At 46.6% G+C, this 55,922-nt stretch carries 68 protein-coding genes, 1 pseudogene and 1 other annotated feature; of the genes and pseudogenes, 68 read left to right on the plus strand and 1 reads right to left on the minus strand.

Translation table 11 applies throughout. The features are described 5' to 3' along the window. Positions 1–676 precede the first annotated feature (676 nt). The 67 genes and pseudogenes from RB160_RS21580 (at position 677) to rpsI (ending at position 53,752) form a co-directional block, all read left to right on the plus strand. Positions 677–1,138, plus strand: coding sequence for a CtsR family transcriptional regulator (locus RB160_RS21580; RefSeq protein WP_316572510.1), 462 nt, complete (start codon positions 677–679; stop codon positions 1,136–1,138). 47 nt (positions 1,139–1,185) lie between these two features. Continuing rightward, the gene (mcsA, locus tag RB160_RS21585; protein WP_316572511.1) at positions 1,186–1,734 is read left to right on the plus strand and encodes a protein-arginine kinase activator protein McsA; all 549 of its coding nucleotides are present in this window, start codon (positions 1,186–1,188) and stop codon (positions 1,732–1,734) included. Positions 1,735–1,736: 2 nt separating this feature from the next. Beyond that, positions 1,737–2,810: a protein-arginine kinase McsB gene (gene mcsB, locus RB160_RS21590; RefSeq protein ID WP_316572512.1), complete on the plus strand. Its 1,074-nt coding sequence runs from the start codon at positions 1,737–1,739 to the stop codon at positions 2,808–2,810. Between the two features lie 13 nt (positions 2,811–2,823). After that, on the plus strand, positions 2,824–5,262 hold the full coding sequence (clpC, locus tag RB160_RS21595; RefSeq protein ID WP_316572513.1) for an ATP-dependent protease ATP-binding subunit ClpC: 2,439 nt from the start codon (positions 2,824–2,826) through the stop codon (positions 5,260–5,262). A gap of 129 nt (positions 5,263–5,391) precedes the next feature. Beyond that, a complete protein-coding gene (radA, locus tag RB160_RS21600) occupies positions 5,392–6,771 on the plus strand; it encodes a DNA repair protein RadA (protein WP_316572514.1) in 1,380 nt (459 codons plus the stop codon). Between the two features lie 120 nt (positions 6,772–6,891). Continuing rightward, a complete protein-coding gene (locus tag RB160_RS21605; RefSeq protein ID WP_316572515.1) occupies positions 6,892–7,974 on the plus strand; it encodes a PIN/TRAM domain-containing protein in 1,083 nt (360 codons plus the stop codon). 58 nt (positions 7,975–8,032) lie between these two features. After that, positions 8,033–8,725 carry a 2-C-methyl-D-erythritol 4-phosphate cytidylyltransferase gene (gene ispD / locus RB160_RS21610; RefSeq protein ID WP_316572516.1) on the plus strand — a complete coding sequence of 231 codons (693 nt, stop codon included), beginning with the start codon at positions 8,033–8,035 and terminating at the stop codon, positions 8,723–8,725. Positions 8,726–8,770: 45 nt separating this feature from the next. After that, positions 8,771–9,253: a 2-C-methyl-D-erythritol 2,4-cyclodiphosphate synthase gene (gene ispF / locus RB160_RS21615; protein WP_316572517.1), complete on the plus strand. Its 483-nt coding sequence runs from the start codon at positions 8,771–8,773 to the stop codon at positions 9,251–9,253. A gap of 84 nt (positions 9,254–9,337) precedes the next feature. Beyond that, entirely contained in the window at positions 9,338–10,795 is a 1,458-nt protein-coding gene (gene gltX, locus RB160_RS21620; RefSeq protein WP_316572518.1) for a glutamate--tRNA ligase, read from the plus strand. Positions 10,796–11,322: 527 nt separating this feature from the next. Then, complete coding sequence (cysE, locus tag RB160_RS21625) at positions 11,323–11,970, plus strand: serine O-acetyltransferase (protein WP_316572519.1); 648 nt, start codon at positions 11,323–11,325, stop codon at positions 11,968–11,970. A 1-nt stretch (position 11,971) separates the two neighbouring features. After that, positions 11,972–13,369 (plus strand): cysteine--tRNA ligase, encoded by a 1,398-nt coding sequence (gene cysS, locus RB160_RS21630; protein ID WP_316572520.1) that lies wholly within the window; start codon positions 11,972–11,974, stop codon positions 13,367–13,369. Positions 13,370–13,372: 3 nt separating this feature from the next. Then, positions 13,373–13,801 carry a Mini-ribonuclease 3 gene (locus RB160_RS21635; RefSeq protein ID WP_316572521.1) on the plus strand — a complete coding sequence of 143 codons (429 nt, stop codon included), beginning with the start codon at positions 13,373–13,375 and terminating at the stop codon, positions 13,799–13,801. Then, on the plus strand, positions 13,794–14,537 hold the full coding sequence (gene rlmB / locus RB160_RS21640) for a 23S rRNA (guanosine(2251)-2'-O)-methyltransferase RlmB (protein WP_316572522.1): 744 nt from the start codon (positions 13,794–13,796) through the stop codon (positions 14,535–14,537). Before RB160_RS21635 ends, rlmB begins: the two co-directional genes overlap by 8 nt. A 2-nt stretch (positions 14,538–14,539) precedes the next feature. Continuing rightward, positions 14,540–15,049, plus strand: coding sequence for an NYN domain-containing protein (locus RB160_RS21645; RefSeq protein WP_316572523.1), 510 nt, complete (start codon positions 14,540–14,542; stop codon positions 15,047–15,049). A gap of 115 nt (positions 15,050–15,164) precedes the next feature. Continuing rightward, a pseudogene (gene sigH, locus RB160_RS21650) lies at positions 15,165–15,770 on the plus strand (RNA polymerase sporulation sigma factor SigH). 106 nt (positions 15,771–15,876) lie between these two features. Next, entirely contained in the window at positions 15,877–16,023 is a 147-nt protein-coding gene (gene rpmG, locus RB160_RS21655; protein WP_316572524.1) for a 50S ribosomal protein L33, read from the plus strand. A 42-nt stretch (positions 16,024–16,065) separates the two neighbouring features. After that, complete coding sequence (secE, locus tag RB160_RS21660; RefSeq protein WP_316572525.1) at positions 16,066–16,248, plus strand: preprotein translocase subunit SecE; 183 nt, start codon at positions 16,066–16,068, stop codon at positions 16,246–16,248. A 203-nt stretch (positions 16,249–16,451) separates the two neighbouring features. Then, positions 16,452–16,985 carry a transcription termination/antitermination protein NusG gene (gene nusG / locus RB160_RS21665; protein WP_316572526.1) on the plus strand — a complete coding sequence of 178 codons (534 nt, stop codon included), beginning with the start codon at positions 16,452–16,454 and terminating at the stop codon, positions 16,983–16,985. Positions 16,986–17,319: 334 nt separating this feature from the next. Next, positions 17,320–17,745, plus strand: coding sequence for a 50S ribosomal protein L11 (rplK, locus tag RB160_RS21670; RefSeq protein ID WP_048822996.1), 426 nt, complete (start codon positions 17,320–17,322; stop codon positions 17,743–17,745). A 182-nt stretch (positions 17,746–17,927) separates the two neighbouring features. After that, the gene (rplA, locus tag RB160_RS21675; protein WP_316572527.1) at positions 17,928–18,626 is read left to right on the plus strand and encodes a 50S ribosomal protein L1; all 699 of its coding nucleotides are present in this window, start codon (positions 17,928–17,930) and stop codon (positions 18,624–18,626) included. Between the two features lie 46 nt (positions 18,627–18,672). Continuing rightward, positions 18,673–18,816 (plus strand) — a sequence feature (ribosomal protein L10 leader region). A gap of 32 nt (positions 18,817–18,848) precedes the next feature. Further along, positions 18,849–19,349 carry a 50S ribosomal protein L10 gene (gene rplJ / locus RB160_RS21680; RefSeq protein ID WP_316572528.1) on the plus strand — a complete coding sequence of 167 codons (501 nt, stop codon included), beginning with the start codon at positions 18,849–18,851 and terminating at the stop codon, positions 19,347–19,349. A gap of 54 nt (positions 19,350–19,403) precedes the next feature. Continuing rightward, entirely contained in the window at positions 19,404–19,766 is a 363-nt protein-coding gene (rplL, locus tag RB160_RS21685) for a 50S ribosomal protein L7/L12 (protein WP_316572529.1), read from the plus strand. A gap of 64 nt (positions 19,767–19,830) precedes the next feature. After that, entirely contained in the window at positions 19,831–20,433 is a 603-nt protein-coding gene (locus tag RB160_RS21690; RefSeq protein WP_316572567.1) for a class I SAM-dependent methyltransferase, read from the plus strand. Between the two features lie 298 nt (positions 20,434–20,731). Next, positions 20,732–24,292, plus strand: a complete 3,561-nt coding sequence (gene rpoB / locus RB160_RS21695; protein ID WP_316572530.1) for a DNA-directed RNA polymerase subunit beta — start codon at positions 20,732–20,734, stop codon at positions 24,290–24,292. A 161-nt stretch (positions 24,293–24,453) separates the two neighbouring features. Further along, the gene (rpoC, locus tag RB160_RS21700; RefSeq protein WP_316572531.1) at positions 24,454–28,047 is read left to right on the plus strand and encodes a DNA-directed RNA polymerase subunit beta'; all 3,594 of its coding nucleotides are present in this window, start codon (positions 24,454–24,456) and stop codon (positions 28,045–28,047) included. A 436-nt stretch (positions 28,048–28,483) separates the two neighbouring features. Next, positions 28,484–28,732 carry a 50S ribosomal protein L7ae-like protein gene (locus RB160_RS21705; RefSeq protein ID WP_316572532.1) on the plus strand — a complete coding sequence of 83 codons (249 nt, stop codon included), beginning with the start codon at positions 28,484–28,486 and terminating at the stop codon, positions 28,730–28,732. Between the two features lie 100 nt (positions 28,733–28,832). Next, complete coding sequence (gene rpsL, locus RB160_RS21710) at positions 28,833–29,255, plus strand: 30S ribosomal protein S12 (protein WP_316572533.1); 423 nt, start codon at positions 28,833–28,835, stop codon at positions 29,253–29,255. Positions 29,256–29,299: 44 nt separating this feature from the next. Further along, positions 29,300–29,770, plus strand: coding sequence for a 30S ribosomal protein S7 (rpsG, locus tag RB160_RS21715; protein WP_053364766.1), 471 nt, complete (start codon positions 29,300–29,302; stop codon positions 29,768–29,770). A gap of 153 nt (positions 29,771–29,923) precedes the next feature. Beyond that, on the plus strand, positions 29,924–32,005 hold the full coding sequence (fusA, locus tag RB160_RS21720) for an elongation factor G (protein ID WP_316572534.1): 2,082 nt from the start codon (positions 29,924–29,926) through the stop codon (positions 32,003–32,005). Between the two features lie 115 nt (positions 32,006–32,120). Then, positions 32,121–33,308 carry an elongation factor Tu gene (tuf, locus tag RB160_RS21725; RefSeq protein ID WP_316572535.1) on the plus strand — a complete coding sequence of 396 codons (1,188 nt, stop codon included), beginning with the start codon at positions 32,121–32,123 and terminating at the stop codon, positions 33,306–33,308. A gap of 471 nt (positions 33,309–33,779) precedes the next feature. Further along, positions 33,780–34,088 carry a 30S ribosomal protein S10 gene (rpsJ, locus tag RB160_RS21730; RefSeq protein WP_053368705.1) on the plus strand — a complete coding sequence of 103 codons (309 nt, stop codon included), beginning with the start codon at positions 33,780–33,782 and terminating at the stop codon, positions 34,086–34,088. A gap of 36 nt (positions 34,089–34,124) precedes the next feature. Next, positions 34,125–34,751, plus strand: a complete 627-nt coding sequence (rplC, locus tag RB160_RS21735; RefSeq protein ID WP_316572536.1) for a 50S ribosomal protein L3 — start codon at positions 34,125–34,127, stop codon at positions 34,749–34,751. 28 nt (positions 34,752–34,779) lie between these two features. Beyond that, positions 34,780–35,403 carry a 50S ribosomal protein L4 gene (gene rplD / locus RB160_RS21740; protein ID WP_316572537.1) on the plus strand — a complete coding sequence of 208 codons (624 nt, stop codon included), beginning with the start codon at positions 34,780–34,782 and terminating at the stop codon, positions 35,401–35,403. After that, positions 35,403–35,687 carry a 50S ribosomal protein L23 gene (rplW, locus tag RB160_RS21745; RefSeq protein WP_053364771.1) on the plus strand — a complete coding sequence of 95 codons (285 nt, stop codon included), beginning with the start codon at positions 35,403–35,405 and terminating at the stop codon, positions 35,685–35,687. Before rplD ends, rplW begins: the two co-directional genes overlap by 1 nt. A 28-nt stretch (positions 35,688–35,715) precedes the next feature. After that, a complete protein-coding gene (gene rplB, locus RB160_RS21750; RefSeq protein ID WP_316572538.1) occupies positions 35,716–36,546 on the plus strand; it encodes a 50S ribosomal protein L2 in 831 nt (276 codons plus the stop codon). A gap of 60 nt (positions 36,547–36,606) precedes the next feature. Continuing rightward, a complete protein-coding gene (gene rpsS, locus RB160_RS21755) occupies positions 36,607–36,882 on the plus strand; it encodes a 30S ribosomal protein S19 (protein WP_316572539.1) in 276 nt (91 codons plus the stop codon). 20 nt (positions 36,883–36,902) lie between these two features. After that, positions 36,903–37,244: a 50S ribosomal protein L22 gene (rplV, locus tag RB160_RS21760; protein WP_043931564.1), complete on the plus strand. Its 342-nt coding sequence runs from the start codon at positions 36,903–36,905 to the stop codon at positions 37,242–37,244. Between the two features lie 3 nt (positions 37,245–37,247). Then, positions 37,248–37,904 carry a 30S ribosomal protein S3 gene (gene rpsC / locus RB160_RS21765; protein ID WP_316572540.1) on the plus strand — a complete coding sequence of 219 codons (657 nt, stop codon included), beginning with the start codon at positions 37,248–37,250 and terminating at the stop codon, positions 37,902–37,904. A 2-nt stretch (positions 37,905–37,906) separates the two neighbouring features. Then, positions 37,907–38,341 (plus strand): 50S ribosomal protein L16, encoded by a 435-nt coding sequence (gene rplP / locus RB160_RS21770; RefSeq protein WP_048823015.1) that lies wholly within the window; start codon positions 37,907–37,909, stop codon positions 38,339–38,341. Next, positions 38,331–38,534, plus strand: coding sequence for a 50S ribosomal protein L29 (gene rpmC, locus RB160_RS21775; RefSeq protein WP_043931561.1), 204 nt, complete (start codon positions 38,331–38,333; stop codon positions 38,532–38,534). Before rplP ends, rpmC begins: the two co-directional genes overlap by 11 nt. Before the next feature lie 19 nt (positions 38,535–38,553). Then, the gene (gene rpsQ, locus RB160_RS21780) at positions 38,554–38,817 is read left to right on the plus strand and encodes a 30S ribosomal protein S17 (RefSeq protein ID WP_316572541.1); all 264 of its coding nucleotides are present in this window, start codon (positions 38,554–38,556) and stop codon (positions 38,815–38,817) included. 39 nt (positions 38,818–38,856) lie between these two features. Continuing rightward, positions 38,857–39,225, plus strand: coding sequence for a 50S ribosomal protein L14 (gene rplN, locus RB160_RS21785; protein ID WP_316572542.1), 369 nt, complete (start codon positions 38,857–38,859; stop codon positions 39,223–39,225). Positions 39,226–39,279: 54 nt separating this feature from the next. Continuing rightward, the gene (gene rplX, locus RB160_RS21790) at positions 39,280–39,585 is read left to right on the plus strand and encodes a 50S ribosomal protein L24 (protein WP_316572543.1); all 306 of its coding nucleotides are present in this window, start codon (positions 39,280–39,282) and stop codon (positions 39,583–39,585) included. Positions 39,586–39,610: 25 nt separating this feature from the next. Then, positions 39,611–40,150: a 50S ribosomal protein L5 gene (gene rplE / locus RB160_RS21795; RefSeq protein WP_115453970.1), complete on the plus strand. Its 540-nt coding sequence runs from the start codon at positions 39,611–39,613 to the stop codon at positions 40,148–40,150. 24 nt (positions 40,151–40,174) lie between these two features. Beyond that, positions 40,175–40,360: a 30S ribosomal protein S14 gene (rpsN, locus tag RB160_RS21800; protein ID WP_009499044.1), complete on the plus strand. Its 186-nt coding sequence runs from the start codon at positions 40,175–40,177 to the stop codon at positions 40,358–40,360. A 29-nt stretch (positions 40,361–40,389) separates the two neighbouring features. After that, positions 40,390–40,788: a 30S ribosomal protein S8 gene (gene rpsH / locus RB160_RS21805; protein WP_115453971.1), complete on the plus strand. Its 399-nt coding sequence runs from the start codon at positions 40,390–40,392 to the stop codon at positions 40,786–40,788. Between the two features lie 31 nt (positions 40,789–40,819). Beyond that, a complete protein-coding gene (rplF, locus tag RB160_RS21810; RefSeq protein ID WP_316572544.1) occupies positions 40,820–41,356 on the plus strand; it encodes a 50S ribosomal protein L6 in 537 nt (178 codons plus the stop codon). A gap of 32 nt (positions 41,357–41,388) precedes the next feature. Beyond that, positions 41,389–41,751: a 50S ribosomal protein L18 gene (gene rplR / locus RB160_RS21815; protein WP_316572545.1), complete on the plus strand. Its 363-nt coding sequence runs from the start codon at positions 41,389–41,391 to the stop codon at positions 41,749–41,751. A gap of 24 nt (positions 41,752–41,775) precedes the next feature. Next, entirely contained in the window at positions 41,776–42,276 is a 501-nt protein-coding gene (gene rpsE / locus RB160_RS21820) for a 30S ribosomal protein S5 (RefSeq protein WP_115453974.1), read from the plus strand. 14 nt (positions 42,277–42,290) lie between these two features. Continuing rightward, positions 42,291–42,473, plus strand: coding sequence for a 50S ribosomal protein L30 (gene rpmD / locus RB160_RS21825; RefSeq protein ID WP_059174140.1), 183 nt, complete (start codon positions 42,291–42,293; stop codon positions 42,471–42,473). Between the two features lie 31 nt (positions 42,474–42,504). Next, positions 42,505–42,945 carry a 50S ribosomal protein L15 gene (gene rplO / locus RB160_RS21830; protein WP_053364786.1) on the plus strand — a complete coding sequence of 147 codons (441 nt, stop codon included), beginning with the start codon at positions 42,505–42,507 and terminating at the stop codon, positions 42,943–42,945. Continuing rightward, positions 42,945–44,240, plus strand: a complete 1,296-nt coding sequence (secY, locus tag RB160_RS21835; RefSeq protein WP_316572546.1) for a preprotein translocase subunit SecY — start codon at positions 42,945–42,947, stop codon at positions 44,238–44,240. Before rplO ends, secY begins: the two co-directional genes overlap by 1 nt. 60 nt (positions 44,241–44,300) lie before the next feature. Continuing rightward, positions 44,301–44,951 carry an adenylate kinase gene (locus RB160_RS21840; RefSeq protein ID WP_316572547.1) on the plus strand — a complete coding sequence of 217 codons (651 nt, stop codon included), beginning with the start codon at positions 44,301–44,303 and terminating at the stop codon, positions 44,949–44,951. Then, complete coding sequence (map, locus tag RB160_RS21845; RefSeq protein WP_316572548.1) at positions 44,951–45,697, plus strand: type I methionyl aminopeptidase; 747 nt, start codon at positions 44,951–44,953, stop codon at positions 45,695–45,697. Before RB160_RS21840 ends, map begins: the two co-directional genes overlap by 1 nt. Then, the gene (locus RB160_RS21850; RefSeq protein WP_316572549.1) at positions 45,675–46,010 is read left to right on the plus strand and encodes a KOW domain-containing RNA-binding protein; all 336 of its coding nucleotides are present in this window, start codon (positions 45,675–45,677) and stop codon (positions 46,008–46,010) included. Before map ends, RB160_RS21850 begins: the two co-directional genes overlap by 23 nt. Then, entirely contained in the window at positions 46,003–46,221 is a 219-nt protein-coding gene (gene infA / locus RB160_RS21855; RefSeq protein ID WP_048823029.1) for a translation initiation factor IF-1, read from the plus strand. The genes RB160_RS21850 and infA overlap by 8 nt, the downstream gene beginning before the upstream one ends. Positions 46,222–46,258: 37 nt before the next feature. After that, the gene (gene rpmJ, locus RB160_RS21860) at positions 46,259–46,372 is read left to right on the plus strand and encodes a 50S ribosomal protein L36 (protein WP_000868344.1); all 114 of its coding nucleotides are present in this window, start codon (positions 46,259–46,261) and stop codon (positions 46,370–46,372) included. Between the two features lie 24 nt (positions 46,373–46,396). Beyond that, positions 46,397–46,762 (plus strand): 30S ribosomal protein S13, encoded by a 366-nt coding sequence (gene rpsM / locus RB160_RS21865; protein ID WP_316572550.1) that lies wholly within the window; start codon positions 46,397–46,399, stop codon positions 46,760–46,762. Between the two features lie 22 nt (positions 46,763–46,784). Continuing rightward, a complete protein-coding gene (gene rpsK / locus RB160_RS21870) occupies positions 46,785–47,174 on the plus strand; it encodes a 30S ribosomal protein S11 (RefSeq protein WP_053364791.1) in 390 nt (129 codons plus the stop codon). A 170-nt stretch (positions 47,175–47,344) separates the two neighbouring features. Next, positions 47,345–48,289 (plus strand): DNA-directed RNA polymerase subunit alpha, encoded by a 945-nt coding sequence (locus RB160_RS21875; RefSeq protein WP_316572568.1) that lies wholly within the window; start codon positions 47,345–47,347, stop codon positions 48,287–48,289. A gap of 53 nt (positions 48,290–48,342) precedes the next feature. Beyond that, positions 48,343–48,705 (plus strand): 50S ribosomal protein L17, encoded by a 363-nt coding sequence (gene rplQ, locus RB160_RS21880; protein ID WP_316572551.1) that lies wholly within the window; start codon positions 48,343–48,345, stop codon positions 48,703–48,705. Between the two features lie 708 nt (positions 48,706–49,413). Next, complete coding sequence (locus RB160_RS21885) at positions 49,414–50,253, plus strand: energy-coupling factor ABC transporter ATP-binding protein (RefSeq protein ID WP_316572552.1); 840 nt, start codon at positions 49,414–49,416, stop codon at positions 50,251–50,253. Next, positions 50,229–51,095 carry an energy-coupling factor ABC transporter ATP-binding protein gene (locus RB160_RS21890; RefSeq protein WP_316572553.1) on the plus strand — a complete coding sequence of 289 codons (867 nt, stop codon included), beginning with the start codon at positions 50,229–50,231 and terminating at the stop codon, positions 51,093–51,095. Before RB160_RS21885 ends, RB160_RS21890 begins: the two co-directional genes overlap by 25 nt. Next, complete coding sequence (locus tag RB160_RS21895; RefSeq protein WP_316572554.1) at positions 51,092–51,889, plus strand: energy-coupling factor transporter transmembrane component T family protein; 798 nt, start codon at positions 51,092–51,094, stop codon at positions 51,887–51,889. Before RB160_RS21890 ends, RB160_RS21895 begins: the two co-directional genes overlap by 4 nt. Positions 51,890–51,901: 12 nt before the next feature. Continuing rightward, complete coding sequence (gene truA, locus RB160_RS21900) at positions 51,902–52,681, plus strand: tRNA pseudouridine(38-40) synthase TruA (protein ID WP_316572555.1); 780 nt, start codon at positions 51,902–51,904, stop codon at positions 52,679–52,681. A gap of 222 nt (positions 52,682–52,903) precedes the next feature. Next, the gene (rplM, locus tag RB160_RS21905) at positions 52,904–53,341 is read left to right on the plus strand and encodes a 50S ribosomal protein L13 (protein ID WP_316572556.1); all 438 of its coding nucleotides are present in this window, start codon (positions 52,904–52,906) and stop codon (positions 53,339–53,341) included. Positions 53,342–53,359: 18 nt separating this feature from the next. Beyond that, positions 53,360–53,752: a 30S ribosomal protein S9 gene (gene rpsI / locus RB160_RS21910; RefSeq protein WP_115453988.1), complete on the plus strand. Its 393-nt coding sequence runs from the start codon at positions 53,360–53,362 to the stop codon at positions 53,750–53,752. A gap of 195 nt (positions 53,753–53,947) precedes the next feature. Here rpsI and RB160_RS21915 read toward each other — a convergent pair whose 3' ends face one another. Beyond that, a complete protein-coding gene (locus tag RB160_RS21915) occupies positions 53,948–54,871 on the minus strand; it encodes a DsbA family protein (RefSeq protein ID WP_316572557.1) in 924 nt (307 codons plus the stop codon). 194 nt (positions 54,872–55,065) lie between these two features. Between RB160_RS21915 and RB160_RS21920 the strand changes: the two genes are divergently transcribed. After that, a complete protein-coding gene (locus RB160_RS21920) occupies positions 55,066–55,635 on the plus strand; it encodes a TetR/AcrR family transcriptional regulator (RefSeq protein WP_316572558.1) in 570 nt (189 codons plus the stop codon). Positions 55,636–55,922: the final 287 nt, after the last annotated feature.

Below are 55,922 nucleotides of genomic sequence, written 5' to 3' on the forward strand. Positions count from 1 at the left end.
GAAGGCAACCTTAGATGGGTTGCCTTTTTTGGTGTGTTTAAGACAAGTGAATGAACTGCCAGCCATTGAAAACCTTTCTGTCCATATTTAAGAGTCAGCAAAAGGAAGAGACAGTCTGGAGTCGAAAACCCATACGGTTGTCAGATAAACCCCATATAATTGACAAGCAAGCTCCGAAATCCGGTTCGGTTGTCCCATAAACCCCGTTTAAAGGACAGCCAGGATCCGAAACCTAAAAAGTTGTTCCCATACCCTCTCTTATCTAATACCGGAAATCGACCGCAATATTCTCTTCGTCCTATGGAATTTTTGGTTAAACCTATATAAAAGCACAGAAGTAATCCGTGGTTAATAATAATCTATTAATGCCACCCTCTAAACCGACCTCTCTTCGCTAACAACCTCTAGCCGCACCGCCTGAATAACAAAGTAAAACCGACCAACATGAGCCCACACTCTGGACAGCAAAAGCAAAATATATTAAAAGAAAAGCCATCCCTGTTTAGTTTTTAAAATCTGGGGTAGAGGAAAAAACCCCCCTTATTTAAAAACCCCTTTAAGGGTTTCGTACGAACTTAAATTGGAGAAAATATGAAGGATTAAAAAATTGCAAGTACATAACCTTATCATGTATAATCAAAGTCAAATATAGTCAAAGTCAGTAGGGGGTGGCAAGTTGAGAAATATCTCTGATATCATCGAAAACTATTTGAAACAGGTTCTAGAGTTAAGCGAAGAGGATCTTGTGGAAATAAGGAGGAGTGAGATAGCGGATAAATTTCAATGCGTCCCTTCCCAAATTAATTACGTAATCAATACAAGGTTTACAATTGAGCGGGGATATTTAGTCGAAAGTAAGCGGGGTGGGGGCGGCTACATTCGGATTATGAAAGTCCAGTCGAATGACCATGCCCACTTGCTTGACCATGTGCTTTCCCTTATTAAGGACCAAGTCAGCCAAAGCAAAGCAGAAGGGATCATTCTGCGGTTGATAGATGAAAAAGTAATTTCTGAACGTGAGGCAAAAATCATGCTGAGTGTTATTGACAGATCAATATTGTTTATCGATCTCCCCTATAGGGATGAATTACGGGCACGAATGCTAAAAGCGATGCTAATGACATTAAGATATAAATAGGGAAAAGGGCCGTGTTTTCCCTTCATATACATGAAGAAGGTGAGAAAATGATTTGCGAAGAGTGCAATAAGAGGCCGGCAACAATGCACTTCACAAAAATCCTGAATGGCCAGAAAAATGAATACCATCTTTGTGAACATTGCGCACGGGAAAAGGGCGATATGTTTATGATGAATGGAGGACCCGGTTTTTCAATTAACAATTTGCTAGCCGGCCTTCTTAATTTTAATAAAGGCTACCAACAATCCGGTGAGGAGGCATTTAAGCATGAGGAAGTCCTTCAATGCACCAATTGCAAAATGACTTTTCCTCAGTTTGTCAAGGTTGGAAGGTTTGGCTGCGAACATTGTTATAAAACGTTTTCCAGCCAGCTGCAGCCAATATTAAGAAGGCTCCACGGAGGGAACTGGACCCATAACGGTAAAATACCGAAACGGGTTGGCGGAACGCTTCATATCAGAAAAAAGCTTGAAGAGTCGAAGCGGAAGCTAAAGGAGCTCATTTCCAAGGAGGAATTCGAAAAGGCGGCTGAAATCAGGGATGAAATCAGGGCGCTTGAAAACATGATAGGAGGAACAGCCGGAGGGGGGAAGTAGATATGTCTTTGGAAAATTTTCTAAACCATGCGGTCAGTTCCTGGATGAACAATGAAGGCCCGGAAGCCGATATCGTTCTCAGTTCAAGAATCAGGCTGGCGCGAAATCTTGAGGAATATAAATTTCCGGCGCTTTTAACAAGTGAAGAAGGGCAGGCAATTATTTCGAAATTAAAGGAAATGGTGGATGGCCCTGGCCTAGCAGCATTCGGCAAGCTTGAACTTCTTTCAATGCAGGAGTTGCAGCCGCTGCAAAAAAGGGTACTCGTCGAAAAACATCTAATCAGCCCAAACCTTGCCGAGGATTCTCCTTTCGGGGCGTGCCTGCTTTCGGAGAACGAAGATATAAGCGTAATGGTGAATGAAGAGGATCATATCAGGATTCAATGCCTATTCCCCGGCCTTCAGCTAACAAAGGCGCTTGAAGCGGCAAATGTGATTGATGATTGGCTGGAAGGGAATATAAAATATGCTTTTAATGAAGACCTCGGGTATTTGACTAGCTGCCCTACGAATGTCGGGACCGGTCTTAGGGCCTCGGTGATGATGCATCTCCCTGGACTTATTTTGACACAGCAAATAAATGCTATTATTCCGGCAATAAACCAACTTGGCCTTGTCGTGAGGGGCATTTATGGGGAAGGCAGCGAAGCGCTCGGTAATATTTTTCAAATATCCAACCAAATTACCCTCGGAAAATCAGAGGAAGATATTGTAGAAGACCTGAATAGTGTTGTCAGCCAACTGATTGAACAAGAAAGATCCGCAAGGGAAGCTTTGGAAAAGACATCCCGCATACAATTGGAAGACCGGGTATTCAGGTCTTTCGGAATTCTTTCAAATAGCAGGATTATTGAAACGAAAGAGGCGGCCCGTTGTTTATCCGATGTTAGGCTGGGAATTGATATGGGGTATATAAAAAATATTTCCAGGTCAATATTGAATGAACTCATGATTTTGATGCAGCCGGGCTTCCTCCAGCAATATGCGGGCGGGCCATTGAGGCCGGAAGAAAGAGACATTCGGCGCGCGGGGCTTATCAGGGAGCGACTAATACTGGAAATGAATGATAGATGAGGAGGAAACGACAATGATGTTTGGCCGTTTTACAGAGAGGGCGCAAAAAGTGCTTGCACTGGCCCAGGAAGAGGCAATCCGCCTCGGCCACAATAATATTGGAACTGAACATATTTTGCTCGGCCTCGTCCGTGAAGGAGACGGGATCGCCGCTAAGGCTCTTTATGGGCTTGGCCTGGGAGCGGAAAAGATCCAAAATGAAGTTGAAACGCTTATCGGCAGAGGGCAGGAAGTTCCCCAGACTATTCATTACACGCCAAGGGCAAAAAAGGTAATTGAACTCTCTATGGATGAAGCTAGAAAACTTGGCCATTCCTACGTTGGTACAGAGCACATCCTGCTAGGCCTTATCCGTGAAGGCGAAGGTGTTGCGGCAAGGGTGCTAAACAATCTTGGTGTTAGCCTTAATAAAGCGCGGCAGCAAGTTCTCCAGCTTCTGGGGAGCAATGAATCCGGAGGCCATCCCGGCAGTACTTCCGTCAGCGCCAATACCCCAACGCTAGACAGCCTTGCAAGGGATTTGACGGTCGTCGCAAGGGAAGGAAGCCTCGACCCTGTCATAGGCAGGAGCAAGGAAATTCAGCGTGTAATCGAAGTGCTTAGCCGCAGGACGAAAAACAACCCTGTATTAATTGGGGAGCCTGGTGTTGGAAAGACAGCCATCGCCGAAGGGCTTGCCCAGCAAATCGTGAATAATGAAGTACCCGAAATCCTTCGCGATAAGCGTGTTATGACTCTCGACATGGGAACGGTTGTTGCCGGTACAAAATATCGCGGTGAATTTGAAGACCGCCTAAAAAAGGTAATGGACGAAATAAGGCAGGCTGGAAATATTATTTTGTTTATCGATGAATTGCATACTTTGATCGGCGCGGGAGGCGCGGAGGGTGCAATCGATGCATCTAACATCCTGAAGCCATCGCTGGCCAGAGGAGAACTGCAATGCATAGGTGCGACTACACTTGATGAATACCGGAAATACATTGAGAAAGATGCAGCACTTGAAAGGCGATTCCAGCCAATCCGTGTCGATGAGCCGACCGCTGAAGAGTCCATCCAAATTCTCCAGGGGCTGCGCGACCGCTATGAAGCACATCACAGGGTGACAATTACAGATGAGGCGATTGAAGCTGCCGTTAAGCTATCCGATCGATATATTTCTGACAGGTTCCTTCCGGATAAGGCGATAGACTTAATTGATGAAGCCGGTTCAAAGGTAAGGCTCCGATCCTACACGACTCCTCCTAATTTAAAGGAGCTGGAAGTGAAACTTGAAGAAGTAAGGAAGGAAAAGGATGCCGCCGTACAGAGCCAGGAGTTTGAAAAAGCGGCTTCCCTAAGAGATTCGGAACAGCGCCTGCGTGAACAGCTTGAGGAAACGAAAAAAAGCTGGAAAGAGCAGCAAGGCAAGGAAAATAGTGAAGTCACCGTTGAAGATATCGCGGATGTAGTGTCAAGCTGGACCGGGATTCCGGTTTCAAAACTCGCGCAAACAGAAACGCAAAAGCTATTGAATCTCGAGGAAATTCTACATTCACGGGTCATTGGCCAGGAAGAGGCGGTTATAGCTGTTTCAAAAGCCGTCCGACGTGCGCGTGCTGGTTTGAAGGATCCAAAACGCCCAATCGGCTCATTCATTTTCCTTGGCCCAACTGGGGTAGGTAAGACCGAGCTTGCCCGGGCATTGGCGGAAGCGATGTTTGGTGATGAAGATGCAATGATTCGAATCGATATGTCCGAATATATGGAAAAGCACTCAACCTCAAGGCTTGTCGGTTCGCCTCCAGGATATGTAGGGTATGAGGAAGGCGGTCAGCTCACTGAAAAGGTTCGCCGGAAACCGTATTCCGTTGTTCTCCTCGACGAAATTGAAAAGGCGCATCCGGATGTATTCAACATCCTGCTCCAAGTATTGGAGGATGGACGCCTGACCGATTCAAAGGGGCGGACAGTCGACTTCCGGAATACCGTGTTAATTATGACGTCCAACGTCGGTGCGGAAGCGCTGAAGAGAAACAAATATGTAGGATTTAATATCCAAGACGGGAAACAGGATTACAAAGATATGAAGAGCAAGGTAATGGATGAGCTCAAAAAAGCGTTTCGTCCTGAATTCCTTAACAGGATTGATGAAATCATTGTCTTCCACTCACTTGAACGGAAACATCTTCAGGAAATTGTTACTCTCCTGTCCGACCAGCTCGTGAAGCGGCTGAAAGAGCAGGATATCAGCCTGGAGTTAACGGATTCGGCTAAGGAGAAGATTTCCCAGGAAGGCTATGACCCTGAATATGGAGCCCGACCGCTCCGCAGGGCCATCCAGAAGCATATTGAAGACCGTCTATCAGAAGAACTGCTAAAAGGTACATTATTGACCGGGCAGCATGTTATAATTGATGTAGATAATGGCGAGTTCACTGTGAAAACGGCGGCCAAAGATCCTGTAAGGTAATTTCCCGCAGTTGAGGATAGCATCGATCAAGGAGGTACACGCTTATTTATCTGGCGGCACCTCCTTGATTTTTTTCCCCGTTCCGGTGCCTTGCAATAAAAAAGAATTAGAAGCGGAAGTGGGCTAGTGATGGCAAAACGTAAAACGAAATTTATGTGCACGAATTGCGGATACGAATCGCCCAAGTGGATGGGAAAATGTCCTGGTTGTGGGGAATGGAATAAAATGGTCGAAGAAGTAGAACCCGCCTCGACGGGCAGGCGAGGCGCATTTGCCCATTCCGAAGGTTCGGCGGTTTCCTCAAAGGCCATGCCGATCACTGCAGTTGAAACAATTAGTGAACCAAGGATTTATACCGAAATGACGGAATTAAACAGGGTGCTTGGCGGCGGTGTTGTCAAAGGTTCGCTTGTACTTATAGGCGGCGATCCAGGAATCGGGAAATCGACCCTTCTCCTTCAGGTATCATCCCAACTTGCAAATAAAGGACACAAAGTCCTATATATCTCAGGGGAAGAATCACTCCGTCAAACAAAGTTGCGGGCAGAGAGGCTGGGAGTTGCTTCAGAGAATCTTCTGGTGTACTCTGAAACCAATCTGGAGGAAATCAGCAGGACAATCGGACAAACTACTCCTGAATTCGTAATCGTTGATTCGATTCAGACCGTTTTTCACCCAGAGGTTACTTCTGCGCCTGGAAGCGTTTCGCAGGTCAGGGAGTGTACAGCAGAGCTGATGCGAATTGGTAAAACAAAGGGAATAGCCATCTTTATTGTCGGCCATGTCACAAAGGAAGGCAATATCGCCGGACCCAGATTATTGGAGCATATGGTCGATACCGTACTTTACTTTGAAGGGGAACGGCACCATACGTACCGGATTCTACGTGCTGTCAAAAACCGTTTTGGTTCCACGAATGAAATGGGGATTTTTGAAATGAAGGAAGCTGGCCTTGAGGAAGTCGAGAACCCATCTGAAATTTTTCTTGAGGAACGTTCACGCGGTGCGGCAGGCTCTACGGTTGTTGCATCGATGGAAGGGACGAGGCCGGTACTTGTTGAAATACAGGCGCTCATTTCTCCGACAAGCTTTGGTAATCCGAGGAGAATGGCTACGGGAATAGATCATAACAGAGTGCCACTTTTAATGGCAGTCCTCGAAAAACGCGTTGGGATGCTCCTCCAGAATCAGGATGCTTATTTGAAGGTGGCTGGCGGCGTCAAATTGGATGAACCGGCCATAGACTTGGCGGTCGCAGTGAGCATTGCATCCAGTTTCCGCGATAAACCGACAAGGCCGACAGACTGCATTATAGGTGAGGTTGGGCTCACAGGCGAGGTCAGGCGGGTATCTAGAATCGAGCAGCGGGTCCAGGAAGCGGCCAAGCTTGGTTTTGAGCGTGTCATTCTTCCCGCGAATAACCTTGGGGGCTGGACAGGCCCGAAAGGCTTGGAGCTGATAGGGGTTTCCACTGTAAGTGAAGCATTAAGGGCTGCGCTTGGAGAATAATCCTTTCTGCCAAAGGGCGGAAAGGACTGGCAGAAAAAGCTTCCATTTCGGAAAAATGTAGGTGTAATTAAGGTTTCATTTCGGGGTTTTTGTTTATAATGATTAAAAGGAGGTGAAGGGATGTTAAAACGAATCGTTCAGGCGTGTTTTCTTATTACCGGGGGAACGCTTGGGATCTTTTTAATTCCACCATTATTGAATATTATCGGGGCTGACGGAATTCCATTTTTAAATAATTCCTATATGGCAGCCATTATAGGCGCACTTATATTTTATTTTTTAACTTTTTGGGCAATTGAGTATGTAATAGATTTTATTAAATGGGTTGAAGATACCCTTGTGAGAGTTCCGGTTACCGATGTTCTTTTTGGCAGTCTCGGCCTTATCTTCGGCCTAATAGTCGCATTCCTGATAGGTTTTGCCCTAAATGCTATTGAAGTGCCTGTCCTAAATACAGTGGCACCTATTCTTCTTACCCTTCTTTTTGGGTATTTGGGCTTTCAGGTCGGCTTCAAAAAGCGCGATGAAATGATGAATCTATTTTCGAGCAAGAAGAAAAAGGCGGCTGAAGAGGAGCAGGAAAAAGCTGCTTCCCATTCTCTTAAAATATTGGATACAAGCGTCATCATCGATGGAAGAATCGCTGATATTTGCCAGACGGGCTTTCTTGAAGGAACAATTGTCATTCCCCGTTTCGTCCTTGAGGAACTTCAGCATATCGCCGATTCATCGGATGTGTTAAAGCGGAACAGGGGACGGCGCGGCCTGGACATCCTAAACCGCATTCAAAAGGAAATTGCCATTAATGTGGAAATTAGTGAAACCGACTTTGATGATATTCAGGAAGTCGACAGTAAACTCGTGAAACTCGCGAAAAAAACAGGCGGAATTTTGGTTACAAATGATTTTAACCTGAACAAGGTGAGCGAGTTCCAGAATGTTTCGGTCCTCAATATCAACGACCTTGCCAATGCAGTCAAGCCGGTTGTATTGCCGGGTGAAGAACTAAGTGTTCAGGTAATAAAGGACGGCAAGGAGCATCATCAGGGGGTTGCGTATCTCGATGATGGTACGATGATTGTCGTCGAAGAAGGCCGTGAATATATCGGCAAGCGGATTGATGTCATGGTTACAAGCGTTTTGCAAACATCTGCCGGACGGATGATTTTCGCAAAGCCAAAGCTATATGAAAAAGCATTGTGAATCTATGCTGCCTATACGTGGGCATTGGAACCTACTATAAACGTTTGGGGTTTTTCTTATGAAGTATAAAGTGATTCTGCCGGCAGCCGGCCGGGGGAAGCGAATGGGAGCCGGGGTCAATAAGCTTTTGCTTGAACTCGCCGGGATTCCGGTCCTCATTCATACACTTTTGGTATTTGAAGCTGATGAAAATTGCCAAGGCATGATTCTGGCGGTGAATCCGGAAGAGCAAGATGAGATGGCTAGCCTTCTGCATCGGTATAATATTAAAAAACCGGTCAGGTTTGCCCAAGGAGGAGCTGAGCGGCAGCAAAGCGTATACAGCGGCCTCAAGGAAGCAGGCAACGAAGGGCTTGTTCTTGTCCATGATGCTGCCCGCCCGTTCATCACAAAGGGCATAATCAGCCGTCTGGCTGAAGCAGCGGAACGGGATGGAGCAGCTGTATTGGCGGTTCCAGTAAAGGATACCGTAAAAAAGGTAATCGGAAATCATGTTGCGGAAACGATTGAACGTTCCAGCTTGTGGGCGGTCCAAACCCCACAAGCTTTTCGTATTTCGGTGCTGCTTGAAGCCCACGAAAGGGCTGAGCAGGATGAATTCCTCGGGACAGACGATGCGAGCCTTGTGGAGCGGATGCGGCATCCTGTCGCAGTCGTTCACGGTGACTACAACAATATAAAGTTGACAACGAGGGAAGACCTTGTTTTTGCCGAAGCGATATTGGGACAGCGAAATTCCGAAGGGAAGTAAACAGGTACGGCAACAACTAGTATATAACGTAAAGGAGATACGGATATGTTTCGGATTGGACAAGGATTTGATGTGCATCAGCTTGTGGAAGGCCGCCCGCTCATTATAGGAGGGATAACGATTCCCTACGAAAAAGGACTATTGGGCCATTCGGATGCGGATGTTCTTTTGCATACCGTGGCGGATGCCTGCTTAGGAGCGATCGGTGAAGGGGATATTGGGACGCATTTCCCTGATACGGACGATGCTTTCAAGGATGCTGATTCTGCTAAATTGCTCGAACAAGTGTGGAAGATGGTTAAGGAACATGGGTATGAACTGTGCAATGCCGATTGCACCATCATTGCCCAAAAGCCGAAAATGGCTCCCTATGTTCGCGAGATGAAAAACAAGATCGCCGAGCTGCTTGAAGCCGATCCAAGTCAAATCAATGTAAAAGCAACAACAACCGAGAAGCTTGGCTTTACTGGACGGGGTGAAGGCATTGCCTCCCAGGTGGCGGTCCTGCTTCAAAAAAGAAACCGTTAAGGGCTTCCTGGTCTTCCGGCATTTGCGTTACAGTGGTAAAATGAAACTTAAAGAAAATTGAGCAGCACGTTTAGGAGGATTTTTATGTCAAACACAGTTCGAGTTCGGTACGCGCCAAGCCCGACAGGACATTTACATATTGGAAACGCCCGTACAGCTTTATTCAATTACTTGTTTGCGCGCAGCCAGGGCGGCAAATTTATTATTCGCATCGAGGATACGGACAAGAAGCGTAACATTGAAGGGGGCGAAGAAAGCCAGCTGAACTATTTAAACTGGCTCGGTATCGATTGGGATGAGAGCGTCGATAAAGATGGGGGATATGGCCCTTACAGACAGTCTGAACGGATTGATATTTACAAGAAATATTATACAAGGCTTATAGAAGAAGGCCATGCTTATAAATGCTACTGCACTGAAGAAGAGCTGGAAGCCGAGCGTGAGGAGCAGTCAGCTCGTGGTGAGACCCCCCATTATTCAGGAAAATGCCGCGATTTGACGGATGGAGAACGAAGCCGCCTTGAAAGTGAAGGAAGGCAGCCAAGCGTCCGCCTGAAAGTTCCTGCCGGAAAAATCTACACTTTCAATGACATTGTAAAAGGAGACGTATCCTTTGAGTCCGAAGGCATGGGCGACTGGGTCATGATTAAAAAAGATGGTACACCGACATACAATTTCGCCGTGGCAATCGATGACCATTTGATGGAAATCACCCACGTCCTTCGCGGCGATGACCATATTTCAAATACGCCGAAGCAGTTGATGGTTTATGAAGCGCTTGGCTGGGATGCACCGATTTTTGGCCATATGACGCTAATTGTCAATGAAAGCCGCAAGAAACTTAGCAAGCGTGATGAATCAATCATCCAATTTATTGAACAGTACGATGAGCTTGGCTACTTGCCGGAAGCGTTGTTCAACTTTATCGGCCTCTTGGGCTGGTCGCCTGCAGGGGAAGAAGAAATCTTTTCAAAAGAGGAATTCATTGAGAAGTTCGACCCGGCAAGGCTTTCAAAATCTCCGGCTCTTTTCGATCAGCAAAAGCTTGCCTGGATGAACAACCAGTATATGAAAAAGGTAAATCTGGATAGGCTTGTCGCTATTTCGCTTCCTCATCTTATCAAAGCTGGGCTTGTTAAAGAGGATTTGAATGACAAGGAAAAAGAGTGGGTTATCAGCCTAATTGCTCTCTTTCAGGAGAAAATGAGCTTTGGCGCTGAAATTGTCGAAATGTCGGATATTTTCTTCCGTGAGGATATCAATCCGGATGAGGAAGCAAAATCCGTTCTCGCCGAGGAACAGGTCCCTGAGGTGATGAAGGCCTTCCTTGAGGAAATCGGGAAGCTCGAAGAATTCAAGTCGGAAGGAATCCAGGCTGCAATGAAGGCCGTGCAGAAATCGACGGGCCATAAAGGAAAGAAGCTTTTCATGCCAATCCGCGCTGCTGTAACTGGCCAAACACATGGGCCGGATCTGCCGAAAACGATTGAATTATTGGGCAGGGAAAAAATTCAAAAGAGATTAACCGATTTAATTAGTTAACAATTGGTCTAAAATGGTATATAGTAAAAGTAATCTTATAGCAACAAATCAAAGACGGGGAAAAGTAAAAGAACGAAGCTTGAAAGAGAGAACCATCACCGGCTGAAAATGGTTTAAGCCTCTCGCTTTTTTGAAATGCACCCCTGAGTCCCTCCCGAACTGGCGCAGTCCACAGTAGGAGCAGGGCGGTACCTGCCGTTACCAGGCTTAAGTTGGGGCCGGAATCCTTCCAGGAGGTTTGCGTAGCCCAAACAGAGTGGAACCGCGCACAAGCGTCTCTGTCTTTATGGCAGGGGCGTTTTTTGTTCGTTAGGAAATTATAAAATCGAACATTGTGGCTAACTCGAAATAAGTTATATTAATCCAGCTCCAGCGCCTAGCCCCTCGAGGTCATAAGCCGGTTCCCTCCGGAGGGCAGGCCCGTCCTGCGGGCCCCGTCTTATGCTTGTCGGGGCTGACCCAGGCGCTTTCGCACTTTGTTATTACTTGGCAGATTCATACATTTCCTACGCAGGGAGGGGAAAGGAATGTTCAAAACTTTGAAAGAAGACATCGATGTTGTGTTCGAGCAGGATCCGGCCGCAAGAAGTGCTTTTGAAGTTGTGCTAACCTATTCCGGATTGCATGCCATTTGGGCACACAGGGTTGCCCACGGACTATTTAAACGAAAATTTTTCTTCTTGGCACGCTTGATTTCGCAAATCAGCCGCTTTTTTACCGGAATTGAAATACATCCTGGCGCCAGGATTGGACGCCGCTTCTTTATAGACCACGGAATGGGTGTCGTCATTGGTGAAACATGCGAAATCGGGGATAATGTAACTGTATATCAGGGAGTTACTCTCGGCGGGACAGGAAAGGAAAAAGGAAAACGACATCCGACCATCCATGACAATGCACTGATTGCCGCGGGCGCCAAGGTGCTCGGTTCAATAACTATTGGCGAACATGCAAAAGTAGGCGCGGGGTCGGTTGTCCTGAAGGATGTTCCAGCACATTCGACCGTTGTTGGCATCCCAGGGAAAATCGTCATCCAAAACGGGATTAAAGTTGGCACGAGGCTGGACCATACGGATTTGCCGGATCCAACCGGCGACCGTTTCCAAGAGCTTGAGAAGGAAATTGCCATGTTAAAAGAAGAATTGGAAGCAATCAAAATGAAGGGAGCCAGGTGAGATGGCCATCCAGGTTTATAATACATTGACACGGAAAAAAGAGGAGTTTGTTCCGCTCGAAGAAGGAAAAGTAAAGATGTATGTTTGCGGCCCGACCGTATACAACTATATCCACATCGGGAACGCCCGCCCTGCTATTGTGTTCGACACTGTCAGGCGATATTTCGAACTCCGGGGCTATGATGTGAACTACATCTCGAATTTTACCGATGTTGACGACAAGCTTATAAGGGCGGCAAAGGAACTCGGCGAGGATGTTCCTGCAATCGCCGAACGATTCATCGACGCCTATTTCGAAGACGTTATTGCCCTCGGATGCAAAAGGGCTGACGCTCACCCGCGGGTCACGGAAAGCATGGACATCATTATCGATTTCATTTCGGCATTAATCGACAAAGGCTACGCATACGAGGCCAATGGAGATGTTTATTTCCGGACAAGGAAATTCGATGGTTATGGAAAACTTTCACACCAATCAATTGATGAACTGAAGGTCGGTGCCAGGATTGAGCGGGGTGAGAAGAAACAGGACGCTCTTGATTTTGCTCTCTGGAAAGCAGCGAAGGAAGGCGAAATTTACTGGGAAAGCCCATGGGGCAAAGGCCGCCCAGGCTGGCATATCGAATGCTCGGCCATGGCGAAGAAATACCTGGGTGACACAATTGACATTCACGCGGGTGGGCAGGACTTGGCATTCCCGCACCATGAAAATGAAATCGCGCAGTCAGAGGCACTTACCGGAAAGACGTTTGCCCGCTACTGGATGCACAACGGATATATAAACATTGACAATGAAAAAATGTCGAAATCACTCGGTAATTTCGTCCTTGTCCATGACATTATTAAAAAACATGATCCACAGGTCTTACGTTTCTTTATGCTATCGGTCCATTACCGGAATCCGATTAATTACAGCGAAGAGTTGCTTGAAAACACAAAAGCTGCATTGGAAAGGCTGAAGACATCCTACCAAAACCTGAAGCACAGGAAGGAATCGAGTACGGGGCTGACAGAAGACAATGGCCGCTGGATTGCGGATGTCGAGGCGCTAAGGGAGCGGTTCATCAAGGAAATGGACGATGATTTTAATACAGCCAATGCTGTTACGGTCTTGTTCGACCTATCCAAATTGGCCAACCAATACCTTCTGGAAAAAACAACGGCGGTAGAAGTCATCGACCGTTTTACAAAGGAATTTGAGGAACTTTTTGACGTGCTCGGTCTAAAGCTTGGCGGGGAAGAGTTACTTGATGAAGAAATTGAAGCGCTAATAGAGAAAAGAAACCAAGCCAGGAAAGACAGGGACTTCAAGTTGTCTGATGAAATCAGGGACCAGTTGAAGGACATGAATATCATCCTGGAAGATACGCCTCAAGGTACAAGATGGAAAAGAGGCTGACTTATGCTCCATTACGAAACAACCATTGACGAAAAACAGCTGAACAGCCTTGCGCTTGCCTATATGGGGGATGCGGTCCTCGAGGTCTATGTTCGGCGCCACCTGCTGCAAAAAGGTACGGTCAAGCCGCACCGGCTTCATGCGGAAGCGACAAAATACGTTTCCGCCAAAGCCCAGTCCCAAATACTTTTCAGCTTTATGGATGAAGGCCTGCTTGTCGAAGAAGAAATGGCTGTGGTGAAAAGGGGCAGGAATGCGAAATCAGGTTCTGTGCCAAAAAATACAGATGTGGTTACCTACAGGCACAGCACAGCCTTTGAGGCACTCATAGGAACCCTCTATTTATCAGGCAATAAAAAACGGCTTGAAGAGCTTATTGAAAAAGCATTTGCGTATGTAGAGGGCAGGAAAGGAAGGGTTAAGGATGAGTGAGGATACAATCATTGGCAAAAATCCCGTCCTGGAGGCATTAAGGTCCAAACGGGATATCAATAAAATCCTGATCGCTGAAGGCTCTCAGCGCGGTCAAATGCAACAGATTACAGAACTCGCAAAAGAAGCGAATGTCATTGTCCAATATGTACCGAAGAAGAAAATCGACCAGTTGGCCGATGGAAACCATCAAGGGGTGCTTGCCTATGTTGCCGCCTACCAATATGCCGAGTTAGATGACCTGTTTAACGCGGCGGAAAAGAAAGGCGAGGAGCCGTTTTTTCTGATTCTAGATGAAATCGAGGATCCGCATAACCTCGGTTCTATGATGAGGACAGCCGATGCGGTAGGCGCCCACGGAATCATTATCCCAAAGCGGCGGGCAGTAGGGCTTACTTCAACAGTTGCAAAAGCTTCGACCGGAGCAATCGAGTATATCCCCGTTGCGCGGGTTACAAATCTCGCTCGGACGATTGATGAATTGAAAGAGCGCGGCGTCTGGATCGCGGGAACGGATGCGAAAGGAAGCGTGGATTACCGGCAACAGGATTTCACCATGCCGCTTGGGCTCGTCATCGGCAGTGAAGGAAGGGGGATGGGAAGGCTGATCCGGGAAAAATGTGACTTCCTAGTCCATTTGCCTATGGCCGGGAAGGTCACTTCCCTGAATGCATCAGTCGCCGGAGCATTGTTGATGTACGAGGTTTACCGCAGACGCCACCCGCTTGAGGGATAAGGATGGATATCCTTTTAGTTGACGGCTACAACATTATCGGTGCCTGGCCGGAACTTAGGGAATTGAAGGCCAGGGACCTGTCCGCCGCCAGGGACAGACTGATCGAGTTGATGGCGGAATATCAAGGGTATTCTGGCTATCGGGTTATAGTTGTTTTTGATGCCCATTATGTACAAGGGATAGAGAAGAAGTTTAAAAACCATAAAGTCGAGGTCATTTTCACACGCGAGAATGAATCAGCGGATGAAAGGATTGAAAAGCTGGCCGTTAAACTTGGCAATAGAAAAACACAAATCCATGTGGCCACATCCGATTTTACAGAACAATGGGTCATTTTTGGGCAGGGCGCATTACGAAAGTCCGCTCGAGAGCTTCTTATCGAAATGGCAGGCATCGAAAAAAACATCGAAAAAAATGTAAAGAAAATCCAGGAAAAGAAGCCTGTAACCCGGATTCCAATAAGCGGCGATTTGGCAGAAATTTTCGAAAAGTGGCGCAGAGGCGAAAAATGAACATTGACGCTTAAAAATTACCTACTGTATAATATTTCTAACTATGCATGTACATGCGAGGGGGATCTCAGTGAGTGTGGATGTAAGGTCGAGGGCAGGCGATGAGTTTCTGATTATGGAAGATGAGGAGATCGTTTATTTGGTGCACGGCGGCAACAGCGAAGCCCTGGATTACCTAATCCACAAGTATCGCAATTTTGTCAGGGCCAAAGCAAGGTCCTATTTCCTGATTGGTGCTGACAAGGAAGATATTGTCCAGGAAGGGATGATTGGTTTATATAAGGCAATCCGGGATTTTCGTGACGACAAACTCACTTCCTTCAAGGCATTCGCCGAGCTATGCATTACGAGGTAAATCATCACGGCGATCAAAACAGCCACCAGGCAAAAGCATATCCCGCTGAATTCCTATGTTTCATTGGACAAGCCGATATTCGATGATGAATCCGACAGGACCCTAATGGATGTACTAAGCGGAACCAAGGCGACGGACCCGGAACAGCTTATCATAAACCAAGAGGAATTCGATCATATCGAAATAAAAATGAGCGAACTCCTGAGCGACCTGGAGCGGAAAGTTCTTGCTCTTTACCTTGACGGGCAATCGTATCAGGAAATTTCCGAAGAGCTGAACCGCCATGTGAAGTCGATTGATAATGCCCTCCAGCGGGTTAAGCGGAAGCTGGAGCGCTATCTGGAAATCCGCGAATATTCCCTTTAAGAGTCCGTGAAATATGTATTTTCGATGAAACCCTTCAGAGCTTATTGACAGTTACTGGTGGGCGTGATACAGTTTTAAGGACAAAAAACTGGCAGCAGGTGACGAAATGACAAAAAAAGCTGTTCTTGCCTGTTCTATTTGCGGTTCGCGTAATTATTCAACAGCAAGCAACCAGGCCAGGAACGAACGTCTGGAACTAAAAAAGTACTGTAAAACCTGCAATGCCTCCACGGTCCATAAAGAAACCCGGTAGGACAGCAGGATTTGCATACAGGATAGATGGAGGTCACGAACAATGCAGCGCATAACGAATTTTTTTCGCGATATCGCTCGTGAAATGAGAAAAGTCAGCTGGCCGAAGAAGGACGAGCTTACCCGTTATACGATAACGGTTATCACAACTGTGGCAATTTTCGCCGTATTCTTTGCGGTAGTCGACCTTGGCATTTCAAAGCTGATTCGATTAATTCTTGAATAAACACCCCCTGTTCATGGTATAATGGGAAATAATGCAGGAAATTTCTACAAAGCCCGGTTTAACGGGTTTTTTCATTTGGGAAAGAAAAGCTCCAGCGCCCGTTTACGGCGCTGGAGCTGGACAAAGAAAAGCAAAAGCAGCCGTTTAGCGCGGTAATGGCGAAAAAGAAAATGCAGGGAGGGACGGACATTTAGTCCTTTGAAATGGAAAAGAACTGGTATGTGGTCCATACGTACTCCGGATATGAAAACAAGGTTAAGGCGAATCTTGAAAAACGCGTCGAATCAATGGGAATGCAAGATAAAATTTTTCGTGTCGTCGTTCCGGAAGAGGAAGAAACAGATTTTAAAAATGGTAAAAAGAAAACAGTCAAACGTAAAGTATTCCCTGGCTATGTGCTTGTTGAAATCGTCATGACCGACGATTCATGGTATGTTGTCCGGAATACCCCTGGCGTTACAGGTTTCGTAGGCTCGGCCGGATCAGGCTCGAAACCTACTCCCCTCCTCCCTGAGGAAGTTACAGTCATCTTAAAGAGGATGGGTGTGGAAGAAAAACGGGTTGATGTCAATTTCGAAATTGGCGAAACTGTCAGGGTCAAGGAAGGTCCGTTCACGGATAAGACAGGCATCATTGAAGAAATGGATAAAACGAAGTCGAAGCTGCGCGTGCTTGTCGATATGTTTGGCCGCGATACGCCGGTTGAACTCGATTTTTCACAAATTGATAAGTTATAACCCTACTGGCGTACGCAAGGTATATAAAGCGAACCTTCTACCGGTTTGGGGGTTATCCCCCGCTGAGTAGCTGGATCTACTAAAGTTAAATTCTCCGCTTCTTCAGGCCAGGGTAGTATTCCTGTCCGTTAAGAGTGGAAGAAAAAAATTAACTGAAAGTGTAAAATAGCTTGAAATCAAACGTGAAAAGTGGTAACATTTCAAAGGTCAGTATGTCTTGGACAGGAAAAACCGGACATTTGTCAAGTTCTTTATGTGAATAAAGGCTTTTGTTATGAGTGGGAGGGGGATACCCCTATTACCACATCACGGACTTTTTAAGGAGGTGTGTCTCGTGGCTAAAAAAGTAATTAAGGTAGTTAAATTGCAAATCCCTGCTGGTAAAGCTAACCCAGCGCCACCGGTTGGTCCTGCATTGGGTCAGGCGGGTGTAAACATCATGGGATTCTGTAAGGAATTTAACGCACGTACAGCGGACCAAGCAGGTCTGATCATTCCTGTTGAAATTACGGTTTTTGAAGACCGTTCCTTTACATTTATTACGAAAACTCCTCCAGCTGCAGTTCTTTTGAAAGTAGCAGCCGGAATCCAGTCTGGTTCAGGCCAGCCTAACCGTAATAAAGTAGCAACAGTTAAGCGCGACAAGGTGCGCGAGATTGCTGAACAGAAAATGCCTGACCTGAATGCGGCCAGCGTTGAAGCAGCAATGCGCATGGTCGAAGGTACAGCGCGCAGCATGGGTATCACGATCGAAGACTAATCCGTGCTGACTGTTAAGGTATGATGGGGTTGCGTAGCTGATTTATCACACGCAACCTTTGTTCTGTAAGGCGGAAGTCGAGCGGGATGATATCCGGCTCCGACGCCGGGAAAAAGGCGTTTATGCCTTTTTACGTGGGAGGTCCATTCCGTTATAACCACAAATCAAGGAGGATATTTAAAATGGCTAAGAAAAGCAGAAAGTATCAAGAAGCCGCTAAGCTTGTCGACCGTACGAAAGCTTATCCGGTAAACGAAGCGATTGAGCTTGCTAAGAAAACAAACTACGCAAAATTCGATGCGACTGTCGAAGTTGCTTTCCGTCTTGGAGTAGATCCGAAGAAAGCTGACCAGCAAATCCGTGGAGCGGTAGTGCTTCCAAACGGAACTGGCAAAACCCAGCGCGTCCTTGTTTTCGCAAAAGGCGAAAAAGCGAAAGAAGCGGAAGCTGCTGGCGCAGATTATGTTGGCGATTCCGAGTATATCAACAAAATCCAACAAGGCTGGTTCGAATTCGATGTAATCGTTGCGACACCTGACATGATGGGTGAAGTTGGTAAGCTTGGCCGTACACTTGGACCAAAAGGCTTAATGCCAAACCCTAAAACCGGCACTGTTACATTTGATGTAACCAAGGCGGTTAACGAAATCAAAGCCGGTAAAGTAGAGTACCGCGTTGACAGGGCTGGTATCATCCACGTTCCTATCGGCAAAGTTTCTTTCGAAGATGAAAAGCTTGTAGAAAACTTCAAGACCATTTTCGACACAATGGTTAAAGTTAAGCCGGCAGCTGCAAAAGGAACTTACATGAAGAGTGTAACAGTTTCCTCTACAATGGGTCCTGGCGTGAAAATTGATCCAGCTTCTGTAACAGCGAAATAATTATTGACAAAACAATTCAAGTTTGTTAATATTACTTTTGTTGTTTAAAATGAATACATTTGTACCGAAGACAGCAGGTGCTGACAAGCTTAAATATCCTGCCGAGGGAATACGATAGAATTGGCCCTTCAAACGGCTTGTTGTATTATGCCTCCATGTCTTCTTGATATGGAGGCTTTTGTTTGCCCGGTATAAATGCAGAAATCTATAGGAGGTGTAATCATGAGCAGCGCTATCGAACAAAAGAAATTGATCGTCGATGAAATCGCCGATAAATTTAAGAACAGCGTAACATCTGTAGTTGTAGACTACCGTGGATTGAATGTTGCCCAACTAACCGAACTTCGTAAGCAGCTTCGTGAAGCTGGTATTGAATTCAAGGTTTACAAAAACTCGATGAGCCGCCGTGCGGCAGAAGCTTCCGACCTTGCTGGCCTTAATGAGTCTTTGACTGGCCCTAACGCCATCGCATTCAGCGCGGAAGATGTAGTTGCTCCAGCGAAAATCATCAATGATTTCGCGAAAAAGAACGACGCTTTGGAAATCAAAGCTGGTGTCATCGAAGGGAACGTTGCAACCGCCGAGGAAATCAAGGCACTTGCAGAACTTCCATCACGCGAAGGATTGCTGTCCATGCTACTCAGCGTGCTTCAAGCTCCTATCCGCAACCTTGCTCTTGCTACAAAAGCTGTTGCAGAGCAAAAAGAAGAACAAGGCGCGTAAGCTGACCGTTTTCGCTTTACCATAAAACCAACAAATTTGAGGAGGAAATTTACAATGACTAAAGAACAAATCATTGAAGCAGTCAAATCCATGACTGTACTTGAACTTAACGACCTAGTAAAAGCTATCGAAGAAGAATTCGGCGTAACTGCAGCTGCTCCTGTAGCTATGGTTGGCGGCGGCGCTGGCCCAGTTGCTGAAGAAAAAACTGAATTCGATGTTATCCTTGCATCTGCAGGCGATCAAAAAATCAAGGTTATCAAGGTTGTTCGTGAAATCACTGGACTTGGCCTTAAAGAAGCAAAAGACCTTGTTGACAACACTCCGAAGCCAATCAAAGAAGGCGTTTCTAAGGAAGATGCTGAAGCTATCAAAGCTAAGCTTGATGAAGTTGGAGCTAACGTCGAAGTTAAGTAATCAACCAATTAGAAAGCTCGCTGCCTAAGCGGGCTTTTTTCTGCTTTCCCTGGAGGTGGAAATGATGGCGGATCATTATTATTCACGGAAGCCGCATGTTGAGAGTGCACCAAAGCATTGGGAGTATACACTGAGGAACGTTCGTTTCCGGTTCAAGTCCGATAGCGGTGTTTTTTCAAAAAATGAAGTCGATTTTGGTTCAAGGTTGTTAATCGAAACATTTGTATTGCCTGAAATTTCCGGGCCAATCCTTGATGTGGGCTGTGGCTATGGACCAATCGGGCTAGCGATAGCCAGACAGTATCCTGGCCGCGCCGTACATATGGTGGATGTAAATGAACGCGCCCTTGAACTAGCGATGGAAAACGCAAAGGCGAACGGAGTGGAGAATGTCATTGTTTATGAAAGTGACAGGCTGACTGGCGTGCAAGAGACAGGCTTTGCCGCAATCCTTACCAATCCTCCTATTCGCGCCGGCAAAAAAACAGTCCATGATATTTTTACTCAGGCGAAAGAGAAGCTGGTGGAACTGGGCGAGCTTTGGGTTGTGATTCAGAAAAAGCAAGGAGCGCCATCAGCATTGGATAAGCTGAATGAGCTATTCGGGGAAGTGGAAGTAGTCGACAAGGAAAAGGGCTACTTTATTATCAGGGCGAAAAATGTTTGACTCGAAAATGCCACTATGTTAATATTATAAAATGCCATCATCTTATTTTCGGTACTATTCCAGATTGTCAAGCTTTTTTTGCGAAAAGGATAAAACTTTCTGTGAATGAAAAAGGAAATTCTTTTTGTATAAAACTGGTATAGGAAGGAAAAGATGACAAAATAATAGGTGAAAATGTGAAAAATGCGGTTTTTGAGTCGAAAAACCCTTTTTCTTTTTTGTCTGTTGCGGGACAACTGTCCGGCTTCAGGCTCCAAATAGATTTACATTATAACTCTTGATTTGAGGGGTGAATCAGTTGACAGGTCAACTAGTTCAGTATGGACGACACCGCCAACGAAGAAGTTACGCGCGAATCAGTGAAGTTTTAGAATTACCAAATCTTATTGAAATCCAAACCTCTTCTTATCAATGGTTTCTTGATGAGGGACTGCGTGAAATGTTCCAGGATATTTCACCGATTGAAGACTTTACTGGTAACCTATCTCTAGAATTTATTGATTATAGCCTTGGCGATCCGAAATATTCCGTTGAGGAATCGAAGGAACGAGATGTTACATATGCGGCACCGCTGCGTGTAAAAGTGCGTCTCGTCAACAAAGAAACAGGGGAAGTAAAGGACCAGGATGTTTTCATGGGCGATTTCCCGCTAATGACAGAAACAGGCACCTTTGTTATAAATGGTGCGGAACGTGTCATCGTTTCCCAGCTAGTACGCTCTCCTAGCGTCTACTACAGCGGGAAAGTGGATAAAAACGGGAAAAAAGGTTTTACAGCCACCGTTATACCGAACCGCGGCGCTTGGCTTGAATATGAAACAGATGCCAAGGATGTCGTATACGTAAGGATAGATCGTACCCGGAAGCTGCCAGTTACGGTTCTTTTGCGTGCACTCGGGTTCGGCTCTGATCAAGAAATCATCGACCTCATTGGCGACAATGAGTATATCCGCAATACGCTTGAAAAGGACAATACCGACAGCATCGAAAAAGCGCTGCTTGAAATTTATGAGAGGCTGCGTCCAGGTGAACCGCCTACGGTGGAAAATGCCAAGAGCCTGCTCGTTTCGCGTTTCTTCGACCCTAAACGATATGATCTAGCAAGTGTAGGGCGCTATAAAATCAACAAAAAGCTTCATATTAAAAACCGACTGTTTGGCCAGCGGCTTGCTGAAGCATTGGTGGATCCGGAAACCGGCGAAATCATCGCTGAAGTAGGAACGCTACTTGACCGGAGGAATCTTGACAGGATCATCCCCCACCTTGAAAAGAACATCAACATGGACAGCTACGAGCCAGGAGGCGGAGTGGTCGATGGTGAGATCGTCCTTCAGGGAATCAAGATTTTCGCGCCAACCGATGATAACGAAAAAGTTATAAATATTTTAAGCAACGCCTATGTACCGGAACAGGTAAAGAACATTACCCCGGCAGATATCATTGCTTCAATCAGCTATTTCTTCAATCTCCTTCATGGAGTGGGTGATACGGACGATATCGACCACCTTGGAAACCGCCGCCTCCGTTCTGTAGGGGAATTACTGCAGAACCAGTTCCGGATCGGGCTTTCCAGAATGGAGCGTGTTGTCCGTGAGCGGATGTCGATCCAGGATACAGCGACTATCACTCCGCAACAGCTGATCAATATCCGTCCGGTTATTGCTTCAATTAAAGAGTTCTTCGGAAGCTCCCAGCTTTCGCAGTTCATGGACCAGACGAACCCACTTGCCGAATTGACGCATAAACGCCGTCTATCAGCACTCGGGCCAGGTGGTTTGACTCGTGAGCGCGCTGGCTTCGAAGTTCGTGACGTTCACTATTCCCACTATGGGCGTATGTGTCCGATTGAAACGCCGGAAGGACCGAACATCGGGTTGATTAACTCGCTTTCATCTTATGCGAAGGTAAACCGTTTCGGTTTTATTGAAACTCCGTACCGGAGGGTAGATCCTGAAACAGGAAAAGTGACGGATCGCATCGACTATCTGACCGCCGATGAAGAGGACCTTTACGTAGTCGCCCAGGCAAACGCAAGGCTTGATGAGGATGGCTCGTTTATCGATGAGGACATCGTTGCTCGTTTCCGAAGCGATAATACGGTAGTCCCGAGGGAACGCGTCGATTACATGGATGTATCGCCAAAGCAGGTTGTATCCGCAGCGACTGCGTGCATCCCGTTCCTTGAAAATGACGACTCCAACCGCGCCCTGATGGGAGCAAACATGCAACGACAGGCTGTTCCGTTGATGCAGCCGGAAGCTCCAAGGGTTGGTACCGGTATGGAGCACGTTTCCGCGAAAGACTCCGGAGCCGCCGTCATTTGCAAACACGAAGGAATTGTTGAGCACGTTGAAGCCCGTGAAGTTTGGGTTCGCCGTGTCCAGGAAATTGATGGCCAGGAAGTAAAAGGCGACCTCGATAAATACAGGATGCTTAAATTTATCCGCTCAAACCAGGGAACTTGCTACAACCAGCGCCCGATTGTTTCTGTAGGCGACAGGGTAACCAAAGGTGAAATACTGGCCGATGGACCATCTATGGAAAAGGGCGAACTGGCTCTTGGCCGGAACGTGCTGGTTGCGTTCCTGAACTGGGATGGCTACAACTATGAAGATGCCATCATCATGAGTGAACGGCTTGTAAAGGATGATGTGTATACATCCATCCATATTGAAGAATATGAATCTGAGTCCCGCGATACGAAGCTGGGGCCGGAAGAAATAACACGCGATATCCCGAACGTTGGGGAAGATGCGCTCCGAAACCTTGATGAGCGTGGAATCATCCGTACAGGCGCGGAAGTCAAGGACGGCGATTTGCTTGTTGGTAAAGTTACGCCTAAAGGGGTAACCGAACTGACTGCCGAAGAGCGTCTGCTTCATGCAATCTTCGGTGAAAAGGCCCGTGAAGTAAGGGATACTTCACTCCGTGTTCCACATGGTGGCGGCGGAATTGTCCTGGACGTTAAAGTGTTCAACCGTGAAGACGGTGATGAGCTTCCTCCGGGCGTAAACCAGCTCGTCCGTGTGTATATCGTCCAAAAACGTAAAATCTCCGAAGGGGACAAAATGGCCGGACGCCACGGAAACAAAGGGGTTATTTCCCGAATTCTTCCTGAAGAAGATATGCCATATCTTCCGGACGGATCACCTGTGGACATCATGCTTAACCCTCTCGGCGTACCTTCCCGTATGAACATCGGGCAGGTACTTGAACTCCATCTCGGCATGGCTGCGAGGGCGCTTGGCATCCATGTTGCGTCACCGGTATTCGACGGGGCGACTGAGGAAGATGTATGGGCAACTATCGAAGAAGCCGGCATGGCCCGCGACGCGAAAACTGTCTTATATGACGGACGAACAGGCGAACCATTTGATAATCGGGTTTCTGTCGGGGTCATGTATATGATTAAACTTGCTCACATGGTTGACGATAAGCTGCATGCCCGTTCAACTGGCCCGTACTCTCTCGTTACGCAGCAGCCGCTTGGCGGAAAAGCCCAGTTCGGCGGACAGCGTTTCGGGGAGATGGAAGTTTGGGCGCTTGAGGCGTATGGCGCTGCCTATACCCTTCAGGAAATCCTTACTGTCAAATCCGATGATGTGGTCGGCCGTGTAAAAACGTACGAAGCAATTGTAAAAGGCGAAAACGTACCAGAACCAGGTGTTCCTGAGTCGTTCAAAGTATTGATTAAAGAGCTTCAAAGCCTTGGACTTGATGTGAAAATCCTGTCCGGTGATGAAGAAGAAATAGAAATGCGTGACCTGGAAGACGAGGATGATATGCAGCAGGTCGATACATTGACCATTGCTCCTGAAACACAAAGCTTCGAATCTGAGAAAGTAGGTTCAAAAGAGTAACATGGAAAAGCGGAGGCGCCTTGCGTCGGAGCTAGACAATTCTCGAAGAGAATAAGCTTTTCAGGTTTTAACCATAACCGCCCGGGCGCCATACGAGCGTCCGGGAGCCGGTTATGTCAGCTACAGGGTAAAACCTGGAGATTAAAAGGGAGGTAGGCCCCTTGCTGGATGTTAATAATTTTGAGTATATGAAAATCGGACTTGCGTCGCCGGATAAGATCCGTTCATGGTCTTTCGGTGAGGTCAAGAAGCCGGAAACAATCAACTATCGTACATTAAAGCCAGAGAAAGACGGCCTTTTCTGTGAAAGGATTTTTGGCCCAACGAAGGACTGGGAGTGCCATTGCGGAAAGTATAAGCGCGTCCGCTATAAGGGAGTCGTCTGTGACCGATGCGGTGTTGAAGTGACACGCGCAAAAGTCCGCCGCGAACGGATGGGCCATATCGAGCTTGCCGCACCCGTTTCCCATATTTGGTACTTCAAAGGAATTCCGAGCAGAATGGGACTCGTTCTTGACATGTCCCCCCGCGCCCTTGAGGAAGTCATCTATTTTGCTTCCTATGTGGTGACGGATTCAGGGGATACAGCCCTTGAAAAGAAACAGCTTTTATCCGAAAAAGAGTACCGCGCATACCGCGAAAAGTACGGAAATAAATTCCAGGCTTCCATGGGCGCCGAAGCAATCCGGAAGCTCCTTCAGGACATCGACCTTAATAAAGAGGCCGATTCCCTCAAAGAGGAATTGAAAACAGCCCAAGGACAAAGGCGCACACGCGCAATCAAGCGCCTTGAAGTCCTGGAAGCATTCCGCGGATCGGGGAATGAGCCATCATGGATGGTTCTGGATGTTCTTCCTGTAATCCCGCCGGAATTACGCCCAATGGTCCAGCTGGATGGCGGCCGTTTTGCCACATCCGACCTGAATGACCTTTACCGCCGAGTCATCAACAGAAACAACCGCCTTAAGCGCCTGCTTGACCTTGGCGCACCAAGCATCATTGTCCAAAACGAAAAACGCATGCTGCAGGAAGCTGTCGATGCGCTGATTGACAACGGACGCCGTGGACGTCCTGTAACTGGGCCGGGGAACCGCCCATTGAAATCCCTCTCCCATATGCTGAAGGGTAAACAGGGACGTTTCCGCCAAAACCTGCTTGGAAAACGTGTTGACTATTCAGGACGTTCGGTTATTGTCGTTGGCCCGAACCTGAAAATGTATCAATGCGGCCTTCCTAAGGAAATGGCACTGGAATTGTTCAAGCCGTTCGTCATGAAGGAACTTGTTGAAAAGGGCCTCGCCCATAACATTAAATCCGCAAAGCGGAAAATCGAACGCGTCCAGCCTGAAGTCTGGGATGTGCTCGAAGAAGTCATCCGTGAACATCCAGTCCTGCTGAACCGCGCGCCGACTCTACACAGGCTGGGCATCCAGGCATTCGAGCCGACACTTGTCGAAGGACGGGCGATCCGCCTTCACCCTCTTGTGTGTACCGCATACAACGCGGACTTTGACGGTGACCAGATGGCCGTGCACGTACCACTTTCTGCAGAGGCACAAGCTGAAGCGCGCCTCTTGATGCTGGCGGCTCAAAACATCCTTAACCCTAAGGATGGCAAACCGGTCGTAACGCCGTCCCAGGACATGGTATTGGGGAACTACTACCTGACTTTGGAACGCGAAGGTACGATCGGCGAAGGGATGGTCTTCAAGGATACAAACGAAGCGCTCATAGCCTACCAAAATGGCTATGTCCACTTGCATACACGCGTTGCCGTTCACGCAGGCTCGCTTAATAATGAAACATTTACCGAAGAGCAAAACAAGCAGCTGTTGATGACAACAGTCGGAAAGCTTATTTTCAATGAAATACTGCCGAAGTCGTTCCCTTACATTAATGAACCGACAAAGCACAACCTCGAAGTGAAAACTCCGGAAAAGTACTTTGTTGAAAAGGGTGCCGATGTTCGAGCGGTAATCAAGGAAATGCCGCTTGTAGAGCCGTTTAAAAAGAAAATCCTCGGAAACATCATCGCTGAGGTATTCAAACGCTTCAAAATCACTGAAACTTCGAAAATGCTTGACCGCATGAAGGATCTCGGCTTTAAGTATTCGACAAAGGCGGGGATTACGGTCGGGGTAGCCGATATCGTTGTTCTCGGTGAAAAAGAAGAAATCCTTGCTGAGGCACAAAGCAGGGTTGACAATGTGCAGAAGCAGTTCAGGCGTGGTTTGATCACCGAAGACGAACGCTATGACCGTGTCATCTCCATTTGGAGCCAGGCGAAGGATACGATTCAGGGCAAGCTGATGCAGTCCCTGAATAAGACAAACCCAATCTTCATGATGAGTGATTCCGGAGCGCGTGGTAACGCCTCCAACTTCACCCAGCTTGCTGGTATGCGTGGTATGATGGCCAACCCGGCAGGGCGGATTATCGAATTGCCGATCAAATCTTCCTTCCGTGAAGGTCTGACAGTATTGGAATACTTCATTTCCACACACGGTGCTCGTAAAGGTCTTGCCGATACAGCACTTAAAACAGCTGACTCGGGCTACCTCACACGCCGCCTTGTCGACGTTGCCCAGGACGTTATCGTCAGGGAAGACGATTGCGGAACGGACCGCGGGCTAAGGATTAGGGCATTGAAGGATGGCACAGAGGTAATCGAATCACTTGAAGAACGCTTGATTGGCCGTTATGCAAGAAGGAATATCAAGCATCCTGAAACAGGGGAAATCATTGTTCCAGAAAACGGCCTCATAACGGAAGACCTAGCCGTCGAAGTTACCAAAGCCGACATAGAGGAAGTACAAATCCGCTCGGCGTTTACGTGCAATACGCGGCACGGGGTATGTAAAAAATGTTATGGCCGCAACCTCGCAACTGGCCAGGAAGTCGAAGTGGGCGAAGCAGTCGGAATTATCGCTGCCCAATCCATTGGTGAACCTGGAACCCAGCTTACGATGCGTACATTCCACACGGGCGGTGTAGCAGGGGACGATATTACCCAAGGTCTTCCGCGTATCCAAGAACTATTCGAAGCGCGTAATCCGAAGGGCCAGGCAGTCATTTCCGAATTGGAGGGTGTCGTAGTCGGCATCAACGAAGGGCGTGACCGCCAGCAGGAAATCGTCATCCAGGGCGAAGTCGAATCACGGACTTATACAGCCCCTTACACGGCAAGACTAAAAGTCCAAGTTAACGACAGAGTTGAACGTGGCCAGGACCTTACTGAAGGATCGATCGATCCGAAAGAGCTTCTAAAGGTAACGGATGTCGGCAATGTACAGGAATACCTGCTGCGTGAAGTGCAAAAGGTATACCGGATGCAGGGGGTTGAAATCGGCGACAAGCACATCGAAGTGATGGTCCGCCAGATGCTCCGTAAAATCAGGATCATCGATGCCGGTGAAACAGATGTTCTTCCGGGCATGCTTCTGGATATCCATCAATTTACCGATGCGAATGAAAAGGCATTGTCGAACGGCAAAATGCCGGCAACAGGTCGTCCAGTCCTACTGGGTATCACAAAGGCATCACTTGAAACGGATTCCTTCCTTTCAGCGGCGTCCTTCCAGGAAACAACACGGGTGCTTACCGATGCGGCCATCAAAGGCAAGCGCGATGAGCTTCTCGGCCTGAAGGAAAACGTCATTATCGGAAAGCTCATCCCTGCAGGAACAGGAATGCAGCGTTACCGCAAGGCGGAACCGGTGACCCAAGAGGAAGAAGAAAGCATCACAATCGAATAAGAGGGCAAACCGCCTCCTTATTATCAAAGACGGCACCAGTAACCAGCCTGGTGCCGTTTTAAAGATTTTTTGGCGATGCTAAAGGGAGCCGTTATGTAAACCAAGTTGATTGAAGCGAAGGGCACCCACTCCAGCGGGATGCAGCAGCAAGGTGGAGACCCCTCGGAAAGCGAAAGCGCCTTGATCAGCCCCGACAAGCGCTGAAGGACCGAAGCGACCTCGAGGGGCTAGGCGCTGTAGCTAGACAAGCAGGCGCTAGCGCCGAGGAGGCTCCACTGACGCCCCGCGGAAAGCGTGTGCCCGGAGCGGAAATCAACAGCCAATTTAACATAGCTATTTTTAAAAAAATATAGCAAGATTAGTTGACATACACTTTTCATGATGGTAATATAGCAAAGGTGCTCCTATTCACCTGTAACTTTGGAGGATATGAACGATGTCTTATGAAAAAGTTTATCAGGCGAGGAAACTCATGATAGGAACAAAACAGGCAGTCAGAGCGCTTGAAGAAGGTACCGCCGATGAACTGGTTATCGCGGAGGATGCTGATCCGAAACTAACGGAAGCAGCCGTTGAAGCGGCCGGAAGACATGGCATACCTGTGCTGCGGGTCGATTCGATGAAAAAACTCGGCAAGGCCAGCGGCATTAAAGTTGGAACTTCTGCTGTCGCAATAATCCGTTGAAAACTGTTTTTGCAGATGCTGCTGCAAGAACTTTGTTTTTGCCTAAAAAAGAACCACCTGGATGTGTGGGTCTACAAAAGTCGTGAAGGGAGGAAAAAACATGCCTACAATTAACCAATTGGTGCGCAAGCCTCGTAAATCCGTTGAGGAAACTTCGAAGTCCCCTGCGCTTAACAAAGGTTACAACAGCTTCAAAAAATCACAAACAAACGTATCGTCTCCACAAAAACGCGGTGTTTGCACCCGTGTTGGTACGATGACTCCGAAGAAACCGAACTCAGCGCTTCGTAAATATGCTCGTGTGCGTTTGACGAACGGAATCGAGGTAACTGCCTACATCCCTGGTATTGGCCACAACCTTCAAGAGCACAGTGTTGTTCTTATCCGTGGCGGCCGTGTAAAAGACTTACCGGGTGTTCGTTACCACATCGTACGTGGCGCCCTAGATACAGCTGGCGTAAACAACCGTATGCAAGGCCGTTCCAAATACGGTACTAAGCGTCCGAAAGCACCTAAAAAATAATCATTGAACCCTAAATAGAAGATTTTCTGAAAGGAGGAAAAAATATGCCTCGTAAAGGTCCTGTTGCAAAAAGAGACGTTTTGCCAGATCCGCTTTACAATTCGAAGCTAGTTACCCGCCTGATCAACAAAATGATGATCGACGGTAAGAGAGGTACATCCCAGGCAATTCTTTATAATGCATTCGATATCATCCGTGAACGTTCAGGAAAAGAACCAATGGAAGTTTTCGATGCCGCACTAAAGAATATCATGCCTGTACTTGAAGTAAGAGCACGCCGTGTTGGTGGTGCAAACTACCAGGTTCCAGTTGAGGTGCGCCCAGACCGACGCACTACACTTGGACTACGCTGGTTGGTGAACTACGCAAGGCTTCGTGGCGAAAAGACTATGGAACAGCGTCTTGCCAACGAAATCCTTGATGCAGCAAACAACACTGGCGCATCTGTCAAGAAGCGTGAAGACACACATAAAATGGCTGAAGCCAACAAAGCATTCGCACATTACCGTTGGTAAAATAAATGCGTTTAAGCACCCGCAATGGGTCCTTAAACTAGACGAGCTATATAGAACCATACTTGGCCGGGCAAGCTTCCCGGCTTCAGGTACGGTTGCTACATAGCTGCCGAAGGATCTCTAAACACTCATACAAGGAAGGAGAAAGACCCAATGGCAAGAGAGTTCTCCTTAGAAAAAACTCGTAATATCGGCATCATGGCCCATATTGATGCGGGGAAAACAACCACCACTGAACGTATCCTGTACTATACGGGACGTATTCATAAACTTGGCGAAACTCACGAGGGTGCAGCCCAGATGGACTGGATGGAGCAGGAGCAAGAGCGCGGGATCACAATCACTTCCGCTGCGACAACTGCATCCTGGAAGAACCACCGCGTAAACATCATTGACACGCCAGGGCACGTAGACTTCACAGTAGAGGTAGAACGTTCACTGCGTGTACTAGATGGTGCGGTTACTGTTCTTGATGCCCAATCCGGCGTTGAGCCACAAACTGAAACTGTATGGCGCCAGGCCACTACCTATGGTGTTCCGAGGATCGTATTCGTTAACAAAATGGATAAGATCGGTGCGGATTTCCTTTACTCCGTAAGCACCTTGCGTGACCGCCTACAAGCAAATGCACATCCAATTCAACTTCCGATTGGTGCAGAAGACCAATTCGAAGGCATCATTGACCTTGTAGAAATGAAAGCTACTTTCTACGGTAATGATCTTGGAACTGACATTGAAGTCCGTGAAATTCCAGAAGAGTACCTTGCGCAGGCAGAAGAATATCGCGAAAAGTTAATTGAAGCGGTTGCCGAGCTTGACGAAGAACTCATGGAAAAATACCTTGGCGGAGAAGAGCTTACGAATGAAGAAATCAAAGCTGCCATCCGTAAGGGCACACTTTCTGTTGAATTCTACCCTGTTCTTTGCGGAACCGCATTTAAAAACAAGGGTGTTCAATTAATGCTTGATGCGGTAATTGACTATCTTCCAGCTCCTACTGATGTTGCTGCGATTAATGGACATGCTCCTGGCGCGGAAGAAGAAGTTATCGAAAAGCACTCAAGTGACGAGGAACCATTCGCGGCTCTTGCGTTCAAGGTTATGACTGATCCTTATGTTGGTAAACTAACGTTCTTCCGTGTATACTCCGGTACTTTAGAAGCTGGATCCTATGTCCAGAACTCTACAAAAGGAAAGCGTGAACGGATTGGACGAATCCTGCAAATGCATGCAAACAGCCGCCAAGAAATCTCTAAGGTATATGCTGGAGACATCGCTGCTGCAGTAGGTTTGAAGGATACCACTACAGGAGATACGCTTTGCGATGAAAAGAATCCTGTTATTCTTGAATCCATGAAGTTCCCTGAGCCTGTTATTCAGCTTTCTGTTGAGCCTAAGTCAAAAGCAGACCAGGACAAAATGGCGACTGCGTTGCAAAAGCTCCAGGAAGAGGACCCTACATTCCGCGCGCATACCGACCAGGAAACTGGACAGGTTATTATCGCCGGTATGGGTGAGCTTCACTTGGATGTCTTGATCGACCGGATGCGCCGTGAATTCAAGGTAGAAGCAAACGTGGGTGCACCACAGGTTGCCTACCGCGAAACATTCCGCGGCTCTGCGCAGGTTGAAGGGAAATTTGCCCGTCAATCCGGTGGACGCGGACAATTCGGACACGTTTGGATTGAGTTCTCTCCAAACGAAGAAGGAAAAGGCTTTGAATTCGAAAACGGAATCGTAGGCGGTGTCGTTCCTCGTGAATACATCCCTGCAGTACAGGCTGGCCTCGAAGACGCTCTTGAAAGAGGCGTACTTGCCGGTTATCCGCTAGTAGACATCAAAGCAAGGCTTTTCGACGGATCTTACCATGACGTTGACTCTTCCGAAATGGCGTTTAAGATTGCCGCTTCCATGGCGCTTAAAAATGCTGCTTCGAAATGTAATCCGGTTATCCTTGAGCCGATCATGAAGGTTGAGGTAGTTATCCCTGAAGAATATCTTGGGGATATCATGGGACAGATCACTGCCCGCCGCGGCCGCGTTGAGGGTATGGATGCACGAGGAAATGCACAGGTAGTCCGTGCGATGGTTCCACTATCAGAAATGTTCGGTTATGCGACTGCCCTTCGTTCTGGCACACAGGGACGTGGAGTGTTCTCCATGCACTTTGACCACTATGAAGAAGTACCAAAATCGATCTCTGAAGAAATCATCAAAAAAAATAAAGGTGAATAATTGATTTTCACCATCCAATCAAGTATAACTACTATGTAAGCATAGGCTGAGTCTGGCTTGCCATACTCAGCCCTAAATAATACTTAACTTTTTAAAATTAAAGGAGGAAATCCTAATGGGTAAAGCTAAATTCGACCGTTCCAAGCCACACGTTAACATTGGAACAATCGGTCACGTTGACCATGGTAAAACTACTTTGACAGCTGCAATCACAACTGTCCTTGCAAAAGCAGGCGGCGGTGAAGCACGCGGTTATGATCAAATTGACAACGCTCCAGAAGAAAAAGAGCGTGGAATCACAATCTCAACTTCTCACGTTGAGTATGAAACTGCTAACCGCCACTATGCGCACGTTGACTGCCCAGGGCACGCTGACTATGTTAAAAACATGATCACTGGCGCTGCTCAAATGGACGGCGGTATCCTTGTAGTATCCGCAACTGACGGCCCAATGCCGCAAACTCGCGAGCATATCCTTCTTTCCCGTCAGGTAGGCGTTCCTTACCTTGTTGTATTCATGAACAAGTGCGACATGGTAGACGACGAAGAACTACTTGAACTAGTTGAAATGGAAATCCGTGACCTTCTATCTGAATATGAGTTCCCTGGCGATGACACTCCAGTTATCAAAGGTTCTGCTCTTAAAGCTCTTGAAGGCGATGCTGCATGGGAAGAAAAAATCATCGAGCTTATGGATGCTGTAGACAGCTATATCCCAAATCCAGCTCGTGACACTGAGAAGCCATTCATGATGCCTGTTGAGGACGTATTCTCCATCACTGGCCGTGGAACAGTTGCTACTGGACGTGTAGAGCGCGGACAAGTTAAAGTTGGTGACGTTGTTGAAATCGTTGGTTTCACTGAAGAGCCAAAATCTACAACTGTAACAGGTGTAGAAATGTTCCGTAAGCTTCTTGACTATGCAGAAGCTGGAGATAACATCGGTGCACTTCTTCGTGGCGTAGCCCGTGAAGACATCGAGCGTGGACAAGTTTTGGCTAAGCCAAAGTCCATCACTCCGCACACAAAGTTCAAAGCTGAAGTGTACGTTTTGTCCAAAGAAGAAGGTGGACGCCATACTCCATTCTTCTCTAACTACCGCCCACAATTCTATTTCCGTACTTCTGACATTACAGGTATCTGTAACCTTCCAGAAGGCGTAGAAATGGTTATGCCTGGCGACAACATCGAAATGTCAGTTGAGCTTATCGCTCCAGTTGCGATCGAAGAAGGAACTAAGTTCTCTATTCGTGAAGGCGGCCGTACAGTAGGCGCTGGCGTTGTTGCTTCTATCGTTGAATAATTGGTCTTGATCAAAAGCGGATGGGTGACGACCCATCCGCTTTTTTGATTTTGATTGCCCCGTCGTAGAATGAGGATTTATCCCAACTTTTTTGGATGGAATCACATTCTGCTTAAAGATACCGCATTGGTTTGCCGACAAAAATCGAGTTTCTTCTATAGTAATGTACATTGAAAGTAATGGTGCAAAAATACGAAAAAAGCATGCAGTTTCGCAACAGACATAAAAATGAAAGAAAACATTGCAATCACTGTATAGTGCCGCTATAATAGTACAAGTGTGCGAAACATAAAAACCCCATGAAAGTTATTGCGTTCGGGCGGTGTTTTGTGTATAATAGACAATGTTGGTCTTTGACTGCGATGATGTGAGAGGTTGCTGACACACCCGGCCGCTTTGCCATGGCGAGTGTGCAGGAGATTTTCACGGAGAATGTCTATTTTTAAAATAGGCGAAAAGGAGGGAAAAATAATGGCAAAACAAAAAATTCGTATCCGATTAAAAGCGTATGATCACAGGATTCTGGATCAGTCTGCAGAGAAAATCGTTGAAACAGCCAAGCGTTCCGGTGCCGCAGTGTCTGGCCCAATTCCGCTTCCAACTGAAAAGACGGTTTACACGATCCTTCGTGCGGTCCACAAGTACAAGGATTCCCGTGAGCAATTCGAGATGCGTACACACAAGCGTCTGATCGACATTGTGAACCCAACTCCACAAACAGTTGATTCACTTATGCGTTTAGACCTGCCATCCGGCGTCGACATCGAAATCAAACTATAAACCATCATAAATAATATTATTCAGGAGGTGTGACGAATGACCAAAGGAATCTTAGGAAGAAAGATTGGTATGACTCAAGTATTTGCTGAGAACGGCGATTTAATCCCTGTAACAGTTATTGAGGCAGCTGCCAACGTTGTCCTTCAAAAGAAGACGGTTGAAAATGACGGTTATGAAGCTGTTCAGATCGGTTTTGAAGATAAACGTGAAAAGCTTGCCAATAAGCCTGAAAAAGGACATGTTGCTAAAGCGAATACTGCTCCTAAGCGCTTCATTCGCGAATTCCGCGGAGTAGACTTGGCAGCATATGAAGTTGGTCAGGAAGTCAAAGTTGATATTTTTGCAGAAGGCGACATCGTTGATGTTACCGGAGTATCGAAAGGGAAAGGATTCCAAGGCTCTATCAAGCGCCACGGACAATCCCGCGGCCCAATGGCTCACGGTTCCCGCTACCATCGCCGTCCAGGTTCCATGGGACCAGTTGCCCCGAACCGCGTATTCAAAGGCAAAGCATTGCCAGGACGCATGGGTGGAGAAGTAGTTACAGTTCAAAACCTTGAAATTGTAAAAGTAGATACTGAACGCAATTTGCTTCTTGTAAAAGGCAATGTGCCTGGAGCTAGAAAAGCAATGATTAAAATTAAAAGTGCGGTAAAAGCATAGGACTTCTTAAGAAAGGAGGAACAAAGGAATGCCTAAAGTAGCATTGTTTAACCAAAACGGTTCCCAAGTTGGGGAAATCGAACTTAATGATACAGTTTTCGGTATTGAGCCAAACCAGCATGTGCTTTTCGAAGCTATTTTGATGCAAAGGGCTTCAATGCGCCAGGGAACACACAAAACAAAAATTCGTTCTGAAGTAGCCGGCGGCGGACGCAAGCCGTGGAGACAAAAAGGAACAGGCCGTGCGCGCCAAGGTTCTATCCGTTCTCCACAATGGAAAGGCGGCGGTACAGTTTTCGGACCAGTACCACGCAGCTACAGCTACAAATTGCCAAGGAAAGTACGCAGGCTAGCAATTAAGTCAGCTCTTTCCACAAAGGTACTTGAAGAAAACATTGTGGTACTTGAAAGCCTTGCTTTCGAAGCGCCAAAAACGAAAGATTTCGTAAATGTCCTAAAAGGACTTTCCGTAGAAAAGAAAGCACTTGTTGTAACTGCTGACCTTGATGAAAACGTCGCATTGTCTGCAAGGAACATTCCTGGCGTTACAGTAGTAGCAGCCAACGGCATCAATGTCGTCGATGTCCTTAACCATGACAAGCTGATCATCACCAAAGCAGCGGTTGAAAAAGTAGAGGAGGTGCTTGCATAATGGATGCACGCGATGTCATTAAGCGCCCCGTTATCACCGAACGTTCTACTGATTTGATGGCTGAAAAGAAATACACGTTCGAAGTTGACGTTAGAGCCAATAAAACACAAGTAAAAGACGCTGTTGAAAAAATCTTTGGCGTTGATGTTGAGAAAGTAAACATCATGAACTACAAAGGTAAATTCAAGCGCATGGGCAAGTTTGGCGGATATACGAACAAACGCCGCAAGGCTATTGTTAAGCTGACTGCCGACAGCAAAGAAATCGAAATTTTTGAATCCTAGAATTTAACTAGAAGAGGAGGGAATAGAAATGGCGATTAAAAAGTACAAACCTACCTCTAACGGTCGTCGCGGCATGACAGTTTCTGATTTCGCGGAAATCACAACTAGCACCCCAGAGAAGTCTTTGTTGGCTCCGCTGACAAAAAAGGGCGGCCGTAACAACCAAGGTAAGTTAACTGTTCGTCATCAAGGTGGCGGCCACAAGCGTCAATACCGTCTAATCGACTTTAAGCGCGACAAAGATGGCATTCCAGGACGCGTTGCCACTATCGAATATGATCCAAACCGTTCAGCAAACATTGCACTAATCAACTATGTGGATGGGGAAAAGCGTTACATCCTTGCTCCTAAAAACCTTAAGGTTGGCATGGAAGTAATGTCTGGCCCAGACGCTGATATCAAAGTAGGGAACGCACTTCCACTTGCGAATATCCCGGTTGGTACAGTTGTCCACAACATCGAGCTTAAGCCTGGAAAAGGCGGCCAGTTGGTCCGTTCCGCAGGTACATCTGCACAGGTTCTTGGTAAGGAAGGCAAATACGTACTGGTTCGTTTGACTTCCGGTGAAGTCCGTATGATCCTTGCGACTTGCCGTGCTTCCATCGGCCAGGTTGGAAACGAGCAGCACGAACTGATCAACATCGGTAAAGCAGGACGTTCCCGCTGGTTAGGCAAGCGCCCAACTGTCCGCGGATCTGTCATGAACCCGAACGATCACCCACACGGTGGTGGTGAAGGACGTTCCCCAATTGGACGTAAATCACCAGTATCACCATGGGGCAAGCCAACTCTTGGACGCAAAACACGTAAAAAGAAAAACAAGTCCGATAAATTCATTGTACGACGCCGTAAAAAATAACGTGATTGAACTACGGTTCAAAAAACGAACCGTAGAACGGTCTCGAAGGGAGGTACCCACATGGGTCGCAGTTTGAAAAAAGGACCTTTTGTTGATGATCATTTATTGAAAAAGGTCGAAAGCCTTGGTGCTGACAGCAAGCATGTAATTAAAACTTGGTCACGCCGTTCAACAATATTCCCACAATTCATCGGCCACACAATCGCTGTGTACGATGGACGCAAACATGTGCCGGTCTATATCACTGAAGACATGGTAGGCCACAAGCTAGGAGAATTTGCTCCAACACGCGCTTATAAAGGCCATGGCAATGACGATAAGAAAACAAGACGTTAATGAGAGGAGGGCATCACATCATGCAAGCTAAAGCTGTTGCAAGAACAGTCCGTATTGCTCCTCGTAAAGCTCGTTTAGTCGTAGATTTAATTCGAGGAAAGCAAGTTGGCGAAGCGGTAGCCATTTTAACTTTGACTCCGAAGGCTGCTTCTCCAATCGTTGAAAAAGTATTGAAGTCTGCTATGGCTAACGCAGAACACAATTATGAAATGGACGTTAACAATCTTGTGGTTGAGCAGGCATTCGTTGACGAAGGTCCGACACTGAAGCGTTTCCGCCCACGTGCGCAAGGCCGTGCCAGCGCAATCAACAAGCGCACTAGCCACATTACAATCGTTCTATCAGAAAAGAAGGAGGGATAATTAGTGGGTCAAAAAGTAAATCCAGTCGGTTTGCGTATCGGTATCATCCGTGATTGGGAATCCAAATGGTACGCAGGCAAAGACTTTGCAGATCTTCTTCATGAAGACATTAAAGTTCGTGAATACATCCAGAAGCGCCTGAAAGACGCATCTGTATCCAAAGTTGAAATCGAACGCGCTGCTAACCGTGTTAACGTTACTGTACACACTGCTAAGCCAGGTATGGTAATCGGTAAAGGCGGTACAGAAGTTGAAGCGCTCCGCAAAGCGTTGAACCAGCTTACTGGCAAGCGTGTCCACATTAATATCCTTGAAATCAAAAAGGCTGACATCGATGCCAAGCTTGTTGCTGAAAACATCGCTCGTCAGTTAGAAAACCGTGTATCATTCCGCCGTGCCCAAAAGCAGGTTATCCAACGTGCAATGCGCGCAGGTGCGAAAGGTATCAAAACAATGGTATCAGGCCGTCTTGGCGGTGCAGATATCGCCCGTTCTGAACACTACAGCGAAGGAACTGTTCCCCTTCATACACTTCGTGCAGACATCGACTATGCAACTGCAGAAGCTGATACTACTTACGGCAAGCTAGGCGTAAAAGTATGGATTTATAAGGGTGAAGTCCTTCCAACGAAGAAGAAATCTGAGGAAGGAGGCAAATAATCATGTTATTGCCTAAGCGTGTAAAATACCGCCGTGTACACCGTGGAAAAATGCGCGGTCAAGCAAAAGGCGGAACTGAAGTAACTTTCGGTGAATTCGGTTTGCAGGCAACTGAAGCCTCCTGGATCACAAACCGCCAAATTGAATCTGCCCGTATCGCGATGACTCGTTACATGAAGCGTGGCGGTAAAGTTTGGATTAAAATTTTCCCGCACAAGCCATATACTGCAAAGCCACTTGAAGTACGGATGGGTTCCGGTAAAGGTTCTCCGGAAGGCTGGGTAGCAGTTGTAAAGCCTGGTAAGATCATGTTTGAAATTGCCGGCGTATCTGAAGAAATCGCACGCGAGGCGCTCCGCCTTGCAGCACACAAGCTTCCAGTTAAATGCAAATTCGTAAAACGTGAAGAAATTGGTGGTGAATCAAATGAAAGCTAATGAACTACGTGACCTTACCACTGCCGAACTAGAACAAAAAGTCAAGTCATTAAAAGAAGAACTCTTCAACCTTCGCTTTCAATTGGCGACTGGACAGCTTGAAAACACTGCCCGCATCAGGGAAGTGCGCAAGTCAATCGCCCGCATGAAAACTGTTGTCCGTGAAAGAGAAATCGGCGTTAACAATCGATAATTGAGAGGAGGTCCGCCAAATGAGCGAACGCAACCAACGCAAAGTTTACACCGGACGCGTTGTTTCTGACAAAATGGATAAGACCGTTACTGTTCTTGTCGAGACACACAAAAAGCATCCTCTTTATGGTAAACGCGTTAAATACTCTAAAAAGTTTAAGGCGCATGATGAGCAAAACCAAGCCAAAATCGGTGATATTGTCCGCATTATGGAAACTCGCCCGCTTTCGGCTACAAAACGCTTCCGCCTTGTTGAAGTGGTTGAAAAAGCAGTTATTATTTAATTGTTCGGATAAGCTTTCATCCGAAGGGAGGTTACACGCATGATTCAACAGGAAACACGTTTAAAAGTTGCTGACAACTCTGGTGCTCGTGAAGTTCTGACAATTAAAGTGCTTGGTGGCTCTGGCCGCAAAACTGCCGGCATTGGCGATGTGATCGTCTGCACAGTGAAACAAGCAACACCAGGTGGCGTTGTTAAAAAAGGTGACATTGTTAAAGCAGTTATCGTACGGACTAAGAGCGGTGCGCGCCGTTCAGACGGAACTTACATTAAGTTTGACGAAAACGCATGTGTCATTATCCGTGATGACAAGAGCCCGCGCGGAACCCGTATTTTCGGACCGGTTGCACGCGAATTGCGCGACAGCAACTTCATGAAGATCATTTCCCTTGCTCCAGAAGTACTTTAATTAGCAGTACTTGCAACAAACCAATCTTAAATGCCTTTAAGGAGGTGCGCACAGATGCATGTAAAAAAAGGTGACAAAGTAATGGTCATCTCTGGCAAGGATAAAGGCAAGACAGGAACAATCCTGGAAGCATATCCGAAGCAAAACCGTGTCCTCGTAGAGGGAGTTAATATCGTCAAGAAGCATTCAAAACCTTCCCAGGCGAATCCCCAGGGCGGCATTAGCAGCCAGGAAGCACCTGTACACGTATCAAACGTTATGCCTATAGACAAGTCCGGAAAGCCTAGCCGTGTTGGCTACAAAATTGTTGACGGTAAAAAAGTACGCGTAACAAAATCCGGTGAAGTATTAGATAAATAGTTCATGAAGAAGGGAGGTACAATAGATGAACCGCCTAAAGGAAAAGTATGTAAAAGAAATTACTCCTGCTCTAGTGAGCAAGTTTAACTATAAATCTGTTATGCAGGTTCCTAAAGTAGAAAAAATCGTTGTGAACATGGGTGTTGGCGATGCAGTAGCAAACGCAAAAGCCCTGGACAATGCTGTTGAAGAACTGACAAGCATTACTGGCCAAAAGCCGGTTGTTACTCGCGCGAAAAAGTCAATCGCCGGCTTCCGCCTTCGTGAAGGCATGCCAATTGGAGCGAAAGTTACTTTGCGCGGTGAGCGTATGTACGAGTTCCTCGACAAATTAATTTCAGTTTCTCTGCCACGGGTGCGCGACTTCCGCGGAATTTCCAAGAAAGCATTCGACGGCCGCGGCAACTACACTCTTGGTGTGAAAGAACAATTGATCTTCCCTGAAATTGATTACGATAAAGTAAGCAAAGTCCGTGGTATGGATATCGTTATTGTTACGACAGCCAACACTGATGAAGAAGCACGTGAGCTTTTAACTCAGTTTGGAATGCCGTTCCAGAAGTAATCTATAAATAAGGGAGGCGAAAACGTGGCTAAAAAGTCAATGATTGCGAAGCAAAAACGCACGCCTAAATATAAGGTGCAAGAGTATACCCGCTGCGAACGCTGTGGCCGTCCACACTCTGTATACCGCAAATTTAAGCTTTGCCGTATTTGTTTCCGTGAATTAGCATACAAAGGCCAGATTCCTGGTGTGAAAAAAGCTAGCTGGTAAAACCCAAGTCTGGGAAGGAGGTAAAAATAATGGTCATGACAGATCCAATTGCAGATATGCTTACCCGCATCCGTAATGCGAACATGGTGCGCCATGAAAAGCTGGAAGTACCTGCTTCCAATATCAAAAAAGAAATCGCTGAAATCCTTAAGCGTGAAGGTTTCGTCCGTGATGTAGAGCTGATTGAAGATAACAAGCAGGGCATCATCCGAATCTTCCTGAAGTACGGTGCAAACAACGAGCGCGTTATCACTGGCCTCAAAAGAATTTCGAAGCCTGGCCTTCGTGTCTATGCAAAATCAACAGAAGTGCCTCGCGTATTGAACGGCCTTGGCATCGCCCTTGTTTCAACTTCACAGGGTGTCGTTACTGATAAAGAAGCCCGTGCAAAGCAAATCGGCGGAGAAGTATTAGCATACATCTGGTAAGAAAGTTTCTGAATGAATGGAGGTGCACTAAATGTCTCGCATAGGAAAAAAACCAATCGAAATTCCAGCAGGAGTTACGGTTACTCTAGATAAAAACACTGTTACAGTTAAGGGACCGAAAGGCGAGTTGGTTCGTACTTTCAGCCCTGAAATCAGCATCCTCGTAGAAGATAATGCTGTTACGATTACACGCCCTTCCGATGTAAAGGAAATCCGTGCATTGCATGGCACAACACGGGCTGTACTCGCCAACATGGTTGAAGGTGTATCCAAAGGCTTTGAAAAAGGCCTTGAGCTAGTAGGGGTTGGTTACCGTGCTTCCAAGCAGGGCAACAAGCTTGTACTTAACGTTGGATATTCCCACCCGGTTGAAATTGAGCCTGAAAAGGGACTTGAAATCGAAGTGCCTGCAAATACAAAGGTAATTGTTAGAGGCTACGACAAAGAACGTGTTGGAGCGCTTGCTGCAAACATCCGTGGCGTCCGTCCTCCAGAGCCTTACAAAGGTAAAGGGATTCGCTATCAAGGCGAAGTTGTCCGCCGTAAGGAAGGTAAAAAAGGTAAGTAATGCCGCATAGTAATACGAAAGGAGTGACGTAAATGATTACGAAGCTTGATAAAAACGTGAGCCGTAAGAAAAGACATGCACGCGTCCGTTCAAAGCTTAGCGGAACAGCGGCCCGTCCCCGTCTGAATGTGTTTCGTTCCAACAAACACATTTACGCTCAGTTAATCGACGATGTGAACGGAGTTACTCTAGCGAGTGCTTCGACAATGGATAAAGATTTCGGATCGGAAGTTTCCGGAAACAAAGAAGCTGCGCAAAAAGTTGGAGAACTTATTGCAAAGCGTGCAGTCGAAAAAGGCATCACTTCAGTAGTCTTCGACCGCGGAGGGTACCTCTACCATGGCCGCGTCCAGGCTCTTGCTGATGCTGCCCGTGAGAACGGCTTGCAATTTTAATAGACAAAGGAGGGACACACAAAGATGCGTCGCATTGATCCAAACAAACTTGAACTTGAAGAACGCGTAGTTACGGTCAACCGTGTTGCTAAGGTTGTTAAAGGCGGACGCCGTTTCCGTTTCACTGCTCTTGTCGTAGTAGGAGATAAAAATGGCCATGTCGGCTTTGGCACAGGTAAAGCACAGGAAGTACCTGATGCGATCCGTAAAGCAATTGAAGATGCAAAGAAAAATCTGGTTTCCGTGCCGATGGTTGGAACGACTATTCCACATCAGGTTATCGGCCGTTTCGGGGCTGGTGAAATTCTTCTGAAACCTGCATATGAAGGTACAGGAGTTATCGCTGGCGGCCCTGTCCGTGCGGTACTTGAGCTTGCCGGAATTTCCGACATTCTTTCTAAATCGCTTGGAACAAATACGCCAATCAACGTAGTTCGCGCTACAATTGACGGCATCAAGCAACTTAAGCGTGCCGAAGATGTTGCGAAACTGCGCGGAAAATCAGTAGAAGAACTGTTAGGATAAGGGAGGGAAATCAAATGGCTAACAAATTGCAAATTACCCTCACTAAAAGCGTGATCGGCCGTCCACAGGACCAGCGCGAAACAGTTAAGGCTCTCGGATTGCGAAAAGTGAACCAAACAGTAGAGCAACAGGACAACGCGGCTATCCGCGGAATGATCAATAAGGTTGCCCACCTTGTTTCGGTTAAAGAACAATAAACGATTCATACTTTCTTAAGGAGGTGCCCAAATGAAACTTCATGAATTAATGCCAGCAGAAGGCTCCCGCAAAGACCGCAAGCGTAAAGGCCGCGGTATCGGATCCGGCAACGGAAAAACTGCAGGTAAGGGCCACAAGGGTCAACAAGCCCGTTCCGGTGGCGGTGTGCGTGTGGGTTTTGAAGGTGGTCAAACGCCTTTATTCCGCCGTTTGCCAAAACGCGGTTTTACAAACATCAACCGCAAGGAGTATGCGATTGTAAACCTTGATGTCCTGAACAGCTTTGAAGACGGTACAGAAGTTACTCCAGAACTTCTTATCGAAGCAGGCTTGGTTAAGAACGAAAAAGCAGGAATCAAGATTCTTGCAAAAGGAAACGTTGAGAAAAAGTTGACTGTAAAAGCTCATAAATTTTCCTCTGCTGCCAAGGAAGCAATCGAAGCTGCCGGTGGAAACACTGAGGTGATCTAATGTTCCGGACAATCTCCAATTTTATGCGCGTGGGTGAAATAAGGAACAAAATTCTATTCACCCTTTTGATGTTAGTCATCTTCCGTATCGGAACTTTTATTCCGGTTCCAAATGTCAATGCTGATATTCTTAAAGCCCAGGACCAGTTCAGTGTATTCGGCGTGCTGAATACATTTGGAGGCGGGGCCTTGCAAAACTTCTCCATCCTTGCAATGGGCATTATGCCTTATATCACTGCTTCGATCATCATCCAGCTATTGCAGATGGATGTTGTGCCGAAGTTCACCGAGTGGTCAAAGCAGGGGGATGCGGGAAGAAGAAAGCTTGCCCAATTTACCCGTTATTTCACAATTGTGCTTGGATTTATCCAGGCATTAGGCATGTCCTACGGGTTTAACAACATGGCCCAAGGCCAGTTGATTGAAAGCTCTGGAATCGGAACGTACTTGCTGATCGCGACAGTCCTGACCGCTGGTACTGCCTTTCTAATGTGGCTCGGTGAGCAAATCACGGCAAAAGGTGTCGGTAACGGGATCTCAATCATCATCTTCGCAGGAATTGCATCCGGAATTCCGACTACTGTCAACCAAATTTATATTCAGCAGTTCCAAGACGTAGGTGACGATTTGTTCATCCGCATCTTGACAGTGCTGCTCATTGTTCTGGCTGTTATCGCCATTGTTGTTGGGGTAATTTTTATCCAACAGGCAGTTAGAAAAATCCCGATCCAATACGCAAAAAGGATGACTGCGGGACGTACGCCGGTTGGCGGCCAGTCCACCCACATGCCTTTGAAAGTGAACGCAGCAGGGGTTATCCCGGTCATTTTTGCAGTATCATTCATCATTACTCCAAGGACAATCGCTCAATTCTTCCCAACGAATGACGTGACTCTTTGGATAACGAGAGTATTCGATTATAACCATCCTATCGGGATGGTGCTATATGCAGGATTGATCATCGCGTTTACGTATTTCTATGCATTTATCCAGGTGAATCCGGAACAGGCAGCCGAAAACCTGCAGAAGCAGAGCGGCTATATCCCTGGAATCCGGCCAGGAAAGCCAACGCAAGAATACTTTACACGCGTGCTCTATCGTCTGACATTTGTAGGGGCGATTTTCCTGTCAGTGATCGCTGTCCTTCCAATTGTTTTCATTGAAGTGGCAAACCTGCCGCAGTCAGCCCAAATTGGCGGAACGAGCCTGCTGATCGTGGTCGGCGTAGCGCTTGAAACAATGAAACAACTTGAAGCCCAGTTGGTCAAACGCCATTACAAAGGCTTTATCAAGTAAGGTTGGTTTTGGGGACGCTACCGTTCCCTAAAACCACATAATCCCCGAGGGGGTAATTGCATGAACTTAGTATTAATGGGTCTACCTGGTGCCGGTAAAGGCACTCAGGCGGAAAAAATTGTAGAACAGTTTGGAATCCCCCATATCTCAACCGGAGATATGTTCCGTGCCGCAATGAAGGAAGGTACGGAATTGGGACTGAAAGCAAAGGCGTACATGGATGAAGGGGCGCTTGTCCCGGATGAAGTGACGATTGGCATCGTACGGGAAAGGCTAAGCAAGGAAGACTGTGAAAAGGGCTTCCTCCTCGACGGGTTCCCAAGGACAGTTCCGCAGGCTGAAGCACTTGAAAGCATGCTGGAAGGGTTGAACAAAAAAATTGACTTTGTCCTCAATATCGATGTTGACAAATCCATTTTGATGGAACGCCTGACAGGACGCCGCATCTGCAAAAATTGCGGTGCGACCTACCATCTTGTTTTCAATCCCCCCGCAGTTGAGGGAGTGTGCAATCGCTGTGGCGGTGAATTGTACCAAAGGGCGGACGACAACGCTGAAACCGTGCAGAACAGGCTTGACGTCAACATGAAGCAATCGAAGCCATTGCTTGATTTTTATATTGAAAAAGGGTACTTGCGCAATATCGATGGGCAACGTGAAATCTCCGAGGTTTTCGCTGACATCCAGGCATTGCTTGGGGGCTTGGAGTAATGATCATTTGCAAAACGCCCCGTGAGCTGAAAATCATGCGAGAAGCGGGCAGGATTGTGGCTTTGACCCATGAAGAACTAAAGAAACATATAGTTCCGGGGATTACCACAGAAGAACTGGACCGCATTGCAGAACAAGTAATCCGGAAGCACGATGCAATTCCTTCTTTTAAAGGCTACAATGGTTTTACCGGCAGCATTTGCGCTTCAGTCAATGAGGAGCTGGTGCATGGCATTCCCGGAGGCCGTATTTTAAAAGAAGGGGATATCATCAGCATCGATATCGGAGCCAAATACAACGGCTATCACGGTGACTCGGCCTGGACCTATCCGGTTGGCGAAATAGACGAGGAAACTGCCCGTCTGTTAGAAGTAACGGAACAGTCCCTGTACAAAGGGCTGGAAGAGGCTAAGCCAGGCGAACGTCTCACGAATATCTCGCATGCAATTCAGGTGTATGTTGAAGAAAACGGTTTTTCGGTCGTGCGCGAGTATGTAGGCCACGGTGTGGGGCAAGACTTACATGAGGAACCACATGTTCCGCATTACGGACCGCCAAACAAAGGCCCTCGGCTCAGGCCTGGCATGGTACTGGCAATTGAACCGATGGTAAATGCGGGCAGCCGGTATGTAAAAACACTGGCTGACAACTGGACAGTTGTAACTGCTGATAGCAAAAACTGCGCCCATTTTGAACATACGATTGCCATTACGGAGGAAGGCTTTGAAATTCTCACAAAACTGTGATGAAACTCGCGGCCCTGTTCCCGGTCAAATCGCCCTTGTTAAAAGCGGACGCGGCGCAGGCCAGTATGTTATAATTATAAAGTTGGCTGATGAACAATTTGTTCTTGTCGCTGACGGCGGGAAGCTAAAAAACAACCGCCCAAAGAGGAAGAATCTCCGTCATCTCCAACTGGTGGACCGCATAGCTCCGGAAGTTTATGACAGTATCTTGGAAACAGGCAGCGTGACGAACGGAAAGCTGCGCTTCGCACTTACAAGGTTTTTAAACGAACGCCTGACAGATGAAGAGAAGGGAGACGAATTCGATGGCTAAAGATGATGTAATTGAAATTGAAGGCAAGGTAATTGAAACTTTGCCAAACGCCATGTTTAAGGTAGAATTGGAAAATGGCCATACGATCCTTGCCCACGTATCAGGCAAGATCCGTATGCACTTCATCAGGATTCTGCCTGGCGATAAAGTAACAGTGGAGCTATCCCCATACGACTTAACTCGCGGCAGGATTACCTACCGCTTCAAATAAGCCGATTGCACTCCGTACTGCTAAGGAGGTTAGGATAATGAAAGTCAGACCATCTGTAAAACCGATCTGCGAAAAGTGCAAAGTTATCCGTAGACGCGGAAAAGTTATGGTTATTTGTGAAAACCCTAAACATAAACAAAAACAAGGTTAAAAATAAAGGAGGTGCTCCATATTTATGGCACGTATTGCTGGTGTAGATATTCCGCGTGAAAAGCGTGTGGTTATCTCTTTAACTTACATCTATGGAATTGGTAAAAATACAGCACAAAAGGTCCTTGCTGAAGCGGGCGTTTCTGAAGACACTCGTGTACGCGATCTTACAGAAGACGAACTCAACAAAATCCGTGAGATCGTTGACAAGCTTAAGGTGGAAGGCGATCTTCGCCGTGAAGTTTCCCTTAACATCAAGCGCCTGATGGAAATCGGGAGCTACCGTGGTTTGCGCCACCGCCGCGGGTTGCCTGTTCGTGGACAAAACACGAAGAACAATGCCCGTACGCGTAAAGGCCCACGTAAAACTGTAGCGAACAAGAAGAAGTAATCAGTAAAGGAGGTACTTACAAATGGCACGTAAAACTAATACTCGCAAACGCCGTGTGAGAAAGAATATCGAATCCGGTATCGCTCATATTCGCTCAACATTTAACAATACGATTGTTACCATCACCGATGTTCATGGTAATGCTATTTCCTGGTCAAGTGCAGGTGCGCTTGGATTTAAAGGTTCTCGTAAATCTACTCCATACGCTGCGCAAATGGCTGCTGAAACTGCTGCTAAAACATCAATGGAACATGGTCTGAAAACTCTTGAAGTAACTGTAAAAGGTCCTGGCGCCGGACGTGAAGCTGCCATCCGTGCACTTCAGGCTGCAGGTCTTGAAGTTACTGCAATCAAAGACGTCACTCCAGTTCCACATAATGGTTGCCGTCCGCCAAAACGCCGTCGCGTGTAATTTTTCTGTATAGAAATTGTATCCATGTCTATAATGGGATATGATACCAATTTTCGTTCATGCAGAACCAATAATCCAGTTGTTGTGCACAAACAGGGACGAATACAGGGGGAATTTCGGTTGGGCAGTGACCGGCCGGGTTTTCGACGTTTTGAAGGAGGGTATATTTGATGATCGAAATAGAAAAACCAAAAATCGAAACGGTTGAGATCAGCGATGATGCCAAATACGGGAAGTTCGTCGTAGAGCCACTTGAGCGTGGATATGGTACAACTCTGGGTAACTCCTTACGTCGTATCCTACTATCATCACTCCCAGGTGCCGCGATTACATCGATTCAGGTAGATGGTGTTCTTCATGAGTTTTCAACAATTGAAGGCGTCGTTGAGGATGTCACATCCATTATCTTAAACATTAAGAAAATCGCATTGAAAATATACTCCGATGAAGAAAAAACGCTTGAAATCGATGTAAAGGGTGAAGGCCAGGTAAAGGCTGGCGATATCACTCATGACAGTGATGTTGAAATCCTTAATCCGGATCTCCATATTGCTACATTAGGTTCAAACGGACATCTTCGTATGCGGCTAACTGCAAGGCGCGGACGCGGTTATACGCCAGCTGACCAGAATAAGAGAGAAGACCAGCCGATTGGCGTGATTCCGATCGACTCGATCTACACTCCGGTTTCCCGTGTGTCCTACCAGGTGGAAAATACACGTGTTGGGCAAATGACCAACTACGATAAATTGACATTGGATGTATGGACAGACGGCAGCACAGGCCCCCAGGAAGCCATCGCGTTCGGAGCAAAGATTTTGACCGAGCATTTGAACATCTTCGTTGGATTGACAGATGAAGCGCAAAATGCCGAGATCATGATTGAAAAAGAAGAAGACCAAAAAGAAAAAGTCCTCGAAATGACAATTGAAGAACTCGACCTTTCGGTGCGTTCTTACAACTGCCTGAAGCGCGCAGGAATCAATACTGTCCAGGAGCTTGCCAACAAGACCGAGGAAGATATGATGAAGGTGCGCAACCTTGGACGTAAATCGCTAGAGGAAGTAAAAGCGAAACTAGAAGAGCTTGGGTTGGGCCTTCGCAAGGACGACTAGTCCGGCAAAGCCGCCAAAGCCTTTACTGACTTCAACAAAGGAGGGAACCCTTCATGGCATACAGGAAATTAGGCCGCACAAGCGCACAGCGTAAAGCGATGCTTCGTGACCTTACAACTGACCTAATTATTAACGAACGTATCCAGACAACTGAAACACGTGCGAAGGAACTGCGTTCTGTTGTAGAAAAGATGATCACTCTTGGAAAGCGCGGAGATTTGCATGCACGCCGCCAGGCAGCAGCATACATCCGTAACGAAATAGCCGATGCAGAGAACAACACGGATGCACTCCAAAAATTGTTTGCTGATATCGCTCCTCGTTACACAGAGCGCCAAGGTGGATACACTCGCATCATGAAAGTTGGTCCTCGCCGCGGCGACGGTGCACCAATGGTCATCATCGAGCTAGTTTAATACACCATCTAGAAGGCAAGGGACAGTTTCATGAAACTTGTTTCTTGCCTTTTTTACAAGAAGAGCGGAAGCGGCCGCTTAGCGCCGTATGGACTGGAGGGCTTCGAACGAGATAAAGGAAACACGATGAACGAAGTGAATCGATGTTGACTTATCGTAAGGAGGAGACCGAAGTACACTAGGCGCTGGCCGCTGCAGCTGGACAATGAAGAGCGGAGGCACGTAGCTGGACACAAGAATAGCGAAAGCCGCCGCTTTAGTTAGAAATGAATAGTATTGCCGCACAAGCCAAAAAGAGCGTTACGATGGGCAGGAATATCCATTGGATAACCGGATNCTGGCCGCTGCAGCTGGACAATGAAGAGCGGAGGCACGTAGCTGGACACAAGAATAGCGAAAGCCGCCGCTTTAGTTAGAAATGAATAGTATTGCCGCACAAGCCAAAAAGAGCGTTACGATGGGCAGGAATATCCATTGGATAACCGGATGGCCAGGTTTGGCCCAGACTTTCGGAAGATTGCAGCTTCATTTGTTTAAATCGCCTGCATTCTTTTCCTGTCCCGTCTAGCTCATGCACCCCTCCCGTTTCTCAAAAAGAAACCCTGAAATACATCAGATCCTGTATCTGAAGGGGGGCGGGGTGCAGGCTTTTTTTGCTTTTACGGAAGAGCAGAGAGAGAAAAGGTGAGCCGAGAGGAGGAAGGCCTGGTGAAAAAACCGATTATCAGCCTTGAAAATGTTTCATTTCAATACAGCAATGGAGATCGATATGCCGTCCAGGATGTCAGCTTTGAAGTGTATGAAGGTGAATGGCTTGCGATCGTTGGGCATAACGGATCTGGGAAATCCACACTGGCCAGGCTTTTAAATGGGTTGCAATACCCTCAAAAAGGAACTATTGTGGTTGGAGGATTAGCCCTCGCCGAACAAACAGTATGGGATATCCGAAAGAAGCTAGGAATGGTATTCCAAAATCCGGACAACCAATTTGTCGGGACGACAGTAAAAGATGATGTGGCTTTTGGTTTGGAAAACAACGGCATCCCTCAAGAGGAGATGGCCGTCCGGGTGCCAGAAGCTTTGGCGAAGGTTAAAATGGAACAATTTCTTAATCAAGAGCCGCACCATCTTTCCGGCGGGCAAAAGCAGCGGGTAGCAATTGCTGGAGTGTTGGCGCTCAGGCCAACGATTATTATTCTGGATGAAGCAACCTCGATGCTCGACCCAAGAGGGCGGGAAGAAGTGCTTGAGACCGTGAGGCTGTTGAAGAATGAGAAAGCCTTAACGGTCATATCCATAACCCATGACCTTGATGAAGCGGCGAAAGCTGATAGAATCATCGTTATGAATAAAGGCTCGGTTTACCGTAAAGGTACGCCGGAAGAAATATTCGCCTTGGACGAAGAACTCATCTCCCTCGGCCTCGATATTCCGTTTGCGGTTAAAATGGGAAAGACGTTAGTCGAAAGAGGGATAAAACTGCCGAAAAATTATTTGTCTGAAGAAGAGTTGGTGACGGAACTATGGACATCTCGCTCAAAGATATAGAATACAAGTACCAGGCAGGCACGCCGTTCGAAAAGCTGGCTGTAAGTGATGTCACATTTGAAATCCCTTCTGGCACTTATTTGGCGATAATTGGCCATACGGGTTCCGGCAAGTCGACTGTCCTTCAGCATTTAAACGGACTGCTTCAGCCTACCTCGGGGAGAGTCGACCTCGGAGACCGAACCATTCAGGCCGGAAAAAAAGAAAAGAACTTGAAGGCGGTGCGCCAAAAAGTCGGGATTGTCTTCCAATTCCCGGAACATCAGCTATTCGAGGAAACAGTCGAAAAAGACATTTGCTTTGGGCCAATGAACTTTGGTGTTTCGGAAACGGAGGCAAAGGAAAGGGCAAGGGTCGCCATTAGCCAGGTAGGACTTGGCGAGGAAATCTTGCAAAGGTCTCCTTTCGACCTATCAGGGGGCCAAATGCGCCGTGTCGCCATTGCTGGAGTTTTGGCCATGCAGCCAGAAGTAATTGTACTCGATGAACCAACTGCTGGGTTGGATCCGCGCGGAAGGAAAGAAATCATGGATATGTTTTACCGCCTCCACCAGGATAGGAGGCTGTCAACTGTTCTTGTAACACACAGCATGGAGGACGCGGCCCGTTATGCCGATAAAATCGTAATCTTGCATAAAGGCAGAACGGTGAAAATTGGCACGCCTGAAGAAATCTTTTCACATCCGGCTGAACTCGTCTCGTTAGGCCTTGATGTACCGGAGGCTGTTCGCTTTCAACTGAAATGGGAAGAAAAAATGGGCGTAAAGCTTGAAAAGGCCTATTTAACAATAGAAGAGCTTGCAGATGCGATTGCCAGGTACTACGGGGGTGGCCAGCCATGATGGAAAAAATGATCTTCGGGCGCTATGTTCCTGCCGAGTCGGCGGTCCACCGAATGGACCCGAGGTCAAAACTGATTCTCGTCTTTGCTTTTGTCGGGATTGTTTTTATTGCGAATAACTCCATTACGTATGCCTTGCTTGGCCTTTACACCTTTTATTTGCTGGGTCTGTCGCAAATCCCGTTCAGGTTTCTCTATGAAGGTTTAAAACCGATCTTTTTCCTTGTCATCTTCACATTTCTGCTCCACCTGTTCCTGACAAAAGAGGGAGATGTTGTCGCCGATCTGGGTTTTATGAAAATATACGAAGAAGGAATCAGGCAAGGACTTTTTATTTCAATGCGATTTTTCTTCTTGATTCTTGTCACGTCCCTGTTAACATTGACAACGACTCCGATTGAGATTACAGACGGCCTCGAAGTCCTTTTGAATCCATTAAAGAAAATCCGTTTCCCTGTTCACGAAATGGCTTTGATGATGTCGATTTCCCTGCGATTCATACCTACCTTGATGCAGGAGACGGATAAAATCATGAAAGCTCAGGCCGCTCGGGGAGTTGAGTTTGCGAGCGGTCCGGTGAAGGAACGTGTTAAGGCAATCATACCGCTATTGATACCGCTGTTTGTTAGTTCATTCAAACGGGCGGAAGACCTGGCTACTGCAATGGAAGCAAGGGGCTACAGGGGCGGTGAGGGAAGGACTCGGTTCAGGCAGCTGTACTGGAAGCTGCTTGATTCACTGCAAATCGGCCTGCTTCTGCTTTTGGCCATTGTCCTTGTTTTACTAAGGTCCTAATGGAGGGTTACCATGCAACGGTATAAATGCGTTGTTTCGTATGATGGGACAGGCTTTGCAGGCTATCAGGTCCAGCCCGGAAAGCGCACAGTCCAGGGAGAAATCGAAGCTGTACTGGCGAAAATTCATAAAGGTGAAGCTGTCAAGGTCACCGCTTCCGGAAGGACCGACTCCGGCGTACATGCAAAAGGGCAGGTTATCCATTTCGATTCTCCCCTCTCGATTCCGCCCGAGCGCTGGCCAGCAGCACTTAACTCCATGCTTGGCGGGGAAATCGTGATTCTTTTGGCTGAAAGGGTGAAGCCGGACTTTCATGCGCGTTTTGATGCAATCGGTAAGGAGTACCGTTACGTCCTTTATCTCGGGAAAAACAAAAACCCGTTTAACCGCAACTATGCCTATCACTACCCATATCCGCTTAATTTGGCGAAAATGGAAGAAGCGGCCCGGCATTTAACCGGAAGGTACGATTTTTCGAGCTTTTGTGCCTCCAATACGGAAGTGGCAGATAAAGTAAGGACGATTACTGATATTTCCTTAAAAAAAGAAGACGAATGCCTTGTACTTGGATTTAAGGGAAATGGATTTTTGTACAATATGGTCAGGATTCTGACAGGGACACTGATCGAGGTGGGCTCCGGTGCAAGGGAAGCAGCGGCCATTCCTAGCTTGATTGCGGCCAGGGACAGGACGCTTGCGGGAAAAACCGCACCGGCACATGGTTTGTATCTTTGGGAAGTATTTTACGAGGATTGGGTTCAAAAAAGTAAAACAACTAAACCTGGTGTATAATAATTTCTTGACATTGAGCCCGCAAGGATTTATTATATCATATGTATGTATTTTAATCCCACGATAAAGCCCCGGAAAGCCTCATCGTGATTAGAAATATATGAACATGACCTTAAAGGCGCAAAACCGTCCCACTGCCGCTCCCGGAACAGAGCCGGCCACATGGAGATCGGGAAGAAGCGCGAAACCAATATTTTTCGGATTTAATTAGGAGGGAAACCCATGCGTACAACATTTATGGCGAATGCCAACAATATCGAGCGTAAATGGTACGTAGTTGATGCTGAAGGCAAAACTCTCGGACGCCTTGCTTCCGAAGTTGCAGCAATTCTACGTGGTAAAAACAAACCAACTTTCACACCGCATGTTGATACTGGTGACAATGTAATCATCCTGAATGCTTCCAAGGTCCATCTGACTGGAAACAAGCTTCAAGACAAAATCTACTACCGCCACACCCAGCATCCAGGCGGCCTTAAGCAAAGGACTGCACTTGAAATGCGCACTAACTATGCTGAGAAAATGATCGAGCTTGCTGTTAAAGGCATGCTTCCAAAAAATTCTCTTGGCCGTCAAATGTACAAAAAGCTGCACGTATATGCAGGCAGCGAGCATCCGCACCAAGCACAAAAACCAGAAGTTTACGAACTTCGCGGATAATAAAGGGAGGGTATTAACTTGGCACAAGTTCAATATATCGGCACAGGCCGTCGTAAAAGCTCCGTTGCCCGCGTACGTCTAGTTCCAGGCAATGGACAAATCCTAATCAATGATCGTGAAATCACTAACTACATTCCGTTCGAAGCGTTGCGCGAAGTTGTTAAGCAGCCGCTTGTTGCTACTGAAACTCTTGGCAGCTACAACATCCTTGTAAACGTTAAGGGCGGCGGTTACACTGGCCAAGCTGGCGCTATCCGCCACGGCATTGCACGTGCATTGCTGCAAGCTGATCCAGAATTCCGTCCAACACTTAAGCGTGCAGGCCTTCTTACTCGTGACGCCCGCATGAAAGAGCGTAAAAAATACGGTCTTAAAGGCGCACGCCGTGCACCTCAGTTCTCGAAGCGTTAATATCGTTTTTCTATCAACGTTTACAGGCTATCCCATTTACGGTGGGATAGCCTGTTTTTGTTTTTATTAATATTAATTGTAAATTGAATGCACCTATGTGGGCGACAGGCACAATAAGGTATTCAAAAAACAAAATGATGAATTGAAAAAGATCTGTAAACCATATTTTGGTTGTACAGATCTTTTCATCTATTGCTATTTGCTCACAATATAGGTCTCGCCCAGAACTTCCTTAGCTTCATACGTTGCTGGAGTTAATTCTTTTTCAATAAAAGAGTTAACAGCTGATTGTTCGATATCATACATGACTTCAATTTCTTTGGAAAATAGAAGTTTTTCCTCTTCAAGCAAGTCAGAAAGAAATGGCTGTTGTTTTGGTTGGAGTTCTTCCAGATTTAGAACTTGTTTTAAACCGTCAACATAGTATTCAAACGGACGGCCGCCAACAATTTTGACGCCTTTATTTTCCTCATTAATCATGATGATGGTAGGAAAACCCCTGGCTCCCAAGCTTCTAGTAAGAGCAAAATCTTCATTCAATAATTGTTGTCCGATAGGTTGTTCAGCTTCATTTACAATGGCTTTCCCATCAAGGCCAAGTTTATTTACGATTTCTATCATAACCGATTGCTCTGAAATATTTTGATTAAATGCGAAAAGTTCTTCTCGTGCACGGCGCAAAAATTCAAATGCTATTGCTTCACTATGATTTTTTTGAATGATCTTAAATACACGAGAAGGCGGATAGGAAGATTGGACTGGATTGTCAATCATTAAAGTCCCATCGATTGGCATTCTTGAATATTCTCCAACTTCTCTCCAGTGGCCAGCAACATCGGCCGGTTTGTAAATGCCGTTCGCAGGGTCGATAGGTCCGTCATGCCATTTTTCCAGCAAGCCGCCCATAACGGTATGAAAGTTAAAATAATCACCATACTGCTTTACAAAACGGCGGAGCACAGGCTCAATCGCCCAGCAATGAGAACAAATCGGATCCGTCACATAATAAAGGTTAATTGATTTTGCTGGTTTATTAAAATCAATCATCTCCATCTCTTCTTCTTCAGCTACTCCGCAAATACCAGTTTCTAAATCACAAATCATATTATTATTTTTCAAGTCCATCTTCCTCCTTTGTTTTAATTAATCGTCTTGGTCTTATTTCGCTTTATATTTTCTGGGGCAAAATGAATTATTTGCCTTACAATTGAATCTTAAGCCATAATGAACATGACCAACACCAATAGTTCTGCCGATTTGTCGTTTATACAACACATTCAAGAAATTGTTTAGAAAGTAGGCGTGGGTAACAAATGAATCAATCAAAAACGGACCCTCGAGTGCTGCGTACTCGCAAATTAATAATGGATTCTTTCATTGACCTTTCAGGGGAAAAGGAATTTAAGGATATTACTGTTAAAGATATTACATCTAAGGCTATGATTAATCGTGCCACATTCTATTATCATTTTGAGGATATATATGACTTACTGGAAAAGGTATTATCAGAAGTGTTGTTGGTTAATTTGGATTATGATTACTACCAAAATAACGGACTAAATGAAGAAACGCTGGTTAGCATTTTTAATGCGATCACGAATTTTCAAAAGTCATTGTCTACTCGTTGCCATAGAGGATATGAAGATACCATTGCCCGGATTATTAGGGAACAGCTTGAAATCATTTTTTATAAAATATTGTTAAAACAACGACCAACCGGAGAGGAGCATCCACTAAAGGTTACAGCTGTCATGCTGAGTTGGGGAATGTATGGAGCTTCTGTGGAATGGAGAAGAAATAGTAAAGAGATACAGCCCGAAGAATTTATCAAATCATCAATTCCTTATATACTGTCGGGAAGTAATTTTGGGGCAACGAACTAACAGGTATATCAACATTAAAAGGCTATCTCATTTACAATGAGGTAGCCTGTTTGTTGTGTTGGAAAAGTTAGTAAATTAGGATCATAAGCCGGTCCATTCTTCCATATTAGGCTTAAAAAGGATAAGACCTTTTAATTGATAAATTTTTCATTGGATATATAATTAAAATATACTATCAATTAAAGATATTTTAATTAGAGATATTTTAATGGATGATATTTTATAAAAAGGGGTACACTGTCATCCTAAATATCTTGCGATAGTATGTGTTTTAATCAGAAAGTACA

The organism is Neobacillus sp. YIM B06451, from assembly GCF_032667185.1.
GTDB lineage: Bacteria > Bacillota > Bacilli > Bacillales > Cytobacillaceae > Bacillus_D.

Excerpts from the sequence above, each read along its gene's own strand:
- rpsM (WP_316572550.1), top strand. The coding sequence starts at position 46,397 with ATGGCACGTATTGCTGGTGTAGATATTCCGCGTGAAAAGCGTGTGGTT.
- rplB (WP_316572538.1), top strand. The coding sequence starts at position 35,716 with ATGGCGATTAAAAAGTACAAACCTACCTCTAACGGTCGTCGCGGCATG.
- mcsB (WP_316572512.1), top strand. The coding sequence starts at position 1,737 with ATGTCTTTGGAAAATTTTCTAAACCATGCGGTCAGTTCCTGGATGAAC.
- rplJ (WP_316572528.1), top strand. The coding sequence starts at position 18,849 with ATGAGCAGCGCTATCGAACAAAAGAAATTGATCGTCGATGAAATCGCC.
- RB160_RS21690 (WP_316572567.1), top strand. The coding sequence starts at position 19,831 with ATGGCGGATCATTATTATTCACGGAAGCCGCATGTTGAGAGTGCACCA.
- cysE (WP_316572519.1), top strand. The coding sequence starts at position 11,323 with ATGTTCAAAACTTTGAAAGAAGACATCGATGTTGTGTTCGAGCAGGAT.
- RB160_RS21645 (WP_316572523.1), top strand. The coding sequence starts at position 14,540 with ATGGATATCCTTTTAGTTGACGGCTACAACATTATCGGTGCCTGGCCG.
- fusA (WP_316572534.1), top strand. The coding sequence starts at position 29,924 with ATGGCAAGAGAGTTCTCCTTAGAAAAAACTCGTAATATCGGCATCATG.
- rplX (WP_316572543.1), top strand. The coding sequence starts at position 39,280 with ATGCATGTAAAAAAAGGTGACAAAGTAATGGTCATCTCTGGCAAGGAT.
- secY (WP_316572546.1), top strand. The coding sequence starts at position 42,945 with ATGTTCCGGACAATCTCCAATTTTATGCGCGTGGGTGAAATAAGGAAC.
- rplW (WP_053364771.1), top strand. The coding sequence starts at position 35,403 with ATGGATGCACGCGATGTCATTAAGCGCCCCGTTATCACCGAACGTTCT.
- rplM (WP_316572556.1), top strand. The coding sequence starts at position 52,904 with ATGCGTACAACATTTATGGCGAATGCCAACAATATCGAGCGTAAATGG.
- rplF (WP_316572544.1), top strand. The coding sequence starts at position 40,820 with ATGTCTCGCATAGGAAAAAAACCAATCGAAATTCCAGCAGGAGTTACG.
- rpmD (WP_059174140.1), top strand. The coding sequence starts at position 42,291 with ATGGCTAACAAATTGCAAATTACCCTCACTAAAAGCGTGATCGGCCGT.
- ispF (WP_316572517.1), top strand. The coding sequence starts at position 8,771 with ATGTTTCGGATTGGACAAGGATTTGATGTGCATCAGCTTGTGGAAGGC.
- rpsJ (WP_053368705.1), top strand. The coding sequence starts at position 33,780 with ATGGCAAAACAAAAAATTCGTATCCGATTAAAAGCGTATGATCACAGG.
- rplR (WP_316572545.1), top strand. The coding sequence starts at position 41,389 with ATGATTACGAAGCTTGATAAAAACGTGAGCCGTAAGAAAAGACATGCA.
- nusG (WP_316572526.1), top strand. The coding sequence starts at position 16,452 with ATGGAAAAGAACTGGTATGTGGTCCATACGTACTCCGGATATGAAAAC.
- rplN (WP_316572542.1), top strand. The coding sequence starts at position 38,857 with ATGATTCAACAGGAAACACGTTTAAAAGTTGCTGACAACTCTGGTGCT.
- ispD (WP_316572516.1), top strand. The coding sequence starts at position 8,033 with ATGAAGTATAAAGTGATTCTGCCGGCAGCCGGCCGGGGGAAGCGAATG.
- RB160_RS21895 (WP_316572554.1), top strand. The coding sequence starts at position 51,092 with ATGATGGAAAAAATGATCTTCGGGCGCTATGTTCCTGCCGAGTCGGCG.
- RB160_RS21875 (WP_316572568.1), top strand. The coding sequence starts at position 47,345 with ATGATCGAAATAGAAAAACCAAAAATCGAAACGGTTGAGATCAGCGAT.
- rplL (WP_316572529.1), top strand. The coding sequence starts at position 19,404 with ATGACTAAAGAACAAATCATTGAAGCAGTCAAATCCATGACTGTACTT.
- rplD (WP_316572537.1), top strand. The coding sequence starts at position 34,780 with ATGCCTAAAGTAGCATTGTTTAACCAAAACGGTTCCCAAGTTGGGGAA.
- clpC (WP_316572513.1), top strand. The coding sequence starts at position 2,824 with ATGATGTTTGGCCGTTTTACAGAGAGGGCGCAAAAAGTGCTTGCACTG.
- rpsE (WP_115453974.1), top strand. The coding sequence starts at position 41,776 with ATGCGTCGCATTGATCCAAACAAACTTGAACTTGAAGAACGCGTAGTT.
- rlmB (WP_316572522.1), top strand. The coding sequence starts at position 13,794 with ATGAGTGAGGATACAATCATTGGCAAAAATCCCGTCCTGGAGGCATTA.
- RB160_RS21840 (WP_316572547.1), top strand. The coding sequence starts at position 44,301 with ATGAACTTAGTATTAATGGGTCTACCTGGTGCCGGTAAAGGCACTCAG.
- rpmJ (WP_000868344.1), top strand. The coding sequence starts at position 46,259 with ATGAAAGTCAGACCATCTGTAAAACCGATCTGCGAAAAGTGCAAAGTT.
- RB160_RS21920 (WP_316572558.1), top strand. The coding sequence starts at position 55,066 with ATGAATCAATCAAAAACGGACCCTCGAGTGCTGCGTACTCGCAAATTA.
- rpmC (WP_043931561.1), top strand. The coding sequence starts at position 38,331 with ATGAAAGCTAATGAACTACGTGACCTTACCACTGCCGAACTAGAACAA.
- RB160_RS21635 (WP_316572521.1), top strand. The coding sequence starts at position 13,373 with ATGCTCCATTACGAAACAACCATTGACGAAAAACAGCTGAACAGCCTT.
- rpsH (WP_115453971.1), top strand. The coding sequence starts at position 40,390 with ATGGTCATGACAGATCCAATTGCAGATATGCTTACCCGCATCCGTAAT.
- radA (WP_316572514.1), top strand. The coding sequence starts at position 5,392 with ATGGCAAAACGTAAAACGAAATTTATGTGCACGAATTGCGGATACGAA.
- rplP (WP_048823015.1), top strand. The coding sequence starts at position 37,907 with ATGTTATTGCCTAAGCGTGTAAAATACCGCCGTGTACACCGTGGAAAA.
- rplE (WP_115453970.1), top strand. The coding sequence starts at position 39,611 with ATGAACCGCCTAAAGGAAAAGTATGTAAAAGAAATTACTCCTGCTCTA.
- infA (WP_048823029.1), top strand. The coding sequence starts at position 46,003 with ATGGCTAAAGATGATGTAATTGAAATTGAAGGCAAGGTAATTGAAACT.
- rpsG (WP_053364766.1), top strand. The coding sequence starts at position 29,300 with ATGCCTCGTAAAGGTCCTGTTGCAAAAAGAGACGTTTTGCCAGATCCG.
- rpmG (WP_316572524.1), top strand. The coding sequence starts at position 15,877 with ATGACAAAAAAAGCTGTTCTTGCCTGTTCTATTTGCGGTTCGCGTAAT.
- rplV (WP_043931564.1), top strand. The coding sequence starts at position 36,903 with ATGCAAGCTAAAGCTGTTGCAAGAACAGTCCGTATTGCTCCTCGTAAA.
- tuf (WP_316572535.1), top strand. The coding sequence starts at position 32,121 with ATGGGTAAAGCTAAATTCGACCGTTCCAAGCCACACGTTAACATTGGA.
- RB160_RS21890 (WP_316572553.1), top strand. The coding sequence starts at position 50,229 with ATGGACATCTCGCTCAAAGATATAGAATACAAGTACCAGGCAGGCACG.
- rplQ (WP_316572551.1), top strand. The coding sequence starts at position 48,343 with ATGGCATACAGGAAATTAGGCCGCACAAGCGCACAGCGTAAAGCGATG.
- RB160_RS21605 (WP_316572515.1), top strand. The coding sequence starts at position 6,892 with ATGTTAAAACGAATCGTTCAGGCGTGTTTTCTTATTACCGGGGGAACG.
- rpsL (WP_316572533.1), top strand. The coding sequence starts at position 28,833 with ATGCCTACAATTAACCAATTGGTGCGCAAGCCTCGTAAATCCGTTGAG.
- rpsS (WP_316572539.1), top strand. The coding sequence starts at position 36,607 with ATGGGTCGCAGTTTGAAAAAAGGACCTTTTGTTGATGATCATTTATTG.
- rplC (WP_316572536.1), top strand. The coding sequence starts at position 34,125 with ATGACCAAAGGAATCTTAGGAAGAAAGATTGGTATGACTCAAGTATTT.
- secE (WP_316572525.1), top strand. The coding sequence starts at position 16,066 with ATGCAGCGCATAACGAATTTTTTTCGCGATATCGCTCGTGAAATGAGA.
- gltX (WP_316572518.1), top strand. The coding sequence starts at position 9,338 with ATGTCAAACACAGTTCGAGTTCGGTACGCGCCAAGCCCGACAGGACAT.
- cysS (WP_316572520.1), top strand. The coding sequence starts at position 11,972 with ATGGCCATCCAGGTTTATAATACATTGACACGGAAAAAAGAGGAGTTT.
- rplA (WP_316572527.1), top strand. The coding sequence starts at position 17,928 with ATGGCTAAGAAAAGCAGAAAGTATCAAGAAGCCGCTAAGCTTGTCGAC.
- rpsQ (WP_316572541.1), top strand. The coding sequence starts at position 38,554 with ATGAGCGAACGCAACCAACGCAAAGTTTACACCGGACGCGTTGTTTCT.
- rpsK (WP_053364791.1), top strand. The coding sequence starts at position 46,785 with ATGGCACGTAAAACTAATACTCGCAAACGCCGTGTGAGAAAGAATATC.
- map (WP_316572548.1), top strand. The coding sequence starts at position 44,951 with ATGATCATTTGCAAAACGCCCCGTGAGCTGAAAATCATGCGAGAAGCG.
- mcsA (WP_316572511.1), top strand. The coding sequence starts at position 1,186 with ATGATTTGCGAAGAGTGCAATAAGAGGCCGGCAACAATGCACTTCACA.
- truA (WP_316572555.1), top strand. The coding sequence starts at position 51,902 with ATGCAACGGTATAAATGCGTTGTTTCGTATGATGGGACAGGCTTTGCA.
- rplO (WP_053364786.1), top strand. The coding sequence starts at position 42,505 with ATGAAACTTCATGAATTAATGCCAGCAGAAGGCTCCCGCAAAGACCGC.
- RB160_RS21705 (WP_316572532.1), top strand. The coding sequence starts at position 28,484 with ATGTCTTATGAAAAAGTTTATCAGGCGAGGAAACTCATGATAGGAACA.